Origin of the sequence: Kiloniella laminariae DSM 19542 (assembly GCF_000374005.1) — a bacterium.
Taxonomy (GTDB): domain Bacteria; phylum Pseudomonadota; class Alphaproteobacteria; order Kiloniellales; family Kiloniellaceae; genus Kiloniella; species Kiloniella laminariae.
Genome location: NZ_KB893169.1, coordinates 40,631 through 96,147, shown reverse-complemented (window position 1 = coordinate 96,147; position 55,517 = coordinate 40,631). Strand labels below are relative to the sequence as shown.

The 55,517-nt window shown below is 52.8% G+C and carries 62 protein-coding genes and 1 tRNA gene (1 of these 63 cut by a window edge); 43 read left to right on the top strand and 20 right to left on the bottom strand.

Annotated elements, in window-relative coordinates:
• The 19 genes from B152_RS0119390 to B152_RS0119305 all read left to right on the top strand — a co-directional run.
• Positions 1 to 402 carry the 3' end of a DNA circularization protein gene (locus B152_RS0119390; protein ID WP_020594110.1) on the top strand. 846 nt of this gene lie to the left of the window's left edge, so 402 of the gene's 1,248 nt are visible here — the last part of the coding sequence; its start codon lies beyond the left edge, outside the window; the stop codon is at positions 400 to 402.
• A complete protein-coding gene (locus B152_RS0119385; RefSeq protein WP_020594109.1) occupies positions 399 to 1,550 on the top strand; it encodes a phage baseplate assembly protein in 1,152 nt (383 codons plus the stop codon). Before B152_RS0119390 ends, B152_RS0119385 begins: the two co-directional genes overlap by 4 nt.
• Complete coding sequence (locus B152_RS25625; RefSeq protein ID WP_020594108.1) at positions 1,551 to 2,210, top strand: phage baseplate assembly protein domain-containing protein; 660 nt, start codon at positions 1,551 to 1,553, stop codon at positions 2,208 to 2,210.
• Positions 2,210 to 2,704, top strand: a complete 495-nt coding sequence (locus B152_RS24440) for a phage GP46 family protein (protein WP_020594107.1) — start codon at positions 2,210 to 2,212, stop codon at positions 2,702 to 2,704. The genes B152_RS25625 and B152_RS24440 overlap by 1 nt, the downstream gene beginning before the upstream one ends.
• Positions 2,704 to 3,834 (top strand): baseplate J/gp47 family protein, encoded by a 1,131-nt coding sequence (locus tag B152_RS0119370; protein ID WP_020594106.1) that lies wholly within the window; start codon positions 2,704 to 2,706, stop codon positions 3,832 to 3,834. The genes B152_RS24440 and B152_RS0119370 overlap by 1 nt, the downstream gene beginning before the upstream one ends.
• On the top strand, positions 3,827 to 4,438 hold the full coding sequence (locus B152_RS0119365) for a putative phage tail protein (RefSeq protein ID WP_020594105.1): 612 nt from the start codon (positions 3,827 to 3,829) through the stop codon (positions 4,436 to 4,438). The genes B152_RS0119370 and B152_RS0119365 overlap by 8 nt, the downstream gene beginning before the upstream one ends.
• Positions 4,439 to 5,059 (top strand): hypothetical protein, encoded by a 621-nt coding sequence (locus tag B152_RS0119360; RefSeq protein ID WP_020594104.1) that lies wholly within the window; start codon positions 4,439 to 4,441, stop codon positions 5,057 to 5,059. It abuts the gene before it with no gap.
• Positions 5,049 to 5,774 (top strand): hypothetical protein, encoded by a 726-nt coding sequence (locus B152_RS26570; protein ID WP_020594103.1) that lies wholly within the window; start codon positions 5,049 to 5,051, stop codon positions 5,772 to 5,774. The genes B152_RS0119360 and B152_RS26570 overlap by 11 nt, the downstream gene beginning before the upstream one ends.
• Before the next feature lie 10 nt (positions 5,775 to 5,784).
• On the top strand, positions 5,785 to 6,420 hold the full coding sequence (locus tag B152_RS0119350; RefSeq protein ID WP_020594102.1) for a DUF4376 domain-containing protein: 636 nt from the start codon (positions 5,785 to 5,787) through the stop codon (positions 6,418 to 6,420).
• 80 nt (positions 6,421 to 6,500) lie between these two features.
• The gene (locus B152_RS0119345) at positions 6,501 to 6,695 is read left to right on the top strand and encodes a hypothetical protein (protein ID WP_020594101.1); all 195 of its coding nucleotides are present in this window, start codon (positions 6,501 to 6,503) and stop codon (positions 6,693 to 6,695) included.
• The gene (locus B152_RS26140; protein WP_169337441.1) at positions 6,685 to 6,930 is read left to right on the top strand and encodes a hypothetical protein; all 246 of its coding nucleotides are present in this window, start codon (positions 6,685 to 6,687) and stop codon (positions 6,928 to 6,930) included. The genes B152_RS0119345 and B152_RS26140 overlap by 11 nt, the downstream gene beginning before the upstream one ends.
• Complete coding sequence (locus tag B152_RS24425; protein ID WP_211212251.1) at positions 6,896 to 7,420, top strand: transglycosylase SLT domain-containing protein; 525 nt, start codon at positions 6,896 to 6,898, stop codon at positions 7,418 to 7,420. The genes B152_RS26140 and B152_RS24425 overlap by 35 nt, the downstream gene beginning before the upstream one ends.
• On the top strand, positions 7,420 to 7,860 hold the full coding sequence (locus B152_RS0119335) for a hypothetical protein (protein ID WP_020594098.1): 441 nt from the start codon (positions 7,420 to 7,422) through the stop codon (positions 7,858 to 7,860). The genes B152_RS24425 and B152_RS0119335 overlap by 1 nt, the downstream gene beginning before the upstream one ends.
• Positions 7,844 to 8,038: a hypothetical protein gene (locus B152_RS26080; RefSeq protein WP_020594097.1), complete on the top strand. Its 195-nt coding sequence runs from the start codon at positions 7,844 to 7,846 to the stop codon at positions 8,036 to 8,038. The genes B152_RS0119335 and B152_RS26080 overlap by 17 nt, the downstream gene beginning before the upstream one ends.
• Positions 8,025 to 8,453: a DUF1353 domain-containing protein gene (locus B152_RS25615; protein ID WP_020594096.1), complete on the top strand. Its 429-nt coding sequence runs from the start codon at positions 8,025 to 8,027 to the stop codon at positions 8,451 to 8,453. Before B152_RS26080 ends, B152_RS25615 begins: the two co-directional genes overlap by 14 nt.
• 11 nt (positions 8,454 to 8,464) lie before the next feature.
• Positions 8,465 to 8,815 (top strand): hypothetical protein, encoded by a 351-nt coding sequence (locus B152_RS0119320; protein ID WP_020594095.1) that lies wholly within the window; start codon positions 8,465 to 8,467, stop codon positions 8,813 to 8,815.
• Entirely contained in the window at positions 8,808 to 9,992 is a 1,185-nt protein-coding gene (locus B152_RS24415; protein WP_020594094.1) for a collagen-like protein, read from the top strand. Before B152_RS0119320 ends, B152_RS24415 begins: the two co-directional genes overlap by 8 nt.
• A gap of 2 nt (positions 9,993 to 9,994) precedes the next feature.
• The gene (locus B152_RS0119310) at positions 9,995 to 10,357 is read left to right on the top strand and encodes a hypothetical protein (RefSeq protein WP_020594093.1); all 363 of its coding nucleotides are present in this window, start codon (positions 9,995 to 9,997) and stop codon (positions 10,355 to 10,357) included.
• On the top strand, positions 10,354 to 10,968 hold the full coding sequence (locus B152_RS0119305; protein ID WP_020594092.1) for a hypothetical protein: 615 nt from the start codon (positions 10,354 to 10,356) through the stop codon (positions 10,966 to 10,968). Before B152_RS0119310 ends, B152_RS0119305 begins: the two co-directional genes overlap by 4 nt.
• Here the strand turns inward: B152_RS0119305 and B152_RS24410 are convergent.
• Positions 10,955 to 12,115 (bottom strand): tetratricopeptide repeat protein, encoded by a 1,161-nt coding sequence (locus tag B152_RS24410; protein WP_020594091.1) that lies wholly within the window; start codon positions 12,113 to 12,115, stop codon positions 10,955 to 10,957. The genes B152_RS0119305 and B152_RS24410 overlap by 14 nt on opposite strands.
• A 572-nt stretch (positions 12,116 to 12,687) precedes the next feature.
• A tRNA-Gln gene (locus B152_RS0119290) sits at positions 12,688 to 12,761 on the bottom strand.
• A gap of 316 nt (positions 12,762 to 13,077) precedes the next feature.
• Between B152_RS0119290 and B152_RS0119285 the strand changes: the two genes are divergently transcribed.
• The 6 genes from B152_RS0119285 (at position 13,078) to guaA (ending at position 20,907) form a co-directional block, all read left to right on the top strand.
• Positions 13,078 to 14,109: a Ppx/GppA phosphatase family protein gene (locus B152_RS0119285; protein WP_020594089.1), complete on the top strand. Its 1,032-nt coding sequence runs from the start codon at positions 13,078 to 13,080 to the stop codon at positions 14,107 to 14,109.
• A gap of 128 nt (positions 14,110 to 14,237) precedes the next feature.
• A complete protein-coding gene (locus B152_RS0119280) occupies positions 14,238 to 14,951 on the top strand; it encodes an RlmE family RNA methyltransferase (RefSeq protein ID WP_026261719.1) in 714 nt (237 codons plus the stop codon).
• 281 nt (positions 14,952 to 15,232) lie between these two features.
• Entirely contained in the window at positions 15,233 to 16,696 is a 1,464-nt protein-coding gene (gene guaB, locus B152_RS0119270) for an IMP dehydrogenase (protein WP_020594086.1), read from the top strand.
• A 188-nt stretch (positions 16,697 to 16,884) separates the two neighbouring features.
• Positions 16,885 to 18,186 (top strand): RsmB/NOP family class I SAM-dependent RNA methyltransferase, encoded by a 1,302-nt coding sequence (locus tag B152_RS0119265; protein ID WP_020594085.1) that lies wholly within the window; start codon positions 16,885 to 16,887, stop codon positions 18,184 to 18,186.
• A gap of 143 nt (positions 18,187 to 18,329) precedes the next feature.
• On the top strand, positions 18,330 to 19,154 hold the full coding sequence (locus B152_RS0119260; protein WP_020594084.1) for a TSUP family transporter: 825 nt from the start codon (positions 18,330 to 18,332) through the stop codon (positions 19,152 to 19,154).
• 199 nt (positions 19,155 to 19,353) lie between these two features.
• On the top strand, positions 19,354 to 20,907 hold the full coding sequence (guaA, locus tag B152_RS0119255; RefSeq protein ID WP_020594083.1) for a glutamine-hydrolyzing GMP synthase: 1,554 nt from the start codon (positions 19,354 to 19,356) through the stop codon (positions 20,905 to 20,907).
• A gap of 73 nt (positions 20,908 to 20,980) precedes the next feature.
• On the opposite strand, the gene B152_RS0119250 is transcribed toward guaA, so the two are convergent.
• On the bottom strand, positions 20,981 to 21,859 hold the full coding sequence (locus B152_RS0119250; protein WP_026261717.1) for a LysR substrate-binding domain-containing protein: 879 nt from the start codon (positions 21,857 to 21,859) through the stop codon (positions 20,981 to 20,983).
• 122 nt (positions 21,860 to 21,981) lie between these two features.
• Between B152_RS0119250 and B152_RS0119245 the strand changes: the two genes are divergently transcribed.
• On the top strand, positions 21,982 to 22,686 hold the full coding sequence (locus tag B152_RS0119245) for an SDR family oxidoreductase (RefSeq protein WP_020594081.1): 705 nt from the start codon (positions 21,982 to 21,984) through the stop codon (positions 22,684 to 22,686).
• Positions 22,676 to 22,927: a DUF6552 family protein gene (locus B152_RS0119240; protein ID WP_020594080.1), complete on the top strand. Its 252-nt coding sequence runs from the start codon at positions 22,676 to 22,678 to the stop codon at positions 22,925 to 22,927. Before B152_RS0119245 ends, B152_RS0119240 begins: the two co-directional genes overlap by 11 nt.
• Before the next feature lie 50 nt (positions 22,928 to 22,977).
• Here B152_RS0119240 and B152_RS0119235 read toward each other — a convergent pair whose 3' ends face one another.
• The 3 genes from B152_RS0119235 to B152_RS0119225 form a co-directional block, all read right to left on the bottom strand.
• Positions 22,978 to 24,198, bottom strand: a complete 1,221-nt coding sequence (locus B152_RS0119235; RefSeq protein WP_020594079.1) for an MFS transporter — start codon at positions 24,196 to 24,198, stop codon at positions 22,978 to 22,980.
• Positions 24,191 to 25,624: an NAD(P)-binding domain-containing protein gene (locus B152_RS0119230; protein ID WP_020594078.1), complete on the bottom strand. Its 1,434-nt coding sequence runs from the start codon at positions 25,622 to 25,624 to the stop codon at positions 24,191 to 24,193. Before B152_RS0119230 ends, B152_RS0119235 begins: the two co-directional genes overlap by 8 nt.
• An 80-nt stretch (positions 25,625 to 25,704) precedes the next feature.
• Positions 25,705 to 26,031 (bottom strand): ArsR/SmtB family transcription factor, encoded by a 327-nt coding sequence (locus tag B152_RS0119225; RefSeq protein ID WP_020594077.1) that lies wholly within the window; start codon positions 26,029 to 26,031, stop codon positions 25,705 to 25,707.
• Positions 26,032 to 26,188: 157 nt separating this feature from the next.
• On the opposite strand from B152_RS0119225, the gene B152_RS0119220 reads away from it, so the two are divergent.
• Positions 26,189 to 26,392, top strand: a complete 204-nt coding sequence (locus tag B152_RS0119220) for a SlyX family protein (protein WP_020594076.1) — start codon at positions 26,189 to 26,191, stop codon at positions 26,390 to 26,392.
• Positions 26,393 to 26,542: 150 nt separating this feature from the next.
• Here B152_RS0119220 and B152_RS0119215 read toward each other — a convergent pair whose 3' ends face one another.
• The 3 genes from B152_RS0119215 to B152_RS25610 form a co-directional block, all read right to left on the bottom strand.
• Entirely contained in the window at positions 26,543 to 27,574 is a 1,032-nt protein-coding gene (locus B152_RS0119215) for a GGDEF domain-containing protein (RefSeq protein WP_020594075.1), read from the bottom strand.
• A gap of 140 nt (positions 27,575 to 27,714) precedes the next feature.
• Entirely contained in the window at positions 27,715 to 28,053 is a 339-nt protein-coding gene (locus B152_RS0119210; protein ID WP_020594074.1) for a DUF2794 domain-containing protein, read from the bottom strand.
• 99 nt (positions 28,054 to 28,152) lie between these two features.
• Positions 28,153 to 28,551 carry a hypothetical protein gene (locus B152_RS25610; protein ID WP_020594073.1) on the bottom strand — a complete coding sequence of 133 codons (399 nt, stop codon included), beginning with the start codon at positions 28,549 to 28,551 and terminating at the stop codon, positions 28,153 to 28,155.
• Between the two features lie 285 nt (positions 28,552 to 28,836).
• On the opposite strand from B152_RS25610, the gene B152_RS0119200 reads away from it, so the two are divergent.
• From B152_RS0119200 to B152_RS0119185, 4 genes are all read left to right on the top strand, one after another.
• Positions 28,837 to 29,478 (top strand): tetratricopeptide repeat protein, encoded by a 642-nt coding sequence (locus B152_RS0119200; RefSeq protein WP_020594072.1) that lies wholly within the window; start codon positions 28,837 to 28,839, stop codon positions 29,476 to 29,478.
• A 5-nt stretch (positions 29,479 to 29,483) separates the two neighbouring features.
• The gene (locus B152_RS0119195) at positions 29,484 to 30,818 is read left to right on the top strand and encodes an outer membrane protein assembly factor BamB family protein (RefSeq protein ID WP_020594071.1); all 1,335 of its coding nucleotides are present in this window, start codon (positions 29,484 to 29,486) and stop codon (positions 30,816 to 30,818) included.
• A 34-nt stretch (positions 30,819 to 30,852) separates the two neighbouring features.
• The gene (der, locus tag B152_RS0119190; protein ID WP_020594070.1) at positions 30,853 to 32,325 is read left to right on the top strand and encodes a ribosome biogenesis GTPase Der; all 1,473 of its coding nucleotides are present in this window, start codon (positions 30,853 to 30,855) and stop codon (positions 32,323 to 32,325) included.
• A gap of 98 nt (positions 32,326 to 32,423) precedes the next feature.
• Positions 32,424 to 32,714: a DUF1330 domain-containing protein gene (locus B152_RS0119185; protein ID WP_020594069.1), complete on the top strand. Its 291-nt coding sequence runs from the start codon at positions 32,424 to 32,426 to the stop codon at positions 32,712 to 32,714.
• 92 nt (positions 32,715 to 32,806) lie between these two features.
• On the opposite strand, the gene B152_RS0119180 is transcribed toward B152_RS0119185, so the two are convergent.
• From B152_RS0119180 to rpsF, 10 genes are all read right to left on the bottom strand, one after another.
• Entirely contained in the window at positions 32,807 to 33,544 is a 738-nt protein-coding gene (locus tag B152_RS0119180) for an SDR family NAD(P)-dependent oxidoreductase (protein WP_020594068.1), read from the bottom strand.
• An 11-nt stretch (positions 33,545 to 33,555) separates the two neighbouring features.
• On the bottom strand, positions 33,556 to 35,013 hold the full coding sequence (gene purF / locus B152_RS0119175; RefSeq protein ID WP_020594067.1) for an amidophosphoribosyltransferase: 1,458 nt from the start codon (positions 35,011 to 35,013) through the stop codon (positions 33,556 to 33,558).
• Between the two features lie 34 nt (positions 35,014 to 35,047).
• Complete coding sequence (locus B152_RS24400) at positions 35,048 to 35,737, bottom strand: CvpA family protein (RefSeq protein ID WP_020594066.1); 690 nt, start codon at positions 35,735 to 35,737, stop codon at positions 35,048 to 35,050.
• Positions 35,738 to 35,759: 22 nt separating this feature from the next.
• Positions 35,760 to 37,169 (bottom strand): DNA repair protein RadA, encoded by a 1,410-nt coding sequence (gene radA / locus B152_RS0119165; RefSeq protein ID WP_020594065.1) that lies wholly within the window; start codon positions 37,167 to 37,169, stop codon positions 35,760 to 35,762.
• Positions 37,170 to 37,282: 113 nt separating this feature from the next.
• Positions 37,283 to 38,131, bottom strand: a complete 849-nt coding sequence (locus tag B152_RS0119160; RefSeq protein ID WP_020594064.1) for an ABC transporter ATP-binding protein — start codon at positions 38,129 to 38,131, stop codon at positions 37,283 to 37,285.
• Positions 38,128 to 38,901 (bottom strand): MlaE family ABC transporter permease, encoded by a 774-nt coding sequence (locus B152_RS0119155; RefSeq protein WP_020594063.1) that lies wholly within the window; start codon positions 38,899 to 38,901, stop codon positions 38,128 to 38,130. Before B152_RS0119155 ends, B152_RS0119160 begins: the two co-directional genes overlap by 4 nt.
• Positions 38,902 to 39,193: 292 nt before the next feature.
• On the bottom strand, positions 39,194 to 40,786 hold the full coding sequence (locus tag B152_RS0119150) for a replicative DNA helicase (RefSeq protein ID WP_020594062.1): 1,593 nt from the start codon (positions 40,784 to 40,786) through the stop codon (positions 39,194 to 39,196).
• A 196-nt stretch (positions 40,787 to 40,982) separates the two neighbouring features.
• A complete protein-coding gene (rplI, locus tag B152_RS0119145) occupies positions 40,983 to 41,546 on the bottom strand; it encodes a 50S ribosomal protein L9 (RefSeq protein ID WP_020594061.1) in 564 nt (187 codons plus the stop codon).
• 16 nt (positions 41,547 to 41,562) lie between these two features.
• On the bottom strand, positions 41,563 to 41,820 hold the full coding sequence (gene rpsR, locus B152_RS0119140) for a 30S ribosomal protein S18 (RefSeq protein WP_020594060.1): 258 nt from the start codon (positions 41,818 to 41,820) through the stop codon (positions 41,563 to 41,565).
• A 12-nt stretch (positions 41,821 to 41,832) separates the two neighbouring features.
• Positions 41,833 to 42,300 (bottom strand): 30S ribosomal protein S6, encoded by a 468-nt coding sequence (gene rpsF / locus B152_RS0119135; RefSeq protein WP_020594059.1) that lies wholly within the window; start codon positions 42,298 to 42,300, stop codon positions 41,833 to 41,835.
• Positions 42,301 to 42,822: 522 nt separating this feature from the next.
• Here rpsF and fabD point away from each other — a divergent pair.
• The 6 genes from fabD to infA all read left to right on the top strand — a co-directional run bounded on the left by fabD (position 42,823) and on the right by infA (position 47,774).
• Complete coding sequence (gene fabD / locus B152_RS0119125; RefSeq protein ID WP_020594057.1) at positions 42,823 to 43,764, top strand: ACP S-malonyltransferase; 942 nt, start codon at positions 42,823 to 42,825, stop codon at positions 43,762 to 43,764.
• A 135-nt stretch (positions 43,765 to 43,899) separates the two neighbouring features.
• The gene (gene fabG / locus B152_RS0119120; protein WP_020594056.1) at positions 43,900 to 44,640 is read left to right on the top strand and encodes a 3-oxoacyl-[acyl-carrier-protein] reductase; all 741 of its coding nucleotides are present in this window, start codon (positions 43,900 to 43,902) and stop codon (positions 44,638 to 44,640) included.
• 186 nt (positions 44,641 to 44,826) lie between these two features.
• Complete coding sequence (locus B152_RS0119115) at positions 44,827 to 45,063, top strand: acyl carrier protein (protein ID WP_020594055.1); 237 nt, start codon at positions 44,827 to 44,829, stop codon at positions 45,061 to 45,063.
• Between the two features lie 67 nt (positions 45,064 to 45,130).
• Positions 45,131 to 46,393, top strand: coding sequence for a beta-ketoacyl-ACP synthase II (gene fabF / locus B152_RS0119110; protein ID WP_020594054.1), 1,263 nt, complete (start codon positions 45,131 to 45,133; stop codon positions 46,391 to 46,393).
• Positions 46,394 to 46,404: 11 nt separating this feature from the next.
• On the top strand, positions 46,405 to 47,406 hold the full coding sequence (mltG, locus tag B152_RS0119105; protein WP_020594053.1) for an endolytic transglycosylase MltG: 1,002 nt from the start codon (positions 46,405 to 46,407) through the stop codon (positions 47,404 to 47,406).
• A 149-nt stretch (positions 47,407 to 47,555) separates the two neighbouring features.
• Positions 47,556 to 47,774: a translation initiation factor IF-1 gene (gene infA, locus B152_RS0119100; RefSeq protein ID WP_020594052.1), complete on the top strand. Its 219-nt coding sequence runs from the start codon at positions 47,556 to 47,558 to the stop codon at positions 47,772 to 47,774.
• A 248-nt stretch (positions 47,775 to 48,022) separates the two neighbouring features.
• Here infA and B152_RS0119095 read toward each other — a convergent pair whose 3' ends face one another.
• Positions 48,023 to 48,784, bottom strand: coding sequence for an SDR family NAD(P)-dependent oxidoreductase (locus B152_RS0119095; protein ID WP_020594051.1), 762 nt, complete (start codon positions 48,782 to 48,784; stop codon positions 48,023 to 48,025).
• A gap of 170 nt (positions 48,785 to 48,954) precedes the next feature.
• Between B152_RS0119095 and B152_RS0119085 the strand changes: the two genes are divergently transcribed.
• The 5 genes from B152_RS0119085 to cas2 all read left to right on the top strand — a co-directional run bounded on the left by B152_RS0119085 (position 48,955) and on the right by cas2 (position 55,343).
• Positions 48,955 to 49,848: a YicC/YloC family endoribonuclease gene (locus B152_RS0119085; RefSeq protein ID WP_020594049.1), complete on the top strand. Its 894-nt coding sequence runs from the start codon at positions 48,955 to 48,957 to the stop codon at positions 49,846 to 49,848.
• 65 nt (positions 49,849 to 49,913) lie between these two features.
• A complete protein-coding gene (gene gmk, locus B152_RS0119080) occupies positions 49,914 to 50,558 on the top strand; it encodes a guanylate kinase (RefSeq protein WP_020594048.1) in 645 nt (214 codons plus the stop codon).
• A 213-nt stretch (positions 50,559 to 50,771) separates the two neighbouring features.
• Positions 50,772 to 54,044: a type II CRISPR RNA-guided endonuclease Cas9 gene (gene cas9 / locus B152_RS0119075; protein WP_020594047.1), complete on the top strand. Its 3,273-nt coding sequence runs from the start codon at positions 50,772 to 50,774 to the stop codon at positions 54,042 to 54,044.
• A 12-nt stretch (positions 54,045 to 54,056) separates the two neighbouring features.
• Positions 54,057 to 54,980: a type II CRISPR-associated endonuclease Cas1 gene (cas1, locus tag B152_RS24395; protein ID WP_083921949.1), complete on the top strand. Its 924-nt coding sequence runs from the start codon at positions 54,057 to 54,059 to the stop codon at positions 54,978 to 54,980.
• Positions 54,981 to 55,013: 33 nt separating this feature from the next.
• Entirely contained in the window at positions 55,014 to 55,343 is a 330-nt protein-coding gene (gene cas2 / locus B152_RS0119065) for a CRISPR-associated endonuclease Cas2 (protein ID WP_211212250.1), read from the top strand.
• The last annotated feature ends 174 nt before the right edge of the window (positions 55,344 to 55,517 follow it).

Below are 55,517 nucleotides of genomic sequence, written 5' to 3'. Positions count from 1 at the left end.
TCATTGGTGCGGCAGGTATCTGTTGCGAACGCCGTTCGTTGTGCGGCCCGAATGAAGCTGGATAGCTATGACCAGGCGCAATCTGTTCGCAAGCTTCTGGCGGATAATCTGTCCCAGATTATGAACGAGGCGGGGTCTCCGGTGAATGGAGAGCCTTTTGATGATGCCGGATTTACAGTTCTTTCCTCTGTCAGGACGGCGATGCTGGGGAATATCACTGAGCGGGCCGGGCGGTTGGCCCGGATTACAGGTGTACGGCTTCCCGCGCAGCGACCGGCTGTCGCTTTGGCGTATGAACTGTACGGCGATGCTGATCGGACGGATGAGGTGATTTCAAGGAATGGTTTGGGGGACCCGTTATTTTGTCCTTCTGGCCGGGCTCTGGAGGTTCTTGAGCGATGAGTGATGTGGTCTGGTCTTCTGTAATCGATCCGAGCAGTGGCCGGGAGGTCCGTGATGATATTTCCCTGGAGATCGATGGCCAACGGTTTCGGGGGTGGAAACGGGTGCGTATTACGCGGGGAATTGACCAGCTTGCGTCAGCCTTTTCGGTCTTTATCGGTCGCAAGGTTCCTGATGGCGGTGACCTGTCCTATCCGGTCGGGGCTTCTGTTGTTGTCCGGATCGGCGATGATGTTGTTTTAACCGGCTGGATCGAAGAGGTTTCTCCTGCGGCTGGTTATCAGGAGGATGGTGTTGATCTTGTCGGCAGGTCCCGCGCGGGTGATTTGGTTGACTGTTCTGCGATTAACGCGCCGGGGCAGTGGAGCGAGGTTCTGATCGAAGACATTATTCGAGACCTTTGTGCGCCTTTTGGGATCAGGGTGTTTTCTCCTGCTGAAGGAACTGGCGAGAAGATAGATAACTTTGAAATTGAAAAGGGCGAAACCGTTTATGAATGTATCGAAAGGTTGTGCCGCCTGCGCTCGCTTCTGGCGCGCGACACGCCGGGGGGAGATATCCGCCTTGCCCGCGTTGGCAAGCGCCGCGCTCAAGGCACGTTACAGCGTGTCAGTGACCCGGAACGGCGAGGAAGAAACAACATCCAGGCAGGTCGGGGGAAGTTTGGAACAGGCGGTCGGTTCTCGGAGCTCCGCGTTTCCGGCCAGCAATCTGGAGATGATCAGGTCTATGGGGAAGAGGCTGCGCAATCCTTCGCGGTGATTTCTGATAAAGCGGTGGGGCGTTACAGGCCTAAGTTGATGCTGGCGGATGGGGCGGCAACGTCCGATGATTGTCGAAAAATTGGAAATTGGGAAGCTTCCCGCGCAGCGGGTAGGGCTCAGGAGGCCTCTTTCAAGGTCATAGGTTGGCGGCAATCGCCCTATGGCGCGCTCTGGGATGTTGATCTGCTGATTCCGGTTGAAGATCATTATCTCAGTTCCGGGCGGTTTGAGATGCTGGGTTCGTCCTTGTCTTTTGTGGCTGACGGCGAAAGTCGTTATAGCGAGATATCTCTACAACCCGCTGAAAGTTTTGATCCAAAGCCCGTATCAGGTGCAGAAACTCTTAATATGTGGCGAGACGTAAAGCCCCTGAAGCGAGGTTAAATGTCAATTCAAACCGTTATTAATCGGCTCCGGCGGCGGGTCTCGAACATGGTGCTTCGCGGCACAGTTCTTGCCGTCAATACGGCCTTGCGGAGACAGGAATTGCAACTGTCTGTGAGGGCTGATGAGGTTAAAGAGGGGCTGGAGTACTTTCAGTCCTACGGCTTTGCTGCAAAGCCCGTTACAGTGGGGGCGGGGGGCAAGGGGGCTGAGGGGATTATTCTTGAGGTCGATCCAGATCACCGGGTGGTTGTCGTGGTTGGTGATCGACGTTTTGAGTTGCGCGGAGGTGCCTTGAAATCTGGGGACGCCGCGATCTATTCAGATCTTGATGATCCGGTCGCGGAAGCTTCGGGGGCATTGCATCGGCTCCAGCTTACCCGTTCTGGTGGGCTGCGCTTGATGGTCGGTCGAGCCGATGTTCTTGATCTACGGTGCGGCACATCATCGATCTGGATGGATGGCGAAAAGATCCGTTTTGAAGCGGATGAAATTGAAACCCATGCCCGGAAACGCATTCATTGGGATGTCCTCGGTTATGGTGAGGACTGGGCATGTGATGGATCTGCCTGGTGGGTCGATGTCTGGAAAACCGGAAATGTTGTTCCCGGTGTAAATGAAAATATATCGCCGCCTGAGCATGATCATGAGGAAATCTGATGACGGAATTAACTGTTTATCTCGCCAGTAAATCAAGCCTGATTGATATATCGTCGCAGCTTTCGGATGGAGCTGCGGATCTGCAAACCTCTGAATACGGGTCAATACAGGAGGCCGTTGATCTGGTGCTTTGCTCTCTTTTTACCTGGAGACGCGCTGAGGAGGGCGACCGGCTTCCGGATGGGGCTGGTTCTAAAAATGGTGTCTGGATGGACAGCTATCTTTCAAAGCCGGGGAGAAAATTCGGGTCACGGCTTTGGCTTCTCAGCCGGGAGATCATAACAGAAGATCTGGTTGTGCGGGCCAGGGGGTATGTAGAGGAAGCTTTAAAGTGGCTGGNGGNGGATGGGNATTTTCTCAGCTTCGATGTCAGGGCCTGGAGAGCCCTTGAAGAAGGTATCTACAGGATACGTGTGGAAGTAAGTGCGGTTCTCAAAAACGGGAGCCGTTTTTCTTACGAGGTTCCGGTTTCTGAAGCGATTGAGGTGGGTTAATGGGAAAAATTACAGGATTTTCGCGAAAATCCTATCCGGAAATCGTCAGCCGGGTTAAGGGGGATTTAATCGGCTCTGTGCCAGGTGCGGATAGCCTTGCTGAGCTGGGGGGGATGTCGGGCATAGCCCAGCTGATTGCCCGAAGTGAGCATGATCTGGGCGCTCACCTGGCATACATTGCCCGCCACGCCATGCCTTTGTTTGCTGAGGGTGTCGGGCTTGATGACTGGGGGGCGCTTTTTCTTATTCCGAGGCTAGAGGCGACCCGTGCGAGCGGTGTGGTGAGTTTCCCTGCTGAAGCCGGCTCCGTCATAGGGGTTGATGTAACCCTGAGATCTGATTCGGGGGTACTGTACAAACCTCTGTCAGCCGGGGCGGAGGCGGGTGGATATATTCAGCTTTCAGTCCGGGCGATTGAGCCCGGCAAGGCCGGAAATCTGGTCTCGGGCCGTAAGGTGCGATTGATTTCGCCTGTTGCTGGTGTCGAGAGTTCTGGTGAGGTCATCACGGGCGGTCTTGTTGGTGGTGCTGACCGGGAACTTGATGGCGGGGCTGGTGTTTATGAGCATTACCGGGCGCGTGTTATGGCCCGGATACAGCGCCCGCCGGCTGGGGGGAATGCTTTTGATTACGAGAGGTGGGCGCGGGAGGTGGCGGGGGTAACGGATGCCTGGGCGGTACCGGAAGCCTATGGGGCTGGATCTGTTCAAATAATATTTGTAATGGATGAGGTTCGGGCCGAATTTGCAGGTGTGCCTCAGGGGGATCCGGGTCCGGTTTACAGTGGTGATCTTAAATCTGTTTATGATTACGTGATGGGTGGTGCTGCCCGAAACCGTGCACCGGTTGGGGCGCGGGTCTTTATTGATGTTCCGGTTTTACAGCCGATTGATGTGGAGATAGCTGGGCTGGAGCCTGCATCTTTAGAGGTCAAGACGGCGATTGAGGCTGAGCTTAAGGATCTGATGCAGCGAAACAGGACGCCAGGCAAGTTGATCTCCTTTTCCTGGATTGACGAAGCCGTATCGGTCGCGACCGGGGAAAGGCGTCACAAGATAACGTCGCCGGTTGATGATATCCAGCTTGGTCCGGTTGTCCTGCCGTCATTGGGGGTGATTACCTATGTCTGAAGTGGTGGTTGATCGGGAGGCTGTGCTGGCGGGCCTTGAGGGGTATCTTCCTCCGGGCCCTTTTTGGGACAGCTATCGTGAGCGGGGTGCGGGCGGGTCGCGGCTGGTGATGCAGCCCCTTGCTACCAGTCATGTCAGGATCCGGCAGCGGGCGGCTGATCTGCTGGTCGATGTGGTACCGCATCAAACTGTTGAAATGTTGTCTTCCAGAGAAGAGGAAGCGGGGCTTCCTGACGAATGTACAGGGGGCTTTGAAACTTTTCAGCAGCGCCGAGATGCCGTTGTCTCAAAGTGGCGGGCGGAGGGGCGGCTTGATCCGGCGTATTTAGTTGAGCGGGCGGCGGTTGCTGGTTTCACGATTTCCATTAATGAACCAAAACCGATGATGACCGGATGGTCTGGTGTCGGATGTGATCATGTCGGGCCGTACTTTTTTCAGTTTCACGTCACGATTCACGATATCGAGGTTTTCAGGTGGCAGGTCGGGTGCTCGGAAGTCGGGGAGCCGATGTGTGTTTTGCCTGATCTCTCGGTTTTGCGTTGTTTGATTGATCGGGAGAAACCCGCTCACATGACGCCGATATATTTTATTGAGGAGAATTAGATGCATCGTATAGACGGGGGGACGGCGGTTGAGGTGTTGCCTGTTGCGGCTCCGGATGGCCCAAAGGTTGGGGGGTTTTTCCGGAATTGTGGCGTTGATGGCGGCGGTAATCCAATTTCCGGGACGATCCCGGATCAGGATTTTTTCAATGGTCTCCAGGAGACAATTGCCCATGCTATCGAAACGGCTGGCTTGGCGTTGGAAAAGGGTAATTACAGCCTATTGACGCAAGCTATACAGGCTCTTTCGGCGTCCGGTGCCTATGATATCCCTGTTAATGCTGGTTTCGGTGCAGATTATACGGCTGAGGATCTTTCGATTGCCGTTGTCAGCACGATGGTTCTCTCGAGAAACATTGTTGTAACCGGCATTGTTGCAAAACTTGACACTGCGCCAACAGGGTCGGGGGTGGTCTTTGATATTAAGGCGGATGGGGTCAGTGTTTTTGATGCATTGCCTTCTTTTGCTGCTGATACGGGCAATTTTGACCCTGGAACTGTAAAGCCCGCTCTTACGTTGGTTGCGGGAGCAATTTTGAGCTTTGAGGTGACGGCGGTCGGGGTGACGACGCCAGGCAAGGGGCTCCGGTTGGGGCTGAAGGGGAGGACCAATGCTCTATAAGCTTGTTGGCAATGTCTTTATGCCTGAGGTTCTGATTACAATTGATGGCTACAACGTCGATCTGTCCCAGATTGCCCGCGACAATGGTTGGAGCGGTTCGGGCGACTTTAAGATGCGCGTTATCGTCATGCCGGGGGTGGTAATAGGCAGTGCTTCGACGGGGGCTTTTGCACTTCATACTGGGGATCTTCCGGCTACAAGTGAGCTGACGTTGATAAATAATGGCACTATTGCTGGCTGTGGTGGTAGTGGCGGTGGCGCTCTGGTTAATGGGGCTGTCGGTGGTCCAGGGTTATCTGTTGGTTGTCTTCTTGAGTTTGATAATACCAACGGGATTGTCGGCGGCGGTGGTGGCGGTGGCGGTGGCGGTGGTCATTCCAATACGCGCTCTAACGGCGGCGGTGGTGGTGGCGGTGCTGGAAGGAATGGCGGGGAGGGTGCTTGGTCCCCTCAAAACGCCAATAAGGCTCAGAACGGTACGCTCTTTGTTGGTGGTGCTGGTGGGTTTCCTGACAGCGGAACGACTAAGCGAAACGATGGTGGGGCTGGCGGAGATCTTGGGTTGCCGGGTGCTATCGGGCTTTGGCTGGATACTGCTGGCGTGTCACCAAACCAACCACCAGGCGCAGGCGGTGCAGCTGGCACTGCAATCGATGGGGTTTCAAAAATCACTTTTATAAATCGCGGCGATATCCGTGGAGCAGAAATAAATTAAGGAACTTGTTATGGCGAAGAAACCTTTTATACCTTTTCTTTATGTCGTTAAGGGCGAGGATGGTAAATTCATTGAAAAGTACCATGGCCTGGACCTGAGTCTTGACCAACTGCCCAGGGATGAGGGTGGCAATCTGTTGATGTGGCCATTAGAGACAAATTCAGAAACGCCAGAGGGCTTCAGTGCTGACTTGCACAGCTTGGTTAAGGTTTACACTGAGTATCCGGAAAAGGTGGTCAGAACTATCGCGCTCGAAGATCGTCCTGATGGGGTGGTTCGAGGGGGTCTTGTTGAAAAAGTGTCTATTTTGGCAGAGCGATTGATTGAAGAGGGTGTTTACATTCCAAACCTGTCATCGAATTTTCGCTGTGACGAGAAGTCAATTGCCCGTTTGAGTGGGCTTTTAAGGGGATTGGAGGGGGAAGAGGCGGTTGGTTCTGTCGAGCCCTTCAGATTTACAACCAAGGCCGGGGCAGTTGTAGAGGTGACGGGGTCGGCGGTTATCTTGCCCCTTTTTGAGGCGGCGAATGCTCATATCAGGAATATTCTCTCGCGTTCAACTGCCCTTGTGACGGCGATTAATGCTATGGATCACGCTCAATTGTGGGCGGTTGATATAGAAGATCCGGTTCACTGGTCTGATTAGGTGTAGTTCTCTCATTTAAATCGAGTGTTTCGAGCTGCTTTCGGGCGGCTTTTTTTCTGCCTAATCGCTGGGGGTGGGGCGTGGATAAAATATTTGTAGATGGTCCGGTTGTGGCTGGTGGGGTGGTCGTGGCTGTGGTTGCTGATGGTCGTTTTCAGGGGTGGACGGAGGTGGTTGTTCCCTCGTTTATCCTCTGGGGGTCGGCGGCTGTAGTTGTTGGGCGTCTTGCTGTTGTTTTCTGGGATTTATATCGAAAGGTTAAGAATGATGGGTGAATTAGACGGGTTTATGGGGTTGAGCGAGTACGGGGCGCTTACTCTGCTTCTGAAGGTGGGTTTGATGTTTGTCCTGCCTGCCTTGGCTTCGGTTATCCAGTTTATCGGGCTGCGCCTTCGCGGTGTCAATTTCAAGGAGGTGTTTTACTGTGCGGATCCGAATGCTCAGCTTGCTTTCATCGGTATTTATATTTTCTCTGTTGTCCTCCTCATGGGCTGCGTCGCTCTATACTGATAAGTACGATAAGCAGATTGCATTTGCGGTATCAGCTCACTGGCCGGATTACCCTTATCCGGAAGCCTGGAAGGCTCAGCTCTATCAGGAGAGCCTTCTGGAGCCTTTGGCCCGGTCTCCGGTCGGGGCAGAAGGTTTGGCCCAGTTCATGCCTGGGACCTGGGCGCAAATTTCAAAAGAACTGGGTTATGGTCTGATTTCTCCTCGCCTGGCGGATCCGGCGATCAATGCGGGGGCTTATTATATGAAAAAGCTTCGGCGAAGCTGGATTTCGAAGCGGCCTGAAGAGGACCGACACAAGCTTGCTCAGGCGAGCTATAACGCAGGTTTGGGGAATATCATTAAGGCGCAACGGTTATGCGGCGGGGTGTTGCTCTATCTCGAGATTGTCGCCTGTCTCTCTCAGGTTACAGGTAAGCATTCGCGGGAGACGATTACCTATGTTGAGCGGATTGAGATCTGGCGGGCAAAGCTGAAAGGGGGGCGCTGATGGCTTTTTTTCTTTCTTTGATATCGGGTCGTTTTCTGAAAATCGGGATTGCAGTTGTCGCAATCCTTTTTTTTGCCGGGTTGATCTGGTGGTGGCGGGGTCATTTTTCCGAATTTGAGCGGCTCAAGGCGCGGGAAGTTCATTTGTCTGAACATCTGCGGGCGGAAGTCGCTCGTTCTCAACAGAACCAGCTTGCTTATAAACGGCAGGAGGCGGCGCTCAGGGCGGCGATTTCTTCTGTAGATCGCCAATTAACCAATGAGAAGCGATGGGGGGATCAGGCGCGTGGGCAGCTTATCAAATTGCAGGGAGTGTCCCCAGATCAAGACGGGGATCTTGCTCCTGTTCTCAGGGATCCTCCCTGGTTGTTCAGCCCTGCCGGAAATCTTGACAGTTCCGGAAGTGGTGGAGATCCGGCAGGAGGTGCCGGCAAGCCTTAAAAGCTGTCCGGATCTTCCGCCGTGGCCAAGTGGTGCGGCAACTCAGAAAGATGTTGCTGTCTGGGTGGTTGAGGCTCGGCTTTCCCACGGTGTTTGTCGGGCACGGTTGTGTGAACTGGTGGCGTTGATTGATGATGCGGCAACTTCTTGTGAGGGTGGTTATAATGTGGCGGATTAAAGAGGGGTCTCTTGAACGTGCCTTTGAAGTGCGACCTGAAGGTGTGGCGCTGTTAACCTGGATTTCGGCCATAAACAAAAAGCGGCCATTTTCACTGCCCTATTCTCTTGAATATAGGGGGCCTGCCAGCACTGTTTTTATGGTGCCGCTCGGGTTTCAGTTTGATGGCTCTTCAGCGCCCCGTTTTCTCTGGTGGTTGTTACCTCCTGCGGATCACAAGATTTTTCCTGCCGCTCTCGCGCATGATTTTCTCTATGAGGCGGGAATTTTATCTCGTGCGATGGCGGATCTGATTTTTAGAGACATCATGTTCGAGAATGACGTTCCTTCATGGAAGGCTGAGGCGGCTTACAGGGTTGTGCGTCAGTTCGGGCGGTCAAGATTTAATGCGTCAAATGGTGCAAACCCGGATTAAGGGGTGAGGTAATGAAGTTGCAGAGGATCGATTTAACGGTTCGGCGCGGGGCGGGGCTCAATGAGCCTCTTTTCTTTTTCAAGGAGGATGAGATCACGGCTTTATCCCTTGTCGGGGCGTTTGTCGTGATCAGGGTGTTCGACGGGGAAAAGAATCTATTGCTGAAGCAATCGAGCGCGGATGGGTCTCTTGAGCTTGATCGTGATCTGGGTGTGGCTTTTTTCAAGCTTACGGATGAGCAGGTTGATGGGCTGCCAGAAGGAAAATTGTTCTGGCATCTGGATATGTCTTTTGATGAGGATCTGCTGTTGCCGGTGGCAGACAGTACCTTAACGGTGACCTGGGGTGGTGGTGATGTCTAGTATTGTTATTCGTTCCGGAAATCCGGTCACAAAAGTACGTGCGCCTGGTTCGGTGTTGCCTGTGGTCGGGATGCCTGGCCTCAAAGGTGATACTGGCGATCAGGGACCGCAGGGCCTTAAGGGCGACACTGGTGATCAGGGACCGCAGGGCATCAAAGGCGACACTGGCGATCAGGGACCGCAGGGCCTTAAGGGCGACACTGGTGATCAAGGACCGCAGGGCCTTAAAGGTGACACTGGTGATCAGGGACCTCAAGGCCTCAAAGGTGATACTGGTGATCAGGGACCGCAAGGCCTCAAAGGCGATACTGGTGATCAGGGACCGCAGGGCATCAAAGGCGACACTGGTGATCAGGGACCACAGGGCATCAAAGGCGACACTGGTGATCAGGGACCGCAGGGCATCAAAGGTGACACTGGTGATCAGGGACCGCAGGGCATCAAAGGTGACACTGGTGATCAGGGACCTCAAGGCCTCAAAGGTGATGCTGGCGAACAGGGACCTCAAGGCCTCAAAGGTGATGCTGGCGAACAGGGACCGCAGGGCCTCAAAGGTGATACTGGTGATCAGGGACCTCAAGGCCTCAAAGGCGATACTGGTGATCAGGGACCGCAGGGCATCAAAGGCGACACTGGTGATCAGGGACCACAGGGCCTAAAAGGTGATGCGGGGGACCAGGGGCCGCAAGGCCTAAAAGGTGATACCGGGGACCAAGGACCGCAGGGCCTAAAAGGTGATACCGGGAGCCAGGGGCCGCAGGGCCTAAAAGGTGATACGGGGGACCAGGGGCCGCAGGGCCTAAAAGGTGATGCGGGGGACCAGGGGCCGCAAGGTGCTCATGGGGTGTCTGGTGAAACCATGGATCAGGCTGTAATTACAAACCCGGGAACTTTTGGGGTTATTTCTATAAATTATAATGTAGGACGAGCACACCTTATAAACGCAACGGCGGAAATCACCTCTATATCAGTATCAAGCTGGCCTTCTTCTGGAACACAATCAAAACTTACGGTCTATGTGAGTATGTCCTCAGTAATTCAGGTTAATTTCTCTTTTGTTACGGGTTGGGCGTTAGGTTCCGCTCCGGTTCTTGCGGTGGGCCTTAATGAGCTGGTTTTTACAACAATTGATGGTGGTTCCAAGGTTATTGGTCATGCCGTGGCTTTGGGGATTTGAATATGACGCCACTGGAATCAGCTCAAGCTCTTAAGTCAGTTTTGACGAATAATGTGGTGTTTGCCTTGGGTGAATATGATGTCACGATAAACAACCCTCGCGTTGTGACAAACTCAGGCGTTTACTTCACGGCAGATTTAATTGTCGAGCGAGGAGGAGTAATTATTTTTAATGAGGATGCTAGGATCGTCAATCCGCCGATGCTAGTGCCTGATGAAAATGGTGAAGTTATTTTTGGTGGTCAGTTAGAGTTTGATCCAATATCAGGGGTCGAAATTTTAATTCCAGTATCTAGATACCGCTTTGATCCTTTTGCAGCATTGAAGTTAATTATACTGGATACTATTAAAGGGCTTTCAAAATGACCGTTACCGTTATCTATGCTGAGATGGATAAATATATTTCTTCCGGGGCTTATGTGGCTGGTCAGTCAGCAGAGGGGACTGGGTATGGGATTTTTTCGTATGCTTCTTCTTCAACTATCTCAGCTGGTGCTCGTTTTAATGGGGCTAGTTACTCGTGTGACCAAGCCTTTTTGAGATTTGATACCTCATCTATTGGATATGATGTTACGGATGTTTTGCTGTCGATTTTTGGGCATTCAGATTCATCTGTGGTAGATGCTGATTTGGTTGTCAGGGCTGTTGTTTGGGATGGGGGGCCGGGGCCGTCTGATTTTGTTAAGGGTAGTGATCTCTCTTCTTTAGTGAAGGTAGCTAATCTGAACACGGCTTCTTATCTTGATTCATATTTTTCGTTCGATTCAACAGATAATTTTAAGGATGCAATAGTTGGTGGTGGCTTTACTTCTCTTATGATTCATTATGCAAATCAAGAGTATGGGCTGGGCGCAACGGCATCGGAGTACATCAATTTTAAGTCAAAAAGAAATATTGGATCTTCCCAGGACCCTAAACTTATTATCACCCATGAGCTCCCGGCGCCGCCTGTCGTAACTGCGGCTATATTGCTTTAGGGGACATCCTCGACAATTGATTGATGACTTCATTGATGACTGGTGTCCAGTTGCCTCTTCGAGATTGTCGGAAAAGTTTCATTGATGGATACCATGGGCTATCATTTCGATTAAGTAGCCAACGCCAATCAGGAGTTTTGGGCAATAGTATCCATGTAGGAACGTTTAATGCCCCGGCGAGATGGGCAATAGAAGTGTCTACTGTAACCACCAAGTCAAGGTTGCTAATTAGTCCAGCTGTATCTGCAAAATCTTTAATGTCGTTTGTTAAGTCGAAGGTGGTGTTTAATTTATATTTTGTGGGACTTATTTGTAGGTTGTAAAATGCAATGTTTGGGGTTCTGGTTAAGTGCTCAAACAGTTTTGAATTTATCGACCGATTGGCATCGTTAGTGTGTTTGGGGTTTCCTTGGTAAGCAAGTCCAACTCGTAATAGATCTTTAGGGCCTATACGTTTAGCCCATTGGGATTTAATTTCTTTTGGGGGATGAAGGTATGGTGAGGTATTGGGTATTGTTTCTAGGGTTGTGTTAAAAATTGCAGGTAAATCAATTACAGAAGTGTGAAAGTCGATTGTGGGCGTTTCTTCTTCTGAGTGGATTGTTTTATCAGCAATGTCTTGAGTTTTGTATAGGCGATAAAGGTTTTTATGAGTTTCCAATATAACTATTGCGCCGGATGTCTTTAATAAATTTGCGTACCTTGAAAATTGAATAAAGTCACCAAAACCTTGCTCTGGGTGAATGAGTATTGTTTTGTTCTTTAGATTTTGCCCCTGCCAAACCCGGGAGTGATAAAGTTTTGAGGTTCTGGGGGGCTTGTTCAATTCTTTCCTTGAGTGGTGCAGCGCCCAACCTGCTTGATAGTCTCCTGTCAAGAGGTAGAGGAGGCTAGTGTTCCACCTGATATCAGCGTTATCTGGGGCGATCTTTAAAGCTATTATATAGCTTTCAAGTGCCTCGTTGATTTTTCCTAGGACACGATAGCTGTTGCCTCTATTGTAGTACGCTAGGGCGTTCTCTGGATTTGTCTCAATAGCTTTGCCGAAAAACTCTATTGCTTCTTCATGGCAATTTAATGCTGAGGATAGCACGCCTTTTTTGTAAGGTGAGGTGTTGTTTGTGAAGGAGAGTTGGCTTTTGTTCATGCTTATTGCTTGGTCATGTTTTTTATTAAAAATATAGATAGTGACACTGATAAAGTGGCGCGGGGTTGAATGTTAAATCCGAAGTCTAAATAAATCTATAGTTGTCTGTAGCGAGTTCCTACTGAATCGAATTTGTCTTGCCACAACTTTATTTTGTTCTCATGTCATTCGCGCGATCATTACCCAAGCTCCAGACAAGAATCCGATCCGTGTCATCCTGCACAATCAGGGGGGGCAGGGCTGTGCTGTGTCAGTCGTTCCAGCATCACTCGGATCCTGATTATGCGGTGCATCGCGCATACAGGATGTTGGCAGATTATATCGCTGCTGGTCACGAGGCTGGGCTTGTCACGGTCAGGGGCAGGGGAGCGATGTTGAATATTTATCAGAATTTTGGGGATTTAGATCCGACTACTGAAGGGGCTTTTGATAGCTTGGAACTAGGTGAAATGTGAGGAGTAAAATTGGATTTTGTGTACCGTTTTGTGTACCGTTTTGGGTCAAAAATCGAGCTAAAATATTAAATTAATTTTATAAGCTGTTGATTTTATTGAGTTTGTGCAGGTGGTTTTTGGATCCGGGACCAGGATTCGAACCTGGACTGAAGGAGTCAGAGTCCTTAGTTCTACCGTTAAACTATCCCGGATCAGGATACAGTGTTTTCCGTGGGCCAGAAACTTGATGGCCTCAACAGCTGTAACGGCGGTGCGGGGCCTGATATAGTCCGTTCAAAATGATCTGACAACACCTTTTTACATCTTTATGGCAATTTTTTCCAGTCTGGCAGCCCAGAGGTGCTTTCGGCGCATCTCATGGTCATGTTTGTTCCACTTTTCGATGCTTCTGTGTGAATAGGGTGTTGATCTTCCCCCGTTGCACTACGTATGTAAAGAGGGCTGGATTATTGTCTTCGGAAAGAATCAGGAGCAAGAACCACGAGCGAGAAACAGGAGCAGTGTTCTTTGACGGTTACGACACAGTCGCGCAAGCGGTCCCTTTCCGGGCGGGGCAGCAGGCGGGCAGACGATCACATCTATGCCGCGATTGATCTGGGGACAAACAATTGTCGCCTGCTGGTCGCCCGGCGTAACCGCAAGAGCTTTCGTGTGCTTGATACCTTCTCGCGTATTGTTCGGTTGGGCGAGGGGCTGGGACAAAGCGGGCTTTTGTCTGACGCGGCCATGAACCGGACGATTTCGGCTTTGTCGATCTGTGCGACCAAACTCCAGCGCCGGGGGGTGACACGTTTGCGCTGTGTTGCAACCGAAGCCTGCCGCCGGGCAACCAATCGGAACATTTTTGTTGAACGAGTGGCGGCAGAAACCGGGTTGCAGCTCGAGATCATTGATCACAGTGAAGAGGCAAATCTGGGAATTCTCGGCTGTGCGCCCTTGCTCAATCCTGAAATTCCGGAAGCCCTGATCTTTGATATCGGCGGGGGTAGTACCGAAGTGAGCTGGATTCGCCTTCCCGAAGCTTCGGCTGGCAGTAACGGCCCGGAGCCGGTAATGCAGGACTGGTTCTCGGTGCCCAAGGGGGTCGTCAGTCTGGCGGAAAAATATGGTGGCAGGGATATTCCACAGAACGTCTATCGCCAGATGGTCGGGGAAATCCAGGACGATTTCCTGGCCTTTGAAGAAAAACACGGTTTTGCCGGACGGATTGCTGAAGGCAAGCTGCAGATGCTTGGAACCTCTGGTACCGTGACAACACTGGTCGGTGTTTATAAAAAACTGCCACGTTATGATCGCAACCGGGTTGATGGTACTTTGATGAACCGGACCACTGCGGTCGGGCTTTGTCACAAAATCGCGGCCATGAGTTATGATCAGCGGGTGGCAAATCCCTGCATTGGGGACCAGCGTGCGGATCTGGTGGTGGCGGGTTGCGCCATTTTTGAGGCCCTGGCCCGGCTCTGGCCTGTGCCACAGCTTCGGGTGGCCGACCGGGGGCTGCGCGAAGGAATTCTTTACAAACTGATGAATGGTGGATAGTTCCGGCGTAAGCGGCTATTCTGTCACGATGATCAGAAACTGTGCATCTGGCAATTTTTCGATGCTGTGAAAGATCACAGGTGAATGATTGCAGACTGCGGGTTTGCGATATTTGGGAAAACAAACACATGACGACTTCAGGCAAATCAAACAAGGGTGGCTCTCGCCCCGGCAGCAATCCCTCGGGGCGCGGTGGTCTGAAGGTGCGGGTGAAGACGGCCCGCGGGCGTTCCAATTCCTCAGCCCGCTGGCTGCAGCGTCAGCTTAATGATCCTTACGTGCAGGAAGCCAAGAAACGCGGCTATCGGGGTCGGGCCGCTTTCAAAATCGCACAGATTGATGACAAGTTCAATTTGCTGAAAAAGAATTCCCGTATTGTCGATCTGGGCTGCGCTCCCGGTGGCTGGTGTCAGATCGCGGTTGAACGCTGTGGCCCCGGTGCCCGGATTGTCGGCTTTGATCTGCAGGAAGTAGAACCCATCGCCGGGGTGATCCTGCTGCAGGGTGACTTTATGGAAGACGATGCCCCAGCCCGTCTCAAGGAAGCGCTGAACGGCCCGGCTGATCTGGTTCTTTCCGACATGGCTGCGGCAGCTTCGGGGCATCCGCAAACTGATCACCTGAAAATCATGGGGCTGGTTGAAACCGCACTGATGTTTGCTGACGAAGTCCTGGTGCCCGGCGGATCGTTTGTTGCCAAGGTATTGCAGGGCGGTGCCCAGAGTGAATTGCTCAAGCTGGTCAAAACCAAGTTCAAGTCCGTCAAACATTTCAAGCCGGATTCAAGCCGCAAGGATTCATCCGAGATGTTTATGGTGGCAACAGGTTTCAAGGAAAACTAGGCTTTCTCCCGCCTGCTCTTTGACGAGGGCTCCCGTCTTTGATCAGAGGCCCGGTCTTAAAATCAGGAACAGGAAAGTCCTTCACCGCTTGGGGACAGGCTGATAATTTCTGCGCCGTATTTTATTGAAAAAGCCCTGCTTTAAACTCTTGGCTTTGGCTTTGTTCTGTGTATGATGCAGCGTCAATCGGATTTGGCCATTTTTGAATGGCAACCCACTTGTGAAACCGCGGTTTTCTGTCTTGGAAACCACCGTTTCTCCGCGATCAGGGAAAGATTGACATGCACATTCGCGAAGCTCTCACATTTGATGACGTTCTGCTGTTACCCGCAGAATCCTCCGTTCTCCCTGCCCAGGCAAATACCCGGACCAGACTGACCGCGTCGCTGGAACTGAACATTCCCTTGCTGTCATCTGCCATGGACACCGTGACTGAAAGCCGCCTTGCCATTGCCATGGCCCAGTTTGGTGGCATCGGGGTGATTCACAAGAACCTCTCGATCGAGGAACAGGCCAGCGAAGTGCGCAAGGTCAAGAAGTTTGAATCCGGTATGGTTGCCGATCCACTGACCTTCCCGCCCAGCGCAACGCTGGCTGATGTGCGCCGCGTCCAGGACACAGCCGGATTTTCCTGCTTCCCTGTCGTTGAGGAAAAAACTGGCAAGCTGGTCGGGATCATCACCAACCGCGACATGCGTTTTGCCGAAAACCCGGACCAGCCGATCAGTGAACTGATGACCCATGAAAATCTGGTCACCGTGAAAGAAGGCATCACGGGCGAGGAAGCCAAGCGACTGCTGCACCAGCACCGGATCGAAAAACTGCTTGTGGTGGATGACAACTATCGCTGTATCGGTCTGATCACGGTTAAGGATATCGACAAGGCCGCAACTCATCCGACAGCCTGTAAAGATGAACAGGGGCGCCTGCGTGCCGCAGCTGCTACAGGTGTGGGTGATGAAGGTTTCCAGCGTGCGGAAGCTCTGATTGATGCGGGTGTGGACCTGTTGGTGATCGATACGGCGCACGGGCATTCCCGTGGTGTGATTGCCGCAGTTGAACAGATCAAGAAAAGCTATCCTCTGGCCCAGGTCGTGGCCGGGAATATTGCTACGGGTGAAGCTGCCCGGGCATTGATCGGGGCCGGAGCGGATGCGGTCAAGGTCGGGATCGGCCCAGGATCAATCTGCACCACACGTATCGTTGCAGGTGTCGGGGTTCCACAGCTTACAGCGATCATCGATGCCGTTGAAGTTGCAGAGAAAAACAATATCGGTGTGATTGCCGATGGCGGGATCAAACACTCCGGTGATGTTGCCAAGGCCATCGCAGCAGGTGCCCGCGCGGCAATGGTTGGCTCACTTCTTGGTGGGACTGACGAAAGCCCGGGCGAAGTCTTTCTCTATCAGGGACGCTCCTATAAATCCTACCGCGGAATGGGTTCTCTGGGGGCTATGGCCCGCGGCTCGGCCGATCGTTATTTCCAGGCGGATGTCACCGACAACCTGAAGCTGGTTCCCGAAGGTGTTGAAGGGCGCGTTCCTTACAAAGGTCCGGCTCATGCCATCGTTCACCAGCTGGTCGGCGGCCTCAAGGCCTCCATGGGTTATACTGGCTCTGCCACCATTGATGCCATGCGCACGGGCTGTACCTTCTGCCGCATCACCAATGCGGGCCTGCGCGAAAGTCATGTTCACGATGTGACCATTACCCGCGAAGCCCCGAACTATCGCGGCGATATGTAATCAGGCCCACTGGTAACCTGATCTGGTATGAAAAGGGTGCTTCTGTCAGTTGGAAGCGCCCTTTTTCTTTGTTCATCGCTGCTGAACTGAAAAGGATCTCCTGTTGTCGCCCGTCGCTCTTCTTGCTAAGGGATAGAGGCAAGGGGACAGAAGTGATCCCTCCACAAAAAACAAAGCCCGGACCGATCATGAGACCAGCTGCGCGCATTCAGACCACCATCGAACTTCTGGCCGAGGTTCTGGAAAGTTCTTTGCCCATGGACCGGGTGGTCACAAACTACCTGCGGGCACGACGCTTTATCGGCTCTGGCGACCGCCGCGATATCAACGCCCGGGTCTATGGTGTTATTCGCGCCCTGTGCCGTCTGGACTGGTGGACGCTTCAGGCCGGTCTGGAGGGAGACAGCCGGTCACAGGTTTTTGCCTACTGTCTGCTGAGTGAAGGACTGAAGGTTTCGGATCTGGACGCCTTTTGCGATGGAGGACAGCACAGTCCGGAACCTCTGAGCTCTTTTGAAGGCGAGGCACTGGCAACATTGGAAGGCTTTGGCCTTGATCATCCTGACATGCCCCCGGCAGTTCTGGGAGAATTGCCGGATTGGCTCTTCAGCCTGTTTGAACAGCAATATGGTGCGGAGCAGGCCCGGATTGAAGTCGCAGGTCTGAAGGGGGAAGCTTCGATTGATCTGCGGATCAACAGCCTGCGCAGCAAACGGGATGAAGTTCTGGAACAGCTTGTATCCGATGGTATCGCGTGCGAGAAAACCAGCCATTCTCCCTGGGGCCTGCGGGTCGAGGGACGGACAACCCTGGGCAACAGCCGAGCCTATCGTGAAGGACTGGTCGAGGTTCAGGATGAAGGCTCTCAGATGATTGCCCTGCTCTGTGATGCCAGACCGGGCATGTCGGTGATTGATCTCTGTGCCGGGGCAGGAGGAAAGACCCTGGCGCTGGCCGCCTCAATGGATAACGACGGCGATCTTGTCGCCATGGATGTGGACCCCAAACGCCTGCAACGCGCTGAACCGCGTGTCAGTAAAGCCGGGGTGGAAATCGTCCGCTATGCCCGTCTCGACAAGGCGACACTGCGCGGGTTTGCGGCGCTGGGCTTTGACCGGGTTCTGGTCGATGCCCCCTGTTCCGGCAGCGGCACCTGGCGCCGTCAGCCCGATGCCCGGTTGCATCTGACCCGTGAACGCCTCGATCACTATCGCAGCCTCCAGCTCTCGGTGCTTGACCAGGCCGCGCCCTGTGTGAAACCGGGGGGGCGTCTGATCTATGCAACCTGTTCCCTTCTTGATGAAGAAAACAGCCTGCAGATCGCTGCTTTTCTCAAAAAACATCCCGATTTCAGCCAACTGGACGCCAGGCAGATCTGGCAGTCTATCGGCGGGAAAAGCTGCCCGTTTGACGGACCTGCCATGCAGCTAACCCCGGCACAACATGGGCTGGATGGTTTCTTCTGCACGGTGTTGGAAAAAAAATCCTGAGAAAAGCTGTACTGCTGGCTGATAAAATTGTTGGCAGACAATATAATTACTGCAATTCGTTACGGTGCTTGCTAAGGAAATAGACTTGAAAAACAGTCGGGCCGCTGTTCATGCTGGCCTGTAACCGAAGCAGGCCTCCCCAAATGATGGATTTTCTCACCCCTGAATTGATTGCGCTGATGTTTGCTGCCGGGGTGCTCGCCGGTTTTGTTGATGCAATCGCCGGGGGCGGGGGCCTGATTACTCTGCCAATTCTTCTGAGCGTCGGCCTGTCCCCGGTTCAGGCCATTGCTACCAACAAACTTCAGGGATCTTTTGGCACCTTTGCGGCGACGGTCAACTTTGTGCGCAAGGGACATCTGGATATACGGGACTGGATTTTTCCGATTGTCATGACCTTTATCGGCGCCGCCTCGGGTGTTCTGGTCTTGCGTTCGGTTGACAACACCTTTTTGGTCAATGCGATCCCTTTCCTGCTGATTGCTGTAGCTCTGTATTTTTTGTTCCAGCGCAAGCTCGGTGAGGAAGATCGCCATCAGCGGATCAACCGCAGTGTCTTTGCTTTGATTTTTGGTGCCGGGATCGGGTTCTATGATGGTTTTTTTGGTCCGGGGGCCGGATCTTTCTATACCCTGGCCTTTGTTTCTCTGCTTGGGTTTAATATGATCCGAGCCACCGCACATACCAAGATGCTGAACTTTACCAGCAACTTTGCCTCCCTGTTATTCTTCATTCTGGGGGACAGCCTGATCTGGTCGGTTGGCCTTGTTATGGCGGCAGGTCAGATTTTTGGGGGGTATCTTGGGTCGAACATGACCATGCGGCACGGGACCAAAATTGTTCGTCCTCTGCTGGTGATCGTTTCGATTCTCATGACGGTTAAACTGATTCATGCCAATCCTGACCATATTCTCAGACAGCTGTTTGATGCGGCGGTGCTTTCGTTTTCCACAGTCTTTTTTTCGTAATCTCTCTGCCAGCCTATAAGCAGGAAAGAGAAGACGTCCGAAGTCTGGAAAATTTTGTAAAAAGTCAGGAAAAGGCGCGGGACTTGCCGTTTCAGCCTTTGACATTTGCCGTCTATTCCGGCAGGTAAGGGCATGAAACTGAACTCGCCTGACAGACCAGATGCTCTGCAGGCCTATCTATGGAGCAGACGTACCCTCCATGACTGATCGTATTCTCATAATCGATTTCGGGTCACAGGTTACCCAGCTGATCGCACGTCGGGTGCGTGAAAGCGGGGTTTATTCTGAAATTCATCCCTTTAACGCCATCACAGATGCCTTCCTTGAGGACTTCGCGCCCAAGGGCATTATCCTGTCCGGCGGACCGGCTTCGGTGACCTGGGCGGATGCTCCGGCGGCACCAGCCAGGGTCTTCGAGATGGGCGTGCCCATTCTGGGAATTTGTTATGGTCAGCAGACCATGATGGCCCAGCTTGGTGGCTCGGTCGAAACGTCCGATCATCAGGAATTTGGCCGTGCCTATGTCGAGATCAAGGAAGACTGTGCGCTCTTCCATGGTGTCTGGGGTGTCGGCACCAAAGAACAGGTCTGGATGAGCCACGGCGACCGGGTGGGGAAACTTGCCCCGGGCTTCCGCGTTGTCGCGACCTCCGAAGGCGCGCCCTTCGCCGCTGTCGCCAACGACGACAAGAAATTCTATGCGGTACAGTTCCACCCTGAAGTGGTGCATACTCCCCATGGGGCACAGTTGCTGAAAAACTTTACCCACGGTGTTGCGGGCTGTACTGGCGACTGGACCATGGCCGCTTTCAAGGATCAGGAAATCGCCAAAATCCGCGAACAGGTTGGTGATGGCCGGGTTCTCTGTGGTCTTTCTGGCGGCGTTGACAGCTCGGTTGTTGCCGTGCTGCTGAACGAAGCCATTGGCGAACAGCTGACCTGTGTTTTTGTCGATACCGGCTTTATGCGCATGGGCGAGGCCGAACAGGTCGTGACCCTGTTCCGGGATCACTACAACATCAAGCTGATCCACGTCGATGCCGCAGATCAGTTCTTTGCCGCTCTGGGCGACGAGTTCGACCCGGAAACCAAACGCAAGACCATCGGTCGTCTCTTTATCGAAATCTTTGAAGCCGAAGCCAAGAAAATCGGCGGGGCTGATTTCCTGGCGCAAGGTACGCTTTATCCGGATGTGATCGAGTCCGTTTCTTTCACTGGTGGTCCAAGTGTGACGATCAAGTCGCACCACAACGTTGGTGGCCTGCCTGAGCGCATGAACATGAAGCTGGTCGAGCCTCTGCGTGAACTCTTCAAAGACGAAGTGCGCAACCTGGGCCGCGAGCTTGGTTTGCCCGATACTTTTGTCGACCGCCACCCTTTCCCGGGACCCGGTCTGGCCATTCGTATCCCCGGTCAGCCGCTGACTAAAGAAAAGTGTGACATCCTGCGCAAGGCCGATGCGATCTACCTCGAAGAGATCCGCAATGCCGGTCTTTATGATGCGATCTGGCAGGCCTTTGCAGTGCTCTTGCCAGTCCGTACCGTCGGGGTCATGGGCGATGCCCGGACCTATGATTTTGTCTGCGCCCTGCGCGCGGTGACATCCACCGACGGTATGACCGCTGACTATTATCACTTCGACCATGAATTCCTCGGTCGGGTTTCCAACCGCATCATCAACGAAGTCCGCGGCATCAACCGCGTCGTTTATGACTGCACCTCGAAACCACCCGGGACGATCGAGTGGGAATAAGGGCCACGGCTACTTCATTCTGTTAAACAAAGCCCGCCATTCCGGCGGGCTTTGTTGTTTCAGTGGTACATTATTATTCCGCTGATGCCTGTTTTACTTCCTGTACAATCCAGTCGGTGATTTTTTGTTGTGCCGGGCTGGGGCGGCGTTCCTTGAGACTGACAAGATAATATCCGGGTTGCTGTTCTTGGCAGTCCCGCCACAGCTCGACCAGCTTGCCCATATGAACATCCTGTTCGATCAACAACCGGGGAACCAAGGCGATCCCCTGTCCGTTGATCGCTGCGTCCATTGCCAGGGCTGTCTGGTTAAACTGCACTTTTCGATAGGTTGCTTTAACTCCTGTCTTCTCCCAGAGCTTGTCCCACTGGTTGTGGCTGTCCTGTATCAGCCGATGGGCTGTGAAATCTTCAAGCTGTTCGATCGGGGGTAGCCCATTGGCATAACTTGGGCTGCAGACAGCGCAGAGTTCTATCGGTGCCAGAAAAATAGCGTCAAGTTCCTGGGGAATGGGGGAAGAGGTCAGGCGTATTGCAAGATCCACAGCGTCTGAGCGAAAATTGGCCAACCCTTCGCTGGCGTCGGTTTGCACTTCAATATCGGGGTGTGTTTCCTCAAATGCACCCAGGCGTGGAACCAGCCATTTTGCTGCAAACGAGGGCGTCATGCTCAGCTTCACCAGGTTGTTTTCAGGGCGAAGTTTCTGGGTGGCATCATCAAGCAGGATCATGGCCTGGCGGACAGGCCGATGGTAGCCCTCTCCTGCAGGAGTGAGCTCCAGCCCCCGCGCTTTACGATTGAACAGTTTCAGGCCGAGGTCACTTTCAAGACGCCGGATCTGTTGAGCAACAGCGCCCTGTGTCAAGTTCAGCTCTTCTGCAGCAAGGCGGAAATTCAGATGTCTGGCGGCAGCATCGAACATTCTTAATGAATTTAAATTTGGCGTACGCAAGGTTTGATTTCCTGTCAGCCAGTAGAATATCTACAGCCTTGCGCGATGAAGCATGATTAGTCAAGAGAGGAAGGCAGGTCCATATTATTATTAACAAGGACATTCAAGATGGAGATCTGAAGATGCGAACCAACAAAGTAGCAATCATCACCGCAGGTGGCAGTGGTATGGGGGCAGATGCCGCCAGACGTTTGGCTGCAGATGGATATTCTGTTGCGATCCTCTCCTCTTCAGGCAAAGGCGAACAACTGGGGGAAGAGCTGGGTGGTATTGGAGTTACCGGCTCAAATCGTTCAGCAACTGACTTGCAGAAGCTGATCGACCTGACGATGGAACGCTGGGGGCAAGTGGATGTGTTGGTCAACTCTGCAGCACATGGTCCCAAGGGACCAATTCTTGATATCAGTGATGAGGACTGGCATGAGGGGATGGAAGTCTATTTGATGAATGTCATCAGGCCAGCCCGTATTCTTGCTCCGATCATGGCTGCACAGGGGGGCGGAACAATCATCAATATATCGACCTTCGCAACCTTTGAACCAGACCCTCTGTTCCCGACATCCGGGGTGTTTCGTGCCGCCTTGGCCAGTTTTACCAAGCTGTTTTCGGATAAATATGCAGCAGACAATGTTCGGATGAACAATATTCTTCCCGGCTTTATTGATAGCCTGCCGGAAACGGAAGATCGCCGGGCCCGTATCCCCATGGGACGCTATGGTCGTGCAGGGGAGGTGTCAGCCCTGATTGCCTACCTCGCGTCCGAAGAAGCAGCATACATGACAGGGCAAAACCTGCGTATTGATGGAGGATTAACCCGTGCAGTCTGATATTCTTTCACGCCCGCTTGTTAAAGAAGACATTGCCTTCTTCCTGAAATGGGGGGCATCCATCATCCAGATTTTTGGCTATTCCGCGACTGCCTTTGGCTTTACCCCCTGGAATATCTATCTTTTCATTGTCGGGCTTTTTGGATGGTTCGCCGTTGGTGTTCTTTGGAATGATAGGGCGATCATGTTGATTCATATCGTAGCATTTGCGGCAATGGTTGTCGGTTTCCTCAGTACCTGACGGTAAAACCAGGGTTTCGGATTTTCAGGTTTTTAATGGTTTATTTCATATTATCCTGCTGCCTCAACGATCTTAACCCCCTCGGTTTGGGCGGGAGTTCTCACCAGGATAAAGGCGGCAAAGGCAAGCAGGGTGAGGGCTCCAGAAAATAGCAGCGCACCAGAACCATAGAGACTGATCAGCCAACCAAAGGCGAGCGGCGCACCAACCTGGGCCAGGCGAGAAGGCATCCCGAGCAGGCCGATCCGGTAGCCATAGTTTTCCGATCCATAAAGTGCAAGCGGCAGGGTGCCTTTGGCGATGGTCAGGATGCCATTACCCGTGCCATGCAGAATGGCGAAGGGCAAGGCCAGCCAACCGCCTGCCCAGCTCCCGAAGGTAATCAGCAACAATGCGCCAAGGGGGTGGGTGATGGCGGCGATCCGGGCCGAGACAATCGGATGGAAGCGTTTGAGATATCCGGCTTCAACCAGCCGGGCGGCGACCTGTGCCGGGCCCATCAGCGCCCCGGCAGCAACGGCCTGCGCAGAGCTTGCTCCGGCAGCTTCAAGCAGACGGGGCAGGTGAGCGGCCATGCCAGTTGAAACCATCCAGCCTGCTGCAAAGGCAAAGCCGAGCAAACACATGGTCCGGTCCAGGGGGACATGGACTTTTCTGTTTTCGCTCGAAGCCTCTCTGGCAGGAGTGAACTTGGGCAGGCAGAAAAAATTGAGCGGCAGGGCAAGCAGAAGATGGCCTGCTGCCCAGGCAACACAGGTCATGCGCCAGCCCAGTTCGGCTTCGCCCCAGGCGGTCAGGGGCCAGCCAATGGTACTGGCAAAACCGGCAATCAGGGTGATCCCGGTAATGGCAGAGCGGGCAGAAGTGCCATAAAGCCGCCCAAGCGTGGCAAAGGCGGCGTCGTAGAGGCCAAAGCCCATGGCGGTGCCCATCACTGCCCAGCCCAGCCAGAGAGCTGCTGTTGTCTCGGCAGAAGACAACAGCAGCAAGCCGGCAGCAAAAGTAAGGTTTGAGGCGACGAGCACGCCACGCCCACCAATCCGGTCGATGGTTTTGCCCATCTTGGGTCCCAGCATGGCACTGAGTAACAGAGCAGCGGAGAAGGCGGCAAAGACCATGGTCGGGCTGCTGTTTGTATCTTTGGCCATGGCATCAGCCAGTATGGCGATCAGATAGTAACTTGAAGCCCAGGCAAGTGTCTGGCTACTGCCTAATGCGGCGATGACCCGTGTTTTTCCACCTCTCGCTTTACCTTCGCCTGTTTCAGCCATAGTGAGCCATTACCTTCTCGTTTTGTGGTTCCTGTTCTGCTTTGGGACCACAGCCACAACCACAGCCACTTTCCCCGGCATCCTTGGCCTTTTCATCTGCGACGCAGCAGGCATCAGCTCTTTCAACTGGTGCCCCGCCACAACAGGAGGCAGGAGGCGCGGTTTCTGTATCTGACGGCCCCGAGCAGACCCCGGTTTCCGGCAGGACCAGCTCGACCCTTGCCGCGGCCTCGTGATCTCCGGCAATCTCGGCGATGATTGAACGGACCTGTTCATAACCGGTCAGGGTCAGAAAGGTCGGGGCGCGACCATAGGATTTCATCCCGGCAATATAATAGCCTGTTTCCGGCTGCGCCAGTTCTGCTGCACCATGCGGACGTACTGTGCCACAGCTGTGTTCGTTGGGGTCAATCAGCGGAGCAAGAGCTGGAGGGCATTCCAGGGCAGGATCAAGCGCGAGGCGCAGTTCGCTGGCAAAGCTGTAATCAGGCCGGAACCCGGTCGAGACGATGAGTTCGTCAACAATCACCTCGTGCTTTTCCGTATCATTACCAGCCTGTAGTTTTATTCCGCCCTTTGTCTGAATGATTCGTTCCAGGCGAAATCCGGTTTCTATCGTCAGCTTCCCAGATTCCAGCAGCTGTTTGATTTCTGCGCCCAGCGCCCCTCTTGCAGCCAGTTGGTCATTGGCTCCCCCACCAAAAGCTTTTCCTGCATCCTTGCCACGGACAAGCCAGACGATCGAGGTCTCTGGTGCCTCTTTGGACAGGGTAACAAGGTCAATAAGGTTACCGGTGGCAGAGTGTCCCATACCAAGTACAGCGACGCGTTTGTGGGCGAAGCGGGATTTCTGTGTGCCGAGGAGATCCGGCATACCATAGCTGATATGGTCACCAGCCTGCTTTTCGCCGATTGCGGAAAGGCCGTTTGCGCCAGCCGGATTCGGGGTATTCCAGGTGCCACTGACATCAAGTACGGTATCGGCAAGCAGTATCAGCTCTTCCGATGCCTTGCGGTAACGGATCTCATAGGCGGCATCTTCTCGTCCGGCTGTTTTCAGTTTGTCAAAGCCAACCCGGGAGATGGCGATGACTTCGCTTTCAAGACGCAGGTGTTTTTGTAGCGCGGGCAGGGTGGCCAGGGGCTCAAGGTATTGTGTAACCAGATCGCCTCCTGTGGGATAACTCTCTCCATCCGGTTCCTTCCATCCGGAAGCCAGCAGCAACTGACGGCAGGCTGCATCGATGTTGTATTTCCAGGGCGAAAACATCCTGACGTGTTGCCATTGTCTTACGGCCTGCCCGATAACAGGGCCTTTTTCAAAAATTACGGGGGTGATTCCGCGTTCCAGTGCACGGGCTGCTGCGGCGAGTCCAACAGGGCCTGCACCGATAATCGCGATGGTCTGTGGGGTCATGTTTTTCATAATACATATATTCCAGAAATATAGAAATAATGGGTGAAAATATTGACGGTTTCGCTTTGAAAACCGCCGGTTCATGTTTGCTAACAGCGAGAGGAACTACAGCCCGGTTCTGTTATACCCTTGCCTTCGATACAGCACTCAGCCATCAGGTAGTCGATCAGTTCTTGCATTGATTGATAATTGGCGCGGCAGATCAGGGTGGTGGCCTGTCGTTCCTGGGTAATCAGCCCTGATATCAATAGTGTCTTCAGGTGGTGGGAGAGAGTAGAAGGGGCAATATCCAGCCTTTCCTGCAGGGCACCAACAGGCAAGCCTTCATTCCCGGCACGGATCAAAGTGCGAAAGATTTCCAGCCGGGTCGGTTTACCGAGTGCTTCGAGTTGTGATGCAGCAAAATCTGTTTTCATAATTGGAAGATGGGCTTGCCGAAACTATTTGTCAACTGTATTTCTGGAATTATCGAATTATAATTATTTAGGACCAACTAGAGTAAAGATTGGCCTGCCCGCGCAGCTTCTGTATAGATCTGCTACAGGCGCAGGGCTGGGAGCTAGGGAGAGCAAGATGTCAGAAGTACTGATTATGCGTATTGATACGCTGGAATCGCATGTGGCAGAACAGGAACGGATTATTCATGATCTGAGCGATGTTCTGGCGAAACAGTGGCAGACAATAGAGACCCTGTCGCGCAGGTTGGACCAAGTCCAACACCTCCTTGAGCAGCTTGAAACCGAACCGGAATCAGGACGAAAACCTCCTCATTATTAGTTCGGGATTAGTCAGAGATTCGGGCAGAAATCTTTACTGGGAATGAGGGGCTTCTAATCCTGGTGACCTGCGCCCAAGACCAATCCAAAGACCAATCCAAAGCCCAAGTCCAATTCGTGTCCAGTTATGGGTGTCAGATGGTCCCTGATCTCAGGATATCTCCTTGATGACCTTGTTCCGCCCTTGATTTTTTGCCCGGTACAGTGCTTCGTCAGCCCGTTGGACCAGATTCTCCAGGGCTTCCCCAAGAACGTATCTTGAGACACCGATAGACAGGGTAATCCGGCCAAACTCCTGTCCGGTTTTTTTGTTTTTGAGCACCTGTTTGGAAATCTTCTCCCGGATCTGGTCGGCCAGCTCGGCGGCATCCTCCAGAGTTGTGTCGGGAAGAATACAGGCAAACTCTTCTCCGCCGTATCTGGCAGGGGTGTCCTGGCCCTTAACGGCTTCCACCAGCTTCTTGCCCACGACCTTGAGGACTTCATCGCCAATCCGGTGACCATAGGTGTCGTTGAATTTTTTGAAGTGATCAATGTCCATCAGCAAGAGACACAGCTCGGTACCTTCCGCTGAAGCGTTACCGGCTTCCTGCATCAGCTTGGCATCAAAGAGTTTGCGATTCCCGATCTGGGTCAGGGCATCGGTCAGGGATTCTGCTTTGACTCGGTCAAGATTCTGCTGAAGTTTGCTGATTTCCTGCGAAGATTGCTGTAGCTGGTTTTGCAGAGCCTTGTTTTTTTCTGTGATCGCGGCCGTTTCCAGAACGATCTCCTCGACAAAGCTTTTGAGCGAGGCAACGTTGTCTTCACTGGCGATATCGGTAGCAAGGCTAGCGATTTTCTCGCCGTAATTCTCGCTGTCGCTGCCGGCGACACCGATCTGTTCCATCACCTGTTTCATGGTGCTTTGCAACTTCAGACCGACCTGGTGAATTTCATCACTGTGGTTGCCTTCGATCTGGTAAAATTTCTGGAACAGCTGCTGGCAGATTTCAGGAGAAAAGCTGCCCTCCTGGTCCAGAATGGCATCAAGGGCCATTTTCAGCTCTGGATTTTTATCGCTGACATAGTCATACCAGAGGGTGTAGTTCTGGGGGGTGGCGGGAATACCCCTTTGCTTCATGGTTGCAAAGGCCAGTTTTGCGTATTCCTCGGCCTTGGCAAAACTATCCACGATCTGCATGTCCTCTGTTTCCTTCTCCGGTTCAACCCTGAATCAGCCGTATAAGGCGGGGGAACCCTTTATAAGTTTTTATCAGTTATTTCGTGGTCCACTTGCTGTGGCCCGTGATGAGGCGACTACAATGTATAACAAATTCGTTTCTAGTGATTAAGCTTATGTGATTGTTTGTCAAATACTGCGAGAGCTTCAGGAAGGTTTCGTGATTTTGTCAAGCGTTTCTGGCCATTAAAGACTGTAAATTCGTCATATCTGTTTTTGTGCCCCTTGGCTTTGATGATAGCGAAGAGGGGAGTCTCGTGGGCGTGTCTGAATATGGAAAAGACCGCGCAGTCATCTAGAAGATCAATTGCATAGTCACGCCATTCGCCTCGGGCAACTCTCTGGCTGTAAATGGACAGGAGCATGCCAAGCTCCTTGCGATCAAAGGTAACGGAAAAGGGTTTTGAGTGTTTTTTATCCAGATAATAGACAGATGTCATACAGAATGTGTCTCCTACTATTCTCCTTCTCACTCATAGATTGGCTGATTTTCGTGCAAATATCCACTTAATCGTAGGGCAGGGGAGTTTCTTCTTCGCTTACTGGACCACAGGGCCTGCTGGATTGCTTTTGGCAACTGCGGGTTGTTTCTGCTGGGAGCTGTGATGAATCATGGTCTGTGAACTGGCTTCTTCATAAGGGCTTTCATAACAGGTCACTCCGCCGATGTTCCGGTAACAATAAAGATTTTCATAGCCAGTGCTGGTCAGATCGGCTTCCAGCTCTTCGTCCCGACAATAAGCCTCTCCTTTGGAGGTGTAGAGAATGGAACAGTCTTTGGCCATTGCCCAGCTGGTAAAGTGATCCGTGATGGTCTTGTCGGTATAGACAAGGGTGCCAACACTGGCGGTGAGCATCACCGGGTCAGACCAGCTACAGCCGGAAAGGGAGCCGAAAGTCAATAAACAGCCCAGGATGGCTCCGAAAAAACGCTTCATAATTCTGCCTATTTTATGTCCGAATATTCCATCGGAATTAAGTGTCTCCATCTACTCTAAATTGTTTAAGTAAATAAAATATTAGGATTTAACAGCAAAGCTTTGCCCCAAAGCAGGAGGAATTGGTTATTCCTGATTGTTGATAGGGTAAAGTTTCTATATAAAGTTCAGCGAAATTGGAGTGAGTTTTATGCCAGCCGTGTCCACCCGCACCTGCAAAGGTGGAGTGGATGAGTTGGGGACTGACTTGAGACAACTGCTCGCAACCCGAGGGAAAATTATTTCGTGGCTGATATCTTTCAGGAAGTTGAAGAAGATCTTAAACGTGAACGCGTGGAACTTCTGTGGAAAAAATACGGGAAATGGGTGATTGCAGCTGCTGTCGCCGTTGTCCTTGCGACTGCTGGTTTCCAGCTTTGGAACAATTATCAGCAAACCGTGCGGAGTGAGAAGTCGGCTCAGTTTTCCCAGGCATTCGAGTTGAGTGAGGCTGGCAAGCTGGATGAAGCAAAGACTGCTCTTGCTGAACTGGCTGCAAGCGACGACGGTTATGGCACTTTGGCGCGTTTCGAACAGGCCCGTATTCTGGCCGAGCAGGGCGATATCGCTTCTGCTGTTGCCCTTTGGGATCAAATCGCGGCGAGTTCCCCTCCGATCGAACGTCTTCAGGATGTTGCCTCTCTGCTGGCTGTGATGCATCTGGTTGAAACGGGTGATGTTGCCGACGTTAAAAAACGTCTGGCGCTTCTGGTTGTACCTGGTGCTGCCTTTCGCTACAGCGCAATCGAGCTTCAGGCTCTGGTTGCACTTCGCGAAGACGACCATACGAGCGCGCGTTCGTTTTTCCAGCAGCTGGTCGATGCGCCAGATGCGCCTGGCGGTATCCAAAGCAGGGCTGCCCAGATCCTCGAGACGCTGGCGGAGTAATACATATGTTGTTGGAAATGCGTAAGGGCCTGTTCACGATTGCTCTGGGGCTGGCCTTGACTGGCTGCAGTCTTGCAGACAGATGGCTGGGTGAAGATGAAGATCCGCCTTTGCCCGGGGCGAGGATTTCGATTCATTCCGGCGACAAGGGCCTGACGGCTGATTCAAGCATTTCCGATCAACGTATCCTGTTGCCACAGCCTTTCGAAAATACCTTCTGGACCCACAATGGTGGCAATCCGGCCCATGCCATGTTCCATCTTTCTCTGGGCGAGATGCCCAGAGAAATCTGGAGCGATGGTATTGGTGAGGAAAACGACGGTGACGAGATTATTCTCGCTCAGCCTCTGGTGGTTGAATCTGTTCTCTTTACGATGGATTCCCGCTCGACGGTAAAGGCCTATGACCGGAATACGGGAAAAGTATACTGGGAAAAAGATCTTGAGCCTGACGACGAGGAAGACGGCTTTTTTGGCGGTGGTATTGCCTATGCAGATGGCCGGATCTTTGTTTCGACTGGATTTGCCCGTGTCTTTGCGCTGGATGTTCGCTCCGGATCGATCCTCTGGAGCCAGGATGTTCCCGCTCCGATGCGGGCCGCGCCAACGGTGAACGGCGGGCGCGTCTTTATCGTTACGCTGGATAACCAGACAATATCTCTAGCTGCAGATGACGGACGACGTCTCTGGAGCCATGTGGGGGTTCAGGCCGAAACCAGCCTTTTGGGCGGTGCGAGTCCTGCTGTTGCGGGACGTATCCTGATCGTTCCCTACTCCTCGGGTGAAATTGTTGCAATCGATGTCGTCGAAGGTGATGTCAAATGGGGCATTGACCTCTCCTCAGTCCAGAAAACCGACCCGCTTACCGATCTTGCGCATATCAAGGCAATGCCGGTTATTGACAGGGACCGGGTGATCGCGATAAGTCACTCTGGACGTATGGTCGCCATTGACATGAAAGAGGGCGTGCGCCTGTGGGATACAGACATCGGTGGTGTCCAGATGCCCTGGGTTGCGGGTGATTTCATTTATGTCCTGACCAACGATGCGCAGGTTGCAGCCGTTCGTCGTGACGATGGTCGCATCCGCTGGGTTCAGCCCTTGCCCCGCTTTACCGATCCTGAGGATCGTAAAGGGTTGATCGTCTGGCAGGGTCCTGTACTGGCCAGTGACCGTCTTATTGTTGCGGGCTCTCACGGAGAAGCGATTTCGCTTTCCCCCTATACCGGGGAAGTACTCGGGTTCCTGGATTTACCGGATGGTGCAGCCATGCCGCCAGTTGTTGCCGGAAACGGTTTGTATTTCCTGACCGCAGAAGCAGAAATTATCGCGATGCGCTAGGCCTTGTGGCCTGCCGCGAAAGAAAGACAAAAAGATGACTTTCACAGTTGCCATCGTCGGGCGACCGAATGTGGGCAAGTCCACACTTTTCAACCGCCTGATCGGTAAACGGCTGGCGCTGGTTGACGATCAGCCCGGCGTTACACGTGACCGCCGCGAAGGGGAAGCTTTCCTCTTCGGCTTGCGGTTCAAGGTGATTGATACAGCTGGTCTGGAAGAGGCCTTCGACCAGAGCCTGGAAGCAAGGATGCGTCAGCAGACCGAGCAGGCTGTGTCTGAAGCGGATCTGGTTCTGATGCTGATTGATGCTCGTGTTGGTGTCATGCCGATTGACGAGCACTTTGCCAAGTTCCTGCGCAAGGGAAAAACACCGATTGCCCTGATGGCGAACAAGTGTGAAGGCAAGGTCGGCGATATCGGACTGATGGAAGCCTACAGCCTCGGCCTTGGCGAACCGATCCCCTTTTCTGCCGAACATGGTCTGGGCAGCAGTGATCTCTATGATATCATCAAGGAGCATATGGAAAAGGCAAGCGAAGACAAGGTTGCAGCTTCGCCCTATATTCCACCTGCAGATCTTGATGCTGAAAAAGAGGAAGCTTCTTCTCTTGAAGGTGACGAGGAAGATTTTGAGTTCCTCGATGAAGACGACTTTGAGGAAGAAGACGAGGAGGTTGTCCGCGGGCCGCTGCAGCTGGCGATCGTCGGGCGTCCGAATGTCGGAAAATCGACCCTGGTTAACAAGCTGCTGGGAGAAGAGCGGCTTCTGACTGGTCCTGAAGCGGGGATTACCCGCGATGCGATCTCTGTCGAGTGGGAATATCAGGGGCGTCCGATTAAGCTGGTTGATACAGCTGGTCTGCGACGCAAATCCAAGATTATGGACAAGGTCGAGAAACTCTCGGCTTCCGATACCATCCGCGCCCTGAAATTTGCCCAGGTCGTTATCCTTGTTCTCGATTCAGATGGCATTCTGGAAAAACAGGATCTGACCATTGCCCGGACGGTGATTGATGAAGGCCGGGCGCTGATCATTGCCGTGAACAAGTGGGATGCTTGTCCGAACAAGGACGAGGTCATGCAGCTGGTCCGCGATCGTCTGCAGACCTCCCTACCGCAGGTCAAGGGTATTCCGGTTGTCACCATCTCTGCTCTGAAGGGGCAGAACCTGAACAAGATGCTGGATGCTGTCTTCAACATCTATGAAATCTGGAACCGCCGTATCCCGACCTCTGGCCTGAACAGATGGCTGTCAGAATTGCTTGAGATCCATCCGCCTCCCGCTCCTGGTGGCCGCCGGATCAAATTGAAATATATCACCCAGGCGCGGGCACGGCCGCCGACCTTTGCGATTTCCTGTTCCCTGCCCGAAGATCTGCCGGCATCCTACAGCAGGTTTATCGAAAACAATCTGCGCGATACCTTTGATCTGCCGGGGGTTCCGATCCGCCTCCATATGAAAAAGGGTGACAATCCCTATGCGGGCAAAAAGAAACGCAATAACTGATTGATTTTTGAATATTGTATCCAATGTAAAAGGTCGCCTTCGGGCGGCCTTTTATTTTTGACTGATGGTGAAGACATCATCAGAGGAGGGGAGAGAAAATGAGCGCGTTTATTCTGGTTGATACAAAAATCAATAATCCGCAGGTGTACGAAGAGTACAAGGCACTGGCCCGACCACTCGCTGAAAAATATGGTGGTATCTACCGCACCAGAGGGGGAGAAATGGATGTCGTGGAAAACGAGCTCTGGTCGCCTACCCGCCTGGTTCTGATCGAGTTTCCGGATATGGAAAAGGCAAAACGTTTCCTCAACAGCGAGGAATATGCGCCGGTAAAGGCGATGCGCAATGCCAATGCTGAATGTACCCTGACCATACTTGACGGGATTTGATCCCGTTTTAACCGCAGTTCATTCAATCTTCGTCTGGAATGGACTGCGGTTAACTCTTCGGACAGGGTTAAGGCCCGGTCAGGGGTCCGGGCCTATCTCTGCTTCAGGTCAATAAACTGTCCATTGAGCTGATAGTCGGCCGAGGCGAGCTGGACAAAGGTATCGGTGATGCTCTCCGGGGCAGGCAGGCTCATGGGATCTTCACCGGGGAAGGCTTTTTCCCGCATGGCCGTACGTGTCGGGCCGGGCGAAATCAGATTGGCGCGTACAGTCGTTTTTTGCACTTCATCTGCATAGGTCTGCACCAGGGTGTTCAGCGCGGCCTTCGAGGCCTTGTAGACCCCCCAATAGGCTTTTGCTGTTGCACTGGTGGTGACAAAGATAGCCCGCCCGGCATCTGACTTTCGCAGCAAGGGATCGAGACTGCGAATAAGCCGGTAGTTGGCTGTGACGTTGATGTCAAAAACTTCCTGCCAGATCTTGGGCTTGATATGTCCGATGGGCGAGAGCGGCCCAAGCGAGCCCGCGTTGCCAACCAGCACATCCAGTTTGCCATAGCGCTCAAACAGCGAAGCGCCGAGATGATCCAGTCCGTCCATTTCCTTGAGGTCGTGGGGAATGAGAACCGGACTTTTGCCACCTGCAGCCCGAATCTCGTCATCCAGTTCTTCCAGTGCGCCGACAGTTCTTGCCATTAGCAGCAGCTGGGCACCTTCTTTGGCAAAACGTTTTGCGACAGCACGGCCGATACCACGCGATGCGCCGGTAATCAGGGCGAGGCGTCCTTCAAGACGTCCCTCAACAAGGTGGAGGGGTGTTTGCTCTGTCATCTCTAAGTTTCCTAGCCGGCTTTTTTGGGTTTCTTGAACTTGGGTACATCGACGACATGATCCTGATAATCGTCAATCCGGGTAGGATAGTATCCGGTGAAGGGGGAATCACAATATTGTGGCTCCAGATCATTACGCCCTTCAAGACCCATGGCCCGATACATGCCATCAATGGAAAGGAAGGCAAGACTGTCTACACCGATATAGCTGGCCATTTCCTCCAGATCCATCTGGGCGGCGAGCAGCTCTTTCGATTTGGAAATGTCGATACCGTAAAAATAAGGGTATCCAATCGGTGGGGAGGCGATCCGCATGTGCACTTCCTTGGCACCTGCCGCACGAACCATCTCGACAATTTTGAGAGAGGTTGTCCCCCTGACGAGCGAGTCATCAACCAGGATAACTCTCTTTCCGGCCAGAACAGCTTTGTTGGCATTGTGTTTCAGTTTAACGCCAAGGTTTCTGATCTGCTGGCCCGGCTCAATAAAGGTACGACCGACATAGTGATTACGGATAATACCAAGTTCAAAGGGAACGCCGGATTCTTGCGAATAACCGATAGCGGCAGGAACGCCGGAATCTGGAACCGGTACCACGACGTCTGCTTCGATATGGCTTTCCTGGGCCAGACCTTTGCCAATGCTCTTGCGCGCGTCATACACGCTGATGCCATCAATAAAAGAGTCCGGGCGGGCAAAATAGATATATTCAAAGATACAGGTCTGTTTACGTGTTGGCGGGAAAGGACGCATGGACTGAATGCCCTCGTCGTTGATCACAACCAGCTCGCCGGGTTCGATGTCGCGCACAAATTCGGCGCCGATGATGTCCAGAGCACAGGTCTCGGAGGCTACGACATAACCGCCTTCAAAGGTGCCAAGCACCAGCGGGCGAATACCGTGGGGATCTCGAACGGCGATGACGCCCTCTTTGGTCATGCACAGCAGTGCATAGGCACCTTCGATCCGCTGGATCGCATCAATAACCTTGCCGACAATGGTATCGCGAATAGAGGTGGCAACCAGATGCAGAATGACTTCGGTGTCCATGGTCGACTGAAAAATCGATCCCCGCATAACCAGCTGATCGCGTATTTTCTGGGAGTTTGTCAGGTTGCCGTTGTGGCAAAGGGCAAACCCGCCAGCATGCAACTCTGCGAACAGGGGCTGTACATTTCGAAGCGCAGTTTCACCTGTGGTGGAATAGCGGGTGTGGCCGATGGACATATGTCCCTGCAGACGCTCAATTACTTCCTGTGACGAGAAGTTATCACCCACCAGCCCCAGGGCCCGGTGATTATAAAACTCCTTGCCGTCATAGCTGATAATCCCTGCCGCTTCCTGGCCCCGATGCTGCAGAGCATGCAGACCAAGAGTTACAAGGGCGGCTGCGCCTTCGTGCCCATGAACGGCATAAACGCCACATTCCTCATGGAGTTTGTCATCATCGTGAAGATAATCGGGTGTCATGGCTTTCGCTCTCCTGAACTCGGAATGCTGCCCATCATTCGCTGCCATTTACAGCTTCGATGGTTTTTTGCATCTGTGTGCGCATGGTGTCGTTATAACCGGGTTCCCCTTCTTTTGGTGCAGGGGCGGGGAGTTCCGGTTTGATCAGTTGCTGATAGGTCTGGGTTGCATTGTAGACCTGTCTCGCGGCTTCGGCTTGTTGCAAAACCTTGGCAAGGGTTTCTGTGTGGAATTTCTCCGGTACAATTCTGACCAGCAGGGCAGAACCCTGCTGGATTGCAGGACGGGTTTTTGCCCGTTCAACGTCCTGAGGCCAGCCTTCTTCCTGTGGCATAAGGAAGACAAAAAATACCATCCAGCAGATACAGACGATTACGGCACCGCGGACGAGACCAAAAAGAAATCCGAGTGACCGGTCCAGCGGGCCAAAGGTACTTTCCCTGACATGCTTGCAGATCATCCGGATCACAACCATCATCAGGCCAAGGGCGATGACAAAGATGGCAAAACCTGTAACCAGTTCGGCGACAAAGGGGATGTTAATGAACTTCTGTATGTGGGGCAGCAGAGGGTGAAATCCCCAGAGCGTAATAAAGCCCGCCCCGATCCAGGAAGCTACAGACAGAACTTCATGGACAATCCCCCGGAAGAGGGCAAAAAGTCCCGAGACTGCAAGTATGCCGATAACAGCGACATCCAGAAGTGAGATGGGGAGGTTTTCCATCAAGTTCTATCACTTTTGCCGGTTAGCCACCTGCGGCTTTCCTTACTGTTTTGGCCGCAAAAAGCGCCACAAGGTCCTGCAGGTGTTCAATCTGCCTTGTATCTAACCCCGAAGCGTCCGCATTACAATTCTTCTTTGCACGAAGGGGCGGAATTATTGCTTTTTCAAAGCCGAGTTTGCTCGCCTCTTTCAACCGACTTTCCGACTGACTGACAGATCTGATTTCCCCTGACAGACCGATTTCACCAAAAACGACAGTCTTTTCAGGGACCGGGATGTCCATTGCGGCAGAAATCAATGCCGCGGCCACGGCCATATCTGCGGCAGGTTCGCTGATCCTCAACCCGCCAGCCACATTCAGATAAACTTCATTTCCAGCGAGGACCAGACCACAACGGGCTTCAAGAACAGCCAGAATCATCGCCAGTCGACCTGAATCCCAGCCAACAACGGCACGGCGCGGGTTTGCCTGCTGTGAAGGGGAAACAAGCGCCTGGATTTCGACCAGGACGGGGCGCGTCCCTTCCAGCCCGGCAAAAACGGCGGCGCCTGAAATATTGCCTCGCCGTTCTGCGAGAAACAGGGCAGAGGGGTTTGAAACCTGTTCGAGTCCCTGTTCGGACATTTCAAACACCCCGATTTCATCGGTCGGGCCAAAACGGTTTTTCGCGGCCCGCAGGATTCGGAAGTGATGCCCCCGCTCGCCTTCGAAAGTCAGCACGGTGTCTACCATATGTTCTAGAACTTTTGGCCCGGCAATCACGCCTTCTTTGGTCACATGCCCTACCAATAGCAAGCAGAACCCGCGCGCCTTGGCCAGCTGGATCAATTCCTGTGCCGAGGCACGCACCTGTGAAACGGTGCCCGGGGCTGAATCCAGACTGTCGATAAACATGGTTTGGATCGAATCAATTACCACGACCTGTGGCGGGTTGTGTTCATCAAGTGTTGTGGCGATATCCCTGACGGAAGTTGCGGACGCCAGCAGGAAGTCATCAGCCTTGAGGCCGAGCCTTCTGGCGCGCAGGCGAACCTGATCGATGGCTTCTTCGCCTGATATGTAAACGCATCTGGCTTTGGCGTGGGTAGCGAGCGAGGCAAGTATCTGGGTCAAAAGGGTCGACTTCCCGATACCGGGGTCTCCACCAATCAGAACCGCAGACCCTGGGACAAGACCGCCACCGCAGACCCGGTCAAACTCTGCATTGTTACTGACATACCGGGTGAGGGGTTTGCTGCTGCCCTCAAGACTGACAAATTCGATCTGTTTGCCCTTGCGGATATTCTTTTTGGCGAGACCTCCGGGCACATTGGAAGAACCGGCTTCTTCCGTGATGCTGTTCCATTCGTGACAGGATTCACACTTCCCGCTCCACTTGGCGTAATCGGCACCACAGGATTGGCAAACAAAGCGGGTTACATTTTTGGCCAAGTCGGGCCTCCTCGGCGGTAAAGTCAGGCGATTCTCACTGACCTGGAAGCAGGTCTTAATCTTTAGGGACCTGGAAGCAGGTCTTAATCTTTAGTGACCAGGAAGCAGGTCTTTTATCCGGTTGCTCTGTCTGTTCCGGTCAGGCGGAACTGGATCGGACCTTCAAGCAGGCCATTAATAAACTGATGGATATAGGGGTTATCAGTGGTATCAAGATCCTCAGTATTCCCGACCCAGGTAATCTTTCCATCATAAAGCATGGCGATACGATCGGAAATACGTCTGGCGCTGTCCATGTCGTGAGAGATGGTCAGGGCTGTTGCTCCTAATCCCTGAACCGACTGCACGATCAGCCGATCGATCACATCCCCCATGACCGGATCAAGACCGGTTGTAGGTTCGTCAAAGAACAGGACGTCTGGCGAGGTGGCAATCGCACGAGCTAACCCGACGCGTTTGCGCATCCCGGTGGACAGTTCAGCCGGAAACTTTCCGGCAAAGCGTTCCCCAAGGCCAACCAGAGCGAGCTTTTCCATAGCGATGGGATAAGCGTCGGATTTGGACATGCCGTGAGCTTGCATCAGGCCGAAAGCTACATTTTCCCATATGGTCAGGGAATCAAACAGGGCCGCGTACTGGAACAGCATGCCGAATTTCTGGCGTACGACTTCCATATCGTCGTTCCCTAGTCCGATGATTTCCTGTCCGTCGATCTCGATGCTGCCGGAATCGGGTTTAAGCAGGCCAAGAATACATTTGAGCAGGACTGATTTTCCGGTACCGGACCCCCCGATAACCACAAGAGACTTTCCCTCATGGATATCGAGGTCGAGGTCGTTGAGTACAACTTTGGGGCCAAAGGCCTTGGTCAGGCCTCGAATACGGATCTTGACTCCAGAATTTTCCGGGGACTTCTTCTGGTTGACTTGCTGGGAAGCCTGGGGAGAAATCGTACGGGTCATCGTGAGAAAAACAGCTCGGTGATCAGATAGTTGAAAGTCAGGATCAAAATCGAGGCTGAGACAACCGCGTTGGTGGTGGCGGATCCGACACCCTGGGCGCCGCCCTTGGAGTTGAAGCCGTGGTAACAGCCCATCAGGGTGATGATGAAGCCAAAAGCTGCGGCCTTGACCAGGCCGGAGATCACGTCGATCGCCTGCATGAAATCCAGAGTATTTTTCAGATAGGTTGCGGGGTTGAAACCAAGTTTGTGAACCGCGACAAGATATCCACCAAACACGCCGATGGTATCGGCAACCAGCACCAGTATCGGCAAGGTCAATACCCCGGCGATCACTCGGGGAGCAATCAAATATTTGAAAGGATTGGTTGCCAGGGTGTAAAGCGCGTCAATTTGCTCGGTGACCCGCATCGTGCCAATTTCTGCAGCCATCGCAGCTCCAACACGACCGGCAACCATCAGTCCGGCCAGGACTGGTCCCAGCTCACGGGTGATCGAGACGATCACCACGTTGGGGATGGCGCTCTCGGCAGAAAAACGAGCGAAGCCAGTGTAACTCTGCAAGGCCAGAACCATGCCGGTAAAAATGGCGGTGAGACCAACCACGGGCAGGGAATAATACCCGACTTCAATCATCTGTTTTAGAATCAGCCTGGGATAAAAGGGCGGGCGAAAACAGTGGGAGATCGCAGCTGAGGCGAAAATCGACAGGCGGCCGATGATCTCAAGGAAGGCAAGGGTCAGGCGACCAAGGGGTTGAATAAGGGGCATCGCGTAAACCGTCGGGATCTTTCTGTTGCAGAGATCGCCGGACCTAAAGGGTTGGCAATCCTTGGTATGATCGTATTTCCAGAGAAACCCTGAGGCCTTAACCTGAAAAATTATCGAGGGATTTTGACGTGATTCCAGTGAGATAACAACCTGCTATTACACAACTGTTACACAAAAGATTTCCTCGGCTGTGCCGGGAGTTCTCCAGTGGAATGTTTGGGACCTGTTCGTGACTAGATAATTAATTGATATTGAACAAAAAAATCTCTTCCTCAGATTGGCTGTCTGGGGATTAGTGATGTTCCGGCAGGTGGTCGTCAGGAGCAAGGTCAGAAAATTTGGTGAACTCGCCGTTAAAGTGCAGCTCGACTGTCCCGATGGGGCCATGACGCTGCTTGCCGATAATCATCTCGGCCTTGTTTCTCGCAGCTTCGAGACGGGCTTCATGGTTGGCCAGTTTCTCGTGGAAACGGTCGGTGGAATCCTCGGCACCCTGACCCGGTTTTTCACGGGCTATATAGTATTCATCACGGTAGAGGAAAAGCACCACATCGGCGTCCTGCTCAATCGATCCGGATTCGCGCAAATCCGAGAGCTGGGGTCTTTTGTCTTCGCGCTGTTCCGTCTGACGCGAGAGCTGGGACAGGGCGATAACGGGCACGTTCATCTCTTTGGCGATCCCTTTCAGTCCACGGGAAATCTCCGAGACCTCCTGGACGCGGCTGTCACTGTTGCCACCGGGAGCACCAGACATCAGCTGCAGGTAATCGACGATGATAATATCCAGTCCGTGCTGTCGCTTCAGACGGCGGACGCGGTTGCGCAAACCGGGGATAGTCAGGTTCGGCGTGTCATCGATAAAGAGTTTGTAGTTTGACAGGGCACGGCTGACCTGGAAGACGTGTTCGAACTGGTCGTTGTCCAGTTCCCCACGACGCATCAGGTGGGATGGCATCTCCGCGGCAGAGGACAGAATCCTGCTGGCGAGCTGATCTGCTGACATCTCGAGCGAGAAAAAAGCCACGGACATGGGGATTTCGGTTTCGTCGCCATCGGCGTTGTGGCCGGGTTTTGTCGCCTGGGCGATGTTGAACGCGATGTTGGTGACAAAAGCGGTTTTCCCCATAGAGGGGCGGGCAGCAAGAATGATCAGATCTGAATGGTGGAAGCCACCGAGCAGCTTGTCGACATCGCGCAGGCCGCTGGAAATTCCGGCCAGGCCGTCGCCCTGTTTCATCGCGACGTTAATATAGTTGATCGAAGTGGCCAGCGCATCGCCAAAAGAAACAAAGCCGCCTTCTGTCTGGCCTGCCTCGGCCAATCGATAGAGTTTCTGCTCCGCGCCTTCAATCTGCTGGGTGGCTGAAAGATCCAGATCATGGGTGTGGGCGTTGATAACGACTTCTTCGCCGAGATTGATCAGTTCGCGCCGGATATAGAGGTCATGGATGATCTTGCCATATTCGGAGGCGTTGATGATGGTGACAACGCTGCTTTGCAACTCGGCAAGATAACTGGTGCCGCCCAGCTCTTCCAGGCTGCCACTGCCGGAAAAATAGTTCTTCAGGGTTGTGGCGTTGGCCAGCTGTCCCCGCTCGATCAGGGTTTTACAGGCCTGAAAGATTTCAGCATGGGCGGGATCGGCAAAGTGCGCAGGCAAGAGAAAGTCCGAGATGCGCTCAAAAGCCTTGTTGTTCGCCAGGACAGCGCCAAGCAGGGCCTGTTCTACTTCATAGTTATGAGGTGGAGAGCGCAACTCCGGGCCATGATGCCCCATATTGTCGTGGTCCATCAGTCCCATGGCATCATGCCCCATGGAATCATGATCATGACCATCATCATAGGGAATGTCTGAATCATAGGGAGGAATCGCGTCGTCTTCCATGGGCCTCAAGCTTGCATCTATCGTTATTTTTTAAACACACCCCAATGATTTCCGGGATCAGCCTTGTGACCGATTCCCTTCTGGTGTGCCGGATTGTGAATGTAGCGATCTCGACTGGGGAAGTACAGATTGGAAATGAAAACGGCGCCACATCGGGCGCCGTCTCAATAACATGATCCAGATGGAAAAGAGAAGATTACTCTTCGCTTTCGCTTTCTGTCTCAAGAACTTCTTCTACTTCAGCTTCTGCTTCAGCAGCTTCAGCATCACGGGAAGAAACAGGTGCATCGGTTTTCACCTGAAGCTTTGCTTCTTCCAGAGAACGTGCTGCGTTGACGACGATGCCAACAGAAACTTCTGGGTGCAGAACGACTTTAACATCGTGCAGACCAAGAGTTTTGATGACCTTGTCGAGAACGACCTGGCTACGGTTGATGGTGATGCCTGCTTCGGCAACAGCGTCAGAAATGTCACGTGTGTTCACGGAACCGTACAGCTGGCCGGAATCACCAGCCTGACGGATCAGGGAAACAACGAGACCTTCCAGTTTCCCGGCAACCTGCTGTGCTTCATCGCGGAGCTGAAGGTTAGTTGCTTCAAGCTGAGCACGTTGAGCTTCAAACTGTGCAAGGTTGCTTTTGGTTGCGCGCATTGCTTTCCGCTTTGGCAGCAGGAAGTTACGTGCGTAGCCCGGCTTAACCGAAACCACATCACCCATCTGGCCAAGCTTTTCGATACGCTCGAGAAGGACGACTTGCATAATACTATCTCCTTCCTTAACCGATGATGTATGGCAGAAGAGCCAGGAAGCGGGAGCGTTTGATTGCCTTGGCAAGTTCACGCTGCTTTTTGGCAGATACTGCGGTTATGCGGCTTGGTACAATTTTACCGCGCTCGGAAATGAAACGCTGCAGAAGACGGGTGTCTTTGTAGTCGATCTTTGGTGCATTTGAACCAGAGAACGGGCAGCTTTTACGACGACGGTTGAAAGGACGACGGGAACCAACGCCCTGGCTTACGATCTGAACGGCCATGTCTGTTCTCCCTTAGTTAGCTGCTGGAGCTGCATCGCGCGGAGCGCGATCGCCACCACGGCCACCACGGTCACCACCGCGATCGCCACGATCACCACGATCACCACGGTCTTCACGACCGCCACGACCACCACGACCACCGCGTTCATCACGGCTGCCACGATTCTGCATGATAACGGAAGGACCTTCTTCCAGTTCATCAACGCGCAGGGTAAGGGTACGCAGAACATCTTCGTTCAACAGCATGATACGTTCCATTTCGAGGATCGCAGCAGCAGGTGCATCGATGTTCAGAAGAACGTAGTGGCCCTTGCGGTTTTTCTTGACGCGGTAAGCCAAGTTACGCAGACCCCAGTATTCTGTTTTTGCAACAGAACCACCATTTTCAGTGATGATGGTGGTGAACTGTTCGGTTAGTGCATCGACCTGAGAGGACGAGATGTCCTGACGTGCGATGTATACACACTCATAAAAAGCCATAGTTACTCCTCACGGCTTTGTGGAAAGGGCTGAAAACCCTTATCCGGAGCTGGCGTCCTCATGATCCGCTAGAGGTCACCAGCAAGGAGTTGATTTATTGCGGATAGACGAAGCGGAATATAGCGATCCTGCGGAACGGGTCAAGTCCCGTGAGTCATGCGGGTTTTTCATGTGCTTTGTCTCTATGTTATTTGACTGATATATATGGTATATTCAGAGTTTGTCCGAATTGTTTTTCAAGGGTGGCGCAGCAGGGAAAGCAGCTTGCCGGACGATTTGCTGCGCAATTTATTGCATCTTTTGCCGGACAGGGCTATTTCTGGGCCAGAATAATATGGGCCAGAATTGAACCCGTAGAGAACGACGCTTTTGCTGCCCTTTTTATGCAGAGGGTTATTCAGAGGCCGTCGGGCTGGGAACAGGGCAGGAACTAAAATCGGCGCTGGTTTCGGATGTGTATCTGTTTTTTGCCTACAGGCTTCCGGGCAGGGTTTGAAATGATTGCAGTAGAGGAATAACAATATGAAACGTGCTTTTGTCTTTCCTGGTCAAGGATCACAGGTTGTCGGCATGGGCAAGGAACTGGCCGAAGCCTATCCCGTTGCCCGCCAGGTGTTTGAGGAAGTTGACGACGCTCTTGGTCAGAAGCTTTCAAAGCTGATGTTTGAGGGACCTGAGGGAGATCTGACCCTGACAGAAAATGCTCAACCAGCCTTGATGGCAGTGAGTATGGCTGTTGTGCGTATTCTCCAGAGCGAAGGTAATTTTAACCTGGCAGACCGCGGTATCTGTGTCGCCGGGCATTCCCTGGGCGAATACTCGGCCCTTGCGGCTGTGGGCGCACTGGAATTGTCGGATGCGGCAAGATTGCTGAAGTTGCGTGGCCAGTCCATGCAGCAGGCGGTTCCTGTAGGGCAGGGGGCAATGGCTGCTTTGCTTGGACTGGATTTTGAGGAAGCCCAGGCTGTTGCCAGGGAAGCCGCACAGGGTGAAGTCTGTTCTGCTGCCAATGACAACGCGCCGGGCCAGGTGGTGATCAGCGGGCATCGGGGTGCAATCGAGCGGGCGCTGGATATTGCCAAGGAAAAAGGTGCCAAGCGGGCATTGTTGCTGCCAGTCAGCGCGCCATTCCACTGTTCTCTTATGGCACCTGCCGCCGATGTTATGGCCGAGGCGCTGGCGGGCGTGACCCTGCGCGCACCGTCTCTGCCGGTCATCAGCAACGTTGCCGTTGATTTTGTCAGCGACCCGGAAGCGATTCGGAATTTTCTGGTCCAGCAGGTAACCGGCGTGGTGCGCTGGCGCGAATCTGTTCTCTTTATGAAGGAGCAGGGCGTTGAGCAGCTGGTGGAACTGGGTGCCGGGAAAGTCCTGAGCGGTCTGGTGCGTCGTATCGACAAGGAACTTGAGTCCGCCAATGCCGGGACACCGGCAGAAATCGAGGAACTGCTCAAGGCGCTTTAAATTGAGGCGGGCTTTGATGCCCGCCATCTTTAATACCCGCCGCCTTTAATAATCGTGCACAATTTTCTTGCCGCTTGGTCTGTGTACCCGGATTGGGTACTCTTTCCCGGCGATATATATTTCTAGGAGTTACTGATGTTTGATCTTTCCGGCAAAACTGCCCTGGTTACAGGTGCCTCTGGTGGCATCGGGCATGCAATTGCTGCTGCCTTGCACGCCCAGGGGGCGACAGTCGGCCTTTCCGGTACAAGGGTCGAGGCCCTGGAAAAGGTTGCGGCTGACCTTGGCGGGGAACGGGTTTTTGTCCTGCCTGCCAACCTGTCCGAAACCGATGCTCCGGCTGATCTGATCAAACGGTCGGAAGAGGCAATGGGCCAGGTGGATATCCTCGTCAACAATGCGGGCCTGACCCGGGACAACCTGGCGATGCGTCTGAAAGACGAAGACTGGGATATGGTGCTGGCGGTTAATCTGACTGCAAGTTTCCGCCTGGCAAAGGCCTGCATGCGGGGCATGATGAAACGCCGCTGGGGCCGGATTATCGGCATTACCTCTGTTGTCGGGACAACTGGCAATGCGGGGCAGACCAACTATGCTGCCTCCAAGGCGGGCCTGATCGGCATGAGTAAATCACTGGCCCAGGAAATCGCGTCGCGCGGAATTACCGTAAACTGTGTTGCTCCTGGCTTTATCCAGACAGCCATGACAGATGTTCTTGCAGACGAGCAGAAAGCAAAGCTTCTGAGCACGATCCCCTGTGACCGTCTGGGTTCGCCGGAAGACATTGCGGCGTCTGTTGCCTATCTCGCGAGTAACGAGGCTGCCTACGTTACAGGACAGACCTTGCATGTGAATGGCGGAATGGCCATGATATAATCTGTAATTGACCCCTTGGCGTGGAATCTTTATGAAGGATATACGTCAAGGGCGTTGGCAAGCCGCTGAAAAGTGTGTTATGAGGCGGCGCCTCTCTGCAGAATGCAGGGAAATAATAGGAATTCAGGCCATACGGCCATAAAGAAACTCCGCCGAAAGGCGATAATTAGTTAAGGGCTAAGTTTTATGAGCAACGATGTCGCTGATCGCGTTAAAAAAATTGTAGTTGAACACCTGGGTGTTGAAGAGTCCAAAGTTGTAAATTCTGCAAGTTTCATCGATGACCTCGGTGCGGACAGTCTGGATACCGTCGAACTCGTTATGGCTTTCGAAGAAGAGTTCGGTTGTGAGATTCCTGATGATGCAGCCGAGAAAATCGTCACAGTTCAGAACGCTGTCGATTTCATTTCGGAAAACGTTTAATCGTTTTTACGCCGGGACAACGTCCCGGCGTTTTCGTCTTTAAATAGTATAGAGACATCACAGTATCATGCGTCGTGTCGTAATTACCGGTCTCGGTATGGTTTCTCCACTGGGAAGTGGCGTTGATCACATCTGGTCACGTCTCATCAACGGGGAATCCGGTATCAACAAAATCGAAGGTTTCGAGGTTTCGGATCTTCCTTCCCAGATTGCCGGGCAGGTTCCTGTCGGCGAAACCGCGGACGGAAAATTCAATGTCGAAGAATTCGTCCCTTTAAAAGATCGCCGGAAACTGGATCCTTTTATCGTTTTTGGGATGGCTGCGGCACAGCAGGCCATTGAGGATTCCGGTTGGGAACCGCCAAACGAGGAAAGCCAGTTTCGCACCGGTGTCATGATCGGCTCGGGCATCGGGGGACTGCAGGCAATCGCCAACGGGGCTCTGCTTCTCGAGGAAAAAGGCCCGCGCAAGCTTTCTCCCTTTTTCATTCCTTCGGCCTTGATCAATCTGGTTTCAGGCCAGGTTTCCATCAAGTACGGCTATAAAGGCCCGAACCACGCGGTTGTGACAGCCTGTTCTACCGGGGCGCACGCCATTGGCGATGCGGCGCGGCTGATCATGCTCGACGATGCCGACGTGATGATTGCTGGTGGAGCTGAGGCCGCGGTTTGCCGACTTGGTATCGCTGGCTTCTGTGCTTCGCGTGCGCTGTCTTCCGGCTACAACGATGCGCCAGAAAAAGGCTCGCGGCCTTGGGATCAGGGACGTGACGGTTTTGTCATGGGCGAGGGTGCCGGGGCTGTTGTGCTTGAAGAACTCGAACACGCCAAGGCCCGTGGCGCGACCATCTATGGTGAAGTTGTCGGCTACGGTCTCTCCGGGGATGCCTATCACATCACCGCGCCTCCTGCGGATGGCAATGGTGGTTTCCGGGCCATGTCCGCTGCATTGAAACGTGCCGGGATTTCCGCGTCAGATGTTAACTATATCAACGCGCACGGAACCTCGACACCGCTGGGTGACGAGATCGAATTTGGTGCTGTGAAGCGCCTGTTTGGCGGCAATGACAACCTTTGCATGTCCTCGACCAAATCGGCAATCGGCCATCTGCTTGGGGCGGCTGGTGCTGTCGAGGCGATCTTCTCGATCAAGGCGATCAAAGAAGGCGTTGTTCCGCCGACATTGAACCTCGAGAATCCTTCCGAAGAATGCCGTGGCATCAATCTGGTGCCGCTTGAGGCGCAGGAACGGAAGATCGATATTGCACTTTCCAACTCTTTTGGATTTGGCGGAACCAATGCCAGCCTCGTGCTGAAAGCATTCCGTTAATCGTTGGTCACGTGAGCGAAGAACCTAAAAACACGACGAGGCCTGCTTTTCTGAAGTGGGCCTCGTTTCTTTTGGCCCTGATTGTTCTGACCTGTGCGATTCTCGCCTATACGGCTCAGGTTCGTTTTCTGGCGCCCGGTCCGTTGCAACAGGATGTTTCTGTCATGATTCCGCGCGGTGCCGGGCTGGAGAAAATCTCGGACCTGCTGGTAAAAGAGGGGGTGATTGATGACCCGCTGGTGTTTCAACTGGGTGCCCGCTACACCCAGCGGTCAAAGAACTTGAAGGCGGGGGAATATCTCTTCCCGGCCCAGATTTCCATTGATCAGGCCATCGGCATTCTCGAATCTGGCAAGAGCATCGTCTATTCGGTCACGATCCCCGAGGGCAAAACCTCACAGGAAATCGTTGACCTTCTGCTGGCCGAACCGACGCTTGAGGGCACAATCAACCTGACGCCGGACGAAGGCAGCCTGCTGCCCGAGACCTATCACTTTGTTCGCGGCGACAGTCGCCAGTCGATTATTGACCGCATGCAGGCGGACTTGAGCAAAACTCTTCAGGAACTCTGGGACAAAAGGCAGGAAAACCTGCCGCTGAAGTCTCCGCAAGAAGCCCTGATCCTGGCCTCGATCGTCGAAAAGGAAACCGGGATCGCTTCGGAGCGGCCGCTGGTGGCCGGGGTGTTTGTCAACCGTCTGAACAAAAGCATGCGGCTGCAGTCTGACCCGACCGTGACCTATGGCATTACCTTGGGCAAGGCGGCACTCGGGCGCAGCCTGACCCGCGCCGATCTCAAGGCCCTGACCGCCTATAATACCTACACCATCGACGGGCTGCCACCGGGGCCGATTGCCAATGTCGGCAGGTCAGCGCTCGAGGCCGTGATGCAGCCCGCAGCAACCAAATACCTCTACTTTGTTGCCGACGGAACTGGCGGACATGCCTTCGCCCGAACCCTCAAGGAACACAACAAAAACGTCCGGATCTGGCGCTCGGTCCAGATGAAGTAGCGCAAAGGGCAGGTAAAGCTTCGGCAATAATGGCAAAATGTGGCTCTTTTGAATGATTTTAAGTCCAATATGCGATGTTTGCTTGACCTTTTGTAAATGTTCGGTAGGTTTGCCAAACCCGTGAACGCCCGAAGGAAAAGGCTAGCTGTATGGCTAAAGAAGAACTACTTGAATTCAGTGGTACTGTTATCGAGAAACTGCCGAATGCGATGTTTCGTGTTCAGCTGGAAAACGGCCACGAAATCATTGCTCACACTGGGGGAAAGATGCGTAAATTCCGTATCCGTACCATGGTTGGTGACAAGGTTGACGTTGAAATGACCCCCTACGATCTGACCAAGGGCCGGATCACTTTCCGTCACAAATAATCCTTTTCTTTCTCCGTCCGGTCAGGCTGGAGCCGCAGCGCGTTTTGTCTTACGACGGAACGCGCCTTTTGCGTTTGGTATCGGGGATACCTCTCTTATCTGGCCGTATCTGGAGCTGTGTATCGGAGAATGCGCATCTGGCCTCCCGTAACTGATACCTTGCCGCCACCCCTTTTAACTGCTTCCTGTTAACTGTGACCCCGGGCCGCTGGCCCTGGATAACTTCAGGGCAGCCCGTCCTGGGGGGGCTACTGCTTTTTTGGCAGGCGATCGGCGATAAACTCGGTGATCCACAGCGGCAACCAGGAAAAGACCAGCACCGCCAGATACATCGGCAGGGGAAAGGCAATCCGGGGCTTGTTCCGTCTCAGGCCACGGGCGATGATCCCGGCGGCTTTTTCCCCGGTCATGAGAAACGGCATGGGAAATCTGTTGGCATCGGTAATCCGGCTGACGACAAAGCCGGGCGTGATCACCGACAGGCGGATGCTGTCGCGCTTCAGGGCACCGCGCAGGCCTTCGCCCCAGGACCGCACCGCCGCCTTGCTGGCACAATAGGCCGGGGCGCTGGGTAGACCCTTGAAGGACGCGAGTGAAGAGACAATCGCAATCTGCCCGCCACCGCTGGCTTTAAAGACCGCAATCGCGGGCAGGACCGTGTTCATGACCCCGATGACATTGATATCCATGATCTCGCGGGTCTGGGCCGCGCTTTCGCCCTTTGCTCCCGTTCCCCCTGAAATCCCGGCATTGGCAATCACCAGATCCAGTCTGCTGGCGCGGTTGGCCTCTTCGATAGCGGTTGCGCAGGCATCGGCATCGCGCACATCCAGCTGCAGCGCCTGCACCTTTGCGCCTCTGGCCTGACAGCGCGCGGATATTTCATCCAGACGCAGCCTGTCGCGCCCGGTGAGATAGAGCATAACCCCTGATCCGGCATAGTTTTCGGCCAGCGCTGCGCCAATACCACTGCTTGCGCCGGTAATAAATATTGTTTTCGGATCAGTCATTCTTGCGCAGCCTTGTCCGCTTTGAGTATAACGCATTGGAAACCAATAGCGCTTGCGGTAAAAGTAAAACAGCAAGGGCCTTTGCGCCAGCTGGTTTATACTGACCAGCCTCTATCGCACCAGAGCCAGATTTGAACCAGATTTGAACCAGATTTAAAAAGGACCTCTTCATGGGTAAAGCTATCGCCAGTATGACCGGGTTTGCCCGCGCTGAGGGGGAATTCGCGGGGACCAACTGGTCCTGGGAACTCAAAAGCGTCAACGGCAAGAACCTCGAGCTGCGCTGCCGCGTGCCCAACGGTTATGAAGCTCTCGATGCCATCGCGCGTAGTGAACTGGCCAAACATTTCAAGCGCGGCAACTTTCACGTCGGGCTGGTGATCGACAACGCGCAGAAGGCGGTCAAGCTGCAGGTGAACGAAGATATCCTGCAACAGGTCATCCCCCTGGCAACCCGGGTCAGCAACGATCTCGATGCGGTGGCCCCCTCGGTTGACGGCATCCTCAACCTGCGCGGCGTGCTGGAACTGGTCGAAGAAGAAGAGTCCCCGGAAAATACCGAACAGCGTCTGCTGCTGATCGAACAGTCCCTGCAGACCGCCATCACCCGGATGGAGGAAATGCGCCTGCTCGAAGGGGCCAGAATGGCCGCGGTCGCCCAGGGCCATGTGGATGAAATCGAGCGGCTGCAGAAAAAGGCCGGGGAGCTTTCCGCGACCCAGCCCGCAGCCCTTCAGGCCCGCTTTATGAAACAGATGGCCGAACTGCTCAAAGACGGCAGCCCGGTGCCCGAAGAACGTCTGGCCCAGGAAATCGCCATTCTGGTGACCAAGGCGGACATCCGGGAAGAGCTTGACCGCCTGGCCGCCCATGTTGCCGCCGCGCGCGATCTGCTCAACCAGGGTGGCCCCTGTGGACGGCGGCTGGATTTCCTGTGCCAGGAATTCAACCGCGAAGCCAATACCCTCTGTTCCAAGTCATCCGACGTTGCCCTGACCACGCTCGGGATTGACCTCAAGGCGACCATCGAGCAGCTGCGCGAACAGATCCAGAATATTGAATAACCGGCCAGAAAAAACCGGAACACCCAAAATCCGGAACACTGAAAAATCTGACGAATAAGAGTACGATGAGCGATATGACAGAAAACACCTTGCAGCGCCGTGGCCTGATGCTGGTTCTCTCTTCTCCATCAGGGGCTGGCAAAACCACGATTTCCAGACTGCTGCTGGAACGCGAAGACGACCTGACGCTTTCTGTGTCCGCCACCACCCGGAAAATGCGCCCCGGTGAAACCGACGGCAAGGACTACTTCTTTGTCACGCCGGAAAAATTCGCGGAAATGGTAGAGGGGGACGAACTGCTGGAACATGCCACGGTGTTCGATAACCGCTATGGCACCCCGCGCGCCCCGGTGGAACAGGCACTTTCCAACAGCCGCGACGTGCTGTTCGATATCGACTGGCAAGGCACACAACAGGTCTCGGCCAAGGCCCCGAATGATATCGTCCGGGTCTTTATCCTGCCGCCGTCATTGGAGGAACTGGAACGTCGCCTCTACGCCCGCGCCCAGGACAGCGAAGAGGTGGTCAAGGGCCGCATGGCCAAAGCCGCCGATGAAATGAGCCACTGGGCTGAATACGACTACATCATCGTTAATGAATCTGTGGAAAAATCCGTCGCCGACGTTCAGGCCATCCTCAGCGCCGAACGCCTCAAACGCGACCGCAAACCCGGCCTCGACGGTTTCGTGCGGGGGTTAAGAGGGGCTTAGAGGAACTGGTTGTCGCCCTAGGCGCGACTAATAACACATCCATTTACAAACGAAGAAGGGGTGCCCGTAAGCACCCCATTTTGCGTAATAAATACTTATTACGACTCTTGATCCCTGCTAATCGATATCTGCTAAATATGATTGAATCAATGCCCATAATATATAAACTGAAGTAGTGATAGTCAAATAGATTTTCTACTCGGGGGATAGGGGATGGGTGGTTTTTTTCCATACAGGTTGGCACTAGATGGTGGCATAGCATCTTTTGGCTGGGCCATTTATGCGCTTGACCGCAACGGAGAACCTTGTGATCTCATTGACGGCAATGTGCTTCTTTTCCCGACGGCGATTGGTGCTTCGAACAGAAGGGAAAAACGCAGTGCACGAAAAACCAATGATCGCAAGCAGCTCAGGCTGAAAAAAATATGTGAATTCTTTGCCTCAGATTTTCAGGGTTATAATCGTGAAAAGGCCCCCGCAGATGTCCTGAATACCTCACCTTTCAGGCTGCGGGCGAATGCTCTGGATCGGCAAGTCAGTTTAGCCGAATTGCAACGTATATGCCTTCATATGGCAAAACATCGGGGCTCTTCTGCCATCCGGATGTCTGAAGATGAGGAGATTGCTAAAGAGGGAGCGGCAATTTCATCCGCCTTTGCCCGGACACAGGTACAGATGCTGGAACGATCTGCTCGTACATACGGGGAATTGCTTTGGCGGATAGAAAAGGCAAACAATCGAAAGTCTGGACAAGACACAACAAAAATCCGGATCAGCAAACAAGGTAACAAAGCGGGTGATGCCTATTCTCATTATCCACTCCGGTTTTTAATCGAACAGGAATTTGACAAGATTATGCTTGCTCAGTCAGCTTTTCACGACGAACTGACTCAGGAAAAAATCAATGCTCTCAAAGAAATTCTGTTTTTCGAACGTGAAACAATAACACCGAAACCGGGGTACTGTTTATATATCGAAAACGAACGTCGGATACCAAAACTCAGCCGCCTGTTTCAACTGAAACGTATTTATGAGGAGGTCAATAACCTTCGGATCGATACTGCTGAGGGAATCCGTATTCTAACCTTTATTGAACGGGATCTTCTGATCGATCAGTTAATGGCAGGTGTCACGCTTGGCAAGAAAAACACCAAGGAGTTTTTGAAACTGAAGGGTAAAGATAAACTCTATCTTGGAAAAAAAGACACTCTTGTCATTAAACCCTATCCCTTTGACTGTCTCCTGGGACAGGACGCCGTTCTGGGGGACAGATGGGCAGAGATGTCAGAGCAGCAGCAGGATGAGTTGCTCGATATTCTGGCGACTGTTTGGGATGATACACGCGCGCATATCGCGTTGAAAAAACTGTTGAACTGCAATGATGTGCTGGCGCGCGCAATTCTTGCGGTGCCACTTCCTTCGGGGTATGGCGCGATTGGCGCTTCTGCGACCCGCGAGATTATCGATGTGCTGGAAGCAAATATTTGCTCTGCTACAGAAGCAGCCATGTTGGCGGGTTTAAAGGAACGGGCAATATTCGAGGGGGATTTGCTTCCCCGTCTGCCGTATTACGGTGAAATTCTGGGTAATCATGTTAGTTTTAGCGACAATGCTGGTAGCAGCCTTCCTTATCAGGAAAAAGTGTTCGGGCGCATTCCAAATATGGTGGTTCACCGTGCTCTCATCCAGCTTCGGGGATTGGTAAATAGCATCATCAAAAAATATGGGCCACCCACTCAGATTCATCTGGAACTGGGGCGGGAACTGTCCATGTCTGAACAGGAACGCGATGATATTCAGAAAACCAACGAAAATAATCGCAAGGTTAATGATGTTATTCGCAACAAGCTTGTGAAAAATGAGGAAAAACCCAATCGATCCAACCTTATCCGCTATAAACTGTGGGAACGGCAAAAAGGCACCTGTATCTACAGCGGGGACAATATAAGGATTACTGATCTGTTTGGCGCATCCACACATGTGGATCATGTGCTGCCCTGGTCTGTAACCTGCGACGACGGGCTGGCTAACAAGGTGGTTTGTACGGCTACTGCCAATCTGTTCAAGGGCAACAATACACCGCATGATGCTTTCTCCGGCGCAGAGGGCTATGACTGGGCTGCAATCCTGCGTCGGGTAGACAGGATGATTCCAGCTATGAAGTGGCGGTTTACAGCCGATGCCTTGGAAAAATTTGAAGATGAAAATGCCGGTTCATTTTCCGCTAGAGCCATGAATGACAACCGCTATATCGCAAAGTTGATGCGGTTCTATTTATCGTCGATTTGCCGGCAGCAGGATATTGTCGTTTCAAATGGCCGTATTACCAGCAACTTGAACCGGGCCTGGGGTCTTGATAAATTTTTTGTCGATCATTCCGAAATCATACAGGAACAGATTGGCAAGGGAAAAGGCCGATCAAAACGGGCTGATCACCGGCATCATTTTGTTGATGCGGTTGCAATCGGCGGCGTCACCCGGGGAATGATCCAGAAAATTCAGACCGAAGCCGGGCGCGTGGAAAGGGAGGGAGCCGAGAATGAATTTTTCCGTCGGGTCTTTGCGCCTCTGGAACCACCGGTTCGCGACCTTGAAAAAAGGGTTTTGGCTTTATTGCAACAGATGCGTCCTGTTTACAAAAATAACCACAAGAAACAGGGGCAATTGCATCTGGAAACCCGTAATGGCATTATCGACGGGCCTGACAGGCACGGCTATTATATCAATCGCGTTCGTAAAAAGATCACAGATCTTCCCAATCTTGAGAAGCTGAACGCGCTCAGAATTGAACAGACAATTCCGGATCTTGATGAAGTTGTCAAATCCAGAGAGCGTCTGAAGGCAATCAAAACAGGAATAGAAAACTGTTGGGAAGCGGCCCGAGCTAAATTACTAAGCGAAAATCAACAGGCAATCGTCGAGAACAACAAACCCAAAGAAATCACCGATACGGTGGTTTTTAAAGTCGCGCGGGACCTGTATCTTTCTGCGGGCGGTGCAAACGAATATGTCATTTATAAACGCGAGAAACTGATCGTGCCCGCACATGCGATTGTGGGTAATCGACCTCGGTTTGGTTATGTCTCGGGTAATAATCAACGGATTGACTTTTACCGGAATCGCGGTACCGGAAAATTGGGCTGGCAGTGTATCAGCCACTATGAAGCCATAAACGAAGACAGAAAAGATGCCTTGTTCATACCTGAGAGCAAAAAAGACGTCAATGAATTGATCTTCTCGCTGTTTAAGGATGACCTTGTAGAAATGGATTGTCCGATAGGTGAGGGGACGCGGGATCTTTATAAGGTCGCCAAATTTACCAAGGGTAAAATGATGGTCGTCCCCGTCCTTGATGCCCGCATGTCAACCGATGGGCGTCAGGACCTTGGTGGCAGAGGTCTGGGGTTTTATTGCGATGCCAAGGCACGTAAAATCAAACAAGATAAAACGGGAAAAATCATATGGAAATCAAGTCGCTTACAATAGAAAGCTGATCTCTTGTCCTGGCGCGTTTTGGATATATCTCAGGACGATCGCTTTTTGCATTTCGAAAGAAACGCCATCGTGATCTGTTCAGCGGGGGAGGAGTTAGGACGACTTCATCTCCCGGACATCAACTCTGTCATTATTCACGGGCACCAATGTTGTTTGACTGTATCGTTGCTTGTTAAGCTGGCCGAGGAGGGAATCCCACTAACAGTGTGTAGCGGCAATCATATGCCTGTCAGTATTTCCCTCCCGGTTACAGGGCATCACTTGCAATCCAGGCGGGCACGGTTACAGGCAGACTGTAAACGGCCTCTTGAGAAACAGATCTGGAAACAGATTGTCGCACGAAAAATATTGGAACAGGCTGCGACCTTGTCGCTGCAAAGCGATACAATGGGGCACAGTCTTGCCAAACTTGCGAAAATTGTGAAGTCAGGCGACCCTGAAAATGTAGAGGCACGTGCCGCACGGATTTATTGGCAACAATTGTTGGGAAGAAATTTCAGGCGGGATAGAAATTTTCCCGGACTGAACAGCCACCTGAACTATGGTTATATTATTATCCGTTCTGCGATTGCGCGGGCATTAACTGCCGCTGGTTTGATTCCAGCGCTTGGTATTCATCATAAAAATGCTCAAAACGGGTTTTGTCTAGCAGATGATATGATGGAAGTTTTTCGACCTTATGTGGATGCCCTCGTCTATTTTAATCGAACGATCTGGACTGAAGAATTGTCACCTGACGCAAAAAGCCAGCTGGCTGGGCTGGTTATGCAGTCGGTTAGTGTATCTGGTGAAAATACAGATCTTTTTCGGGCCATGACGCTTTTTGTGCAGTCATTTGTCGATATTCTGGAAATTGGTGATGGAAAACTTCTGTTCCCGGATCATACGGCTGCACACTATCTAAAACAGCAGGAGCTTCAGCTTTGAATCAAACGACATTGACCGGACAGGTGTTTGAACTTGGCTTTATCACCTTATAAAATCATGTGGTTGCTTGTACTCTTTGATTTACCGACGACGTCAAAGCGACAACAGAAGCGTGCATCTCGTTTTCGCACCATGTTGATTGAAGAAGGTTTCATGATGAAACAGTTTTCGGTATATTTGAAACACTGTCCATCGCGAGAAAAAGCCTTGGCAATTTCAAAGCGGGTTGGTGGGCAAACTCCTTCGGAAGGTGATGTCAGTATCATGTTTTTTACGGACAAGCAGTTCGGCCAAGTACTGAATTTTTCTGGAAAGAAAGAGCAAGCTGTTGAAAAAAAACCAGACCAGTTTGCGTTATTTTAAGGAATAACAGATGGAAATTACCACCAAATACCTTGTTAATCATTTGAAAGTAAACAGATATTTGGTGGTCGTAGTTTAGCAGATATCGATTAGCAGGGAAGCCGTAACTCAGCATCCGGCATCAAGGATCTACTGGTTAGTTTAGCAGATATCGATTAGCAGGGAAGCCGTAAC

What these genes read in the sequence shown, in the direction of transcription:
- B152_RS0119385 (WP_020594109.1), top strand. Translation starts at nt 399, where the DNA reads ATGAGTGATGTGGTCTGGTCTTCTGTAATCGATCCGAGCAGTGGCCGG.
- B152_RS25625 (WP_020594108.1), top strand. Translation starts at nt 1,551, where the DNA reads ATGTCAATTCAAACCGTTATTAATCGGCTCCGGCGGCGGGTCTCGAAC.
- B152_RS0119370 (WP_020594106.1), top strand. Translation starts at nt 2,704, where the DNA reads ATGGGAAAAATTACAGGATTTTCGCGAAAATCCTATCCGGAAATCGTC.
- B152_RS0119365 (WP_020594105.1), top strand. Translation starts at nt 3,827, where the DNA reads ATGTCTGAAGTGGTGGTTGATCGGGAGGCTGTGCTGGCGGGCCTTGAG.
- B152_RS0119360 (WP_020594104.1), top strand. Translation starts at nt 4,439, where the DNA reads ATGCATCGTATAGACGGGGGGACGGCGGTTGAGGTGTTGCCTGTTGCG.
- B152_RS26570 (WP_020594103.1), top strand. Translation starts at nt 5,049, where the DNA reads ATGCTCTATAAGCTTGTTGGCAATGTCTTTATGCCTGAGGTTCTGATT.
- B152_RS0119350 (WP_020594102.1), top strand. Translation starts at nt 5,785, where the DNA reads ATGGCGAAGAAACCTTTTATACCTTTTCTTTATGTCGTTAAGGGCGAG.
- B152_RS26140 (WP_169337441.1), top strand. Translation starts at nt 6,685, where the DNA reads ATGATGGGTGAATTAGACGGGTTTATGGGGTTGAGCGAGTACGGGGCG.
- B152_RS0119335 (WP_020594098.1), top strand. Translation starts at nt 7,420, where the DNA reads ATGGCTTTTTTTCTTTCTTTGATATCGGGTCGTTTTCTGAAAATCGGG.
- B152_RS25615 (WP_020594096.1), top strand. Translation starts at nt 8,025, where the DNA reads ATGTGGCGGATTAAAGAGGGGTCTCTTGAACGTGCCTTTGAAGTGCGA.
- B152_RS0119320 (WP_020594095.1), top strand. Translation starts at nt 8,465, where the DNA reads ATGAAGTTGCAGAGGATCGATTTAACGGTTCGGCGCGGGGCGGGGCTC.
- B152_RS24415 (WP_020594094.1), top strand. Translation starts at nt 8,808, where the DNA reads ATGTCTAGTATTGTTATTCGTTCCGGAAATCCGGTCACAAAAGTACGT.
- B152_RS0119310 (WP_020594093.1), top strand. Translation starts at nt 9,995, where the DNA reads ATGACGCCACTGGAATCAGCTCAAGCTCTTAAGTCAGTTTTGACGAAT.
- B152_RS0119305 (WP_020594092.1), top strand. Translation starts at nt 10,354, where the DNA reads ATGACCGTTACCGTTATCTATGCTGAGATGGATAAATATATTTCTTCC.
- B152_RS24410 (WP_020594091.1), bottom strand. Translation starts at nt 12,115, where the DNA reads ATGAACAAAAGCCAACTCTCCTTCACAAACAACACCTCACCTTACAAA.
- B152_RS0119280 (WP_026261719.1), top strand. Translation starts at nt 14,238, where the DNA reads ATGACGACTTCAGGCAAATCAAACAAGGGTGGCTCTCGCCCCGGCAGC.
- guaB (WP_020594086.1), top strand. Translation starts at nt 15,233, where the DNA reads ATGCACATTCGCGAAGCTCTCACATTTGATGACGTTCTGCTGTTACCC.
- B152_RS0119265 (WP_020594085.1), top strand. Translation starts at nt 16,885, where the DNA reads ATGAGACCAGCTGCGCGCATTCAGACCACCATCGAACTTCTGGCCGAG.
- B152_RS0119260 (WP_020594084.1), top strand. Translation starts at nt 18,330, where the DNA reads ATGATGGATTTTCTCACCCCTGAATTGATTGCGCTGATGTTTGCTGCC.
- guaA (WP_020594083.1), top strand. Translation starts at nt 19,354, where the DNA reads ATGACTGATCGTATTCTCATAATCGATTTCGGGTCACAGGTTACCCAG.
- B152_RS0119245 (WP_020594081.1), top strand. Translation starts at nt 21,982, where the DNA reads ATGCGAACCAACAAAGTAGCAATCATCACCGCAGGTGGCAGTGGTATG.
- B152_RS0119235 (WP_020594079.1), bottom strand. Translation starts at nt 24,198, where the DNA reads ATGGCTGAAACAGGCGAAGGTAAAGCGAGAGGTGGAAAAACACGGGTC.
- B152_RS0119230 (WP_020594078.1), bottom strand. Translation starts at nt 25,624, where the DNA reads ATGAAAAACATGACCCCACAGACCATCGCGATTATCGGTGCAGGCCCT.
- B152_RS0119225 (WP_020594077.1), bottom strand. Translation starts at nt 26,031, where the DNA reads ATGAAAACAGATTTTGCTGCATCACAACTCGAAGCACTCGGTAAACCG.
- B152_RS0119220 (WP_020594076.1), top strand. Translation starts at nt 26,189, where the DNA reads ATGTCAGAAGTACTGATTATGCGTATTGATACGCTGGAATCGCATGTG.
- B152_RS0119215 (WP_020594075.1), bottom strand. Translation starts at nt 27,574, where the DNA reads ATGCAGATCGTGGATAGTTTTGCCAAGGCCGAGGAATACGCAAAACTG.
- B152_RS0119210 (WP_020594074.1), bottom strand. Translation starts at nt 28,053, where the DNA reads ATGACATCTGTCTATTATCTGGATAAAAAACACTCAAAACCCTTTTCC.
- B152_RS25610 (WP_020594073.1), bottom strand. Translation starts at nt 28,551, where the DNA reads ATGAAGCGTTTTTTCGGAGCCATCCTGGGCTGTTTATTGACTTTCGGC.
- B152_RS0119195 (WP_020594071.1), top strand. Translation starts at nt 29,484, where the DNA reads ATGTTGTTGGAAATGCGTAAGGGCCTGTTCACGATTGCTCTGGGGCTG.
- der (WP_020594070.1), top strand. Translation starts at nt 30,853, where the DNA reads ATGACTTTCACAGTTGCCATCGTCGGGCGACCGAATGTGGGCAAGTCC.
- B152_RS0119185 (WP_020594069.1), top strand. Translation starts at nt 32,424, where the DNA reads ATGAGCGCGTTTATTCTGGTTGATACAAAAATCAATAATCCGCAGGTG.
- B152_RS0119180 (WP_020594068.1), bottom strand. Translation starts at nt 33,544, where the DNA reads ATGACAGAGCAAACACCCCTCCACCTTGTTGAGGGACGTCTTGAAGGA.
- purF (WP_020594067.1), bottom strand. Translation starts at nt 35,013, where the DNA reads ATGACACCCGATTATCTTCACGATGATGACAAACTCCATGAGGAATGT.
- B152_RS24400 (WP_020594066.1), bottom strand. Translation starts at nt 35,737, where the DNA reads ATGGAAAACCTCCCCATCTCACTTCTGGATGTCGCTGTTATCGGCATA.
- B152_RS0119160 (WP_020594064.1), bottom strand. Translation starts at nt 38,131, where the DNA reads ATGACCCGTACGATTTCTCCCCAGGCTTCCCAGCAAGTCAACCAGAAG.
- B152_RS0119155 (WP_020594063.1), bottom strand. Translation starts at nt 38,901, where the DNA reads ATGCCCCTTATTCAACCCCTTGGTCGCCTGACCCTTGCCTTCCTTGAG.
- B152_RS0119150 (WP_020594062.1), bottom strand. Translation starts at nt 40,786, where the DNA reads ATGGAAGACGACGCGATTCCTCCCTATGATTCAGACATTCCCTATGAT.
- rplI (WP_020594061.1), bottom strand. Translation starts at nt 41,546, where the DNA reads ATGCAAGTCGTCCTTCTCGAGCGTATCGAAAAGCTTGGCCAGATGGGT.
- rpsR (WP_020594060.1), bottom strand. Translation starts at nt 41,820, where the DNA reads ATGGCCGTTCAGATCGTAAGCCAGGGCGTTGGTTCCCGTCGTCCTTTC.
- rpsF (WP_020594059.1), bottom strand. Translation starts at nt 42,300, where the DNA reads ATGGCTTTTTATGAGTGTGTATACATCGCACGTCAGGACATCTCGTCC.
- fabD (WP_020594057.1), top strand. Translation starts at nt 42,823, where the DNA reads ATGAAACGTGCTTTTGTCTTTCCTGGTCAAGGATCACAGGTTGTCGGC.
- fabG (WP_020594056.1), top strand. Translation starts at nt 43,900, where the DNA reads ATGTTTGATCTTTCCGGCAAAACTGCCCTGGTTACAGGTGCCTCTGGT.
- B152_RS0119115 (WP_020594055.1), top strand. Translation starts at nt 44,827, where the DNA reads ATGAGCAACGATGTCGCTGATCGCGTTAAAAAAATTGTAGTTGAACAC.
- fabF (WP_020594054.1), top strand. Translation starts at nt 45,131, where the DNA reads ATGCGTCGTGTCGTAATTACCGGTCTCGGTATGGTTTCTCCACTGGGA.
- infA (WP_020594052.1), top strand. Translation starts at nt 47,556, where the DNA reads ATGGCTAAAGAAGAACTACTTGAATTCAGTGGTACTGTTATCGAGAAA.
- B152_RS0119095 (WP_020594051.1), bottom strand. Translation starts at nt 48,784, where the DNA reads ATGACTGATCCGAAAACAATATTTATTACCGGCGCAAGCAGTGGTATT.
- B152_RS0119085 (WP_020594049.1), top strand. Translation starts at nt 48,955, where the DNA reads ATGGGTAAAGCTATCGCCAGTATGACCGGGTTTGCCCGCGCTGAGGGG.
- gmk (WP_020594048.1), top strand. Translation starts at nt 49,914, where the DNA reads ATGAGCGATATGACAGAAAACACCTTGCAGCGCCGTGGCCTGATGCTG.
- cas9 (WP_020594047.1), top strand. Translation starts at nt 50,772, where the DNA reads ATGGGTGGTTTTTTTCCATACAGGTTGGCACTAGATGGTGGCATAGCA.